Annotated in this window: 50 protein-coding genes, 1 tRNA gene and 1 pseudogene (1 of these 52 only partly in view); 29 read left to right on the top strand and 23 right to left on the bottom strand. The window is 63.4% G+C overall.

Annotated elements, in window-relative coordinates:
- The 10 genes from EG244_RS05380 to EG244_RS05335 all read left to right on the top strand — a co-directional run.
- Positions 1-507: the 3' end of an acetolactate synthase large subunit gene (locus EG244_RS05380; RefSeq protein ID WP_124963989.1), read on the top strand. The gene continues 1047 nt to the left of window position 1, outside the view; 507 of the gene's 1554 nt are visible here — the last part of the coding sequence; its start codon lies off the left edge, out of view; the stop codon is at positions 505-507.
- Between the two features lie 19 nt (positions 508-526).
- On the top strand, positions 527-2842 hold the full coding sequence (locus EG244_RS05375) for a molybdopterin-dependent oxidoreductase (protein ID WP_124963988.1): 2316 nt from the start codon (positions 527-529) through the stop codon (positions 2840-2842).
- A 22-nt stretch (positions 2843-2864) separates the two neighbouring features.
- The gene (locus EG244_RS05370; protein ID WP_124963987.1) at positions 2865-3434 is read left to right on the top strand and encodes a peroxidase-related enzyme; all 570 of its coding nucleotides are present in this window, start codon (positions 2865-2867) and stop codon (positions 3432-3434) included.
- Between the two features lie 3 nt (positions 3435-3437).
- A complete protein-coding gene (locus tag EG244_RS05365) occupies positions 3438-3830 on the top strand; it encodes a rhodanese-like domain-containing protein (RefSeq protein WP_124963986.1) in 393 nt (130 codons plus the stop codon).
- A gap of 179 nt (positions 3831-4009) precedes the next feature.
- Entirely contained in the window at positions 4010-5752 is a 1743-nt protein-coding gene (gene argS / locus EG244_RS05360) for an arginine--tRNA ligase (protein WP_124963985.1), read from the top strand.
- A 96-nt stretch (positions 5753-5848) separates the two neighbouring features.
- On the top strand, positions 5849-6760 hold the full coding sequence (locus tag EG244_RS05355) for an SPOR domain-containing protein (RefSeq protein ID WP_124963984.1): 912 nt from the start codon (positions 5849-5851) through the stop codon (positions 6758-6760).
- Entirely contained in the window at positions 6757-7749 is a 993-nt protein-coding gene (locus tag EG244_RS05350; RefSeq protein ID WP_124963983.1) for a glycoside hydrolase family 3 N-terminal domain-containing protein, read from the top strand. Before EG244_RS05355 ends, EG244_RS05350 begins: the two co-directional genes overlap by 4 nt.
- Positions 7749-8549, top strand: a complete 801-nt coding sequence (locus EG244_RS05345) for a segregation and condensation protein A (protein ID WP_124963982.1) — start codon at positions 7749-7751, stop codon at positions 8547-8549. Before EG244_RS05350 ends, EG244_RS05345 begins: the two co-directional genes overlap by 1 nt.
- A gap of 46 nt (positions 8550-8595) precedes the next feature.
- Positions 8596-9201: an SMC-Scp complex subunit ScpB gene (gene scpB, locus EG244_RS05340; protein ID WP_124964091.1), complete on the top strand. Its 606-nt coding sequence runs from the start codon at positions 8596-8598 to the stop codon at positions 9199-9201.
- Positions 9202-9243: 42 nt separating this feature from the next.
- Positions 9244-10551, top strand: coding sequence for a replication-associated recombination protein A (locus EG244_RS05335; RefSeq protein WP_124963981.1), 1308 nt, complete (start codon positions 9244-9246; stop codon positions 10549-10551).
- On the opposite strand, the gene EG244_RS05330 is transcribed toward EG244_RS05335, so the two are convergent.
- From EG244_RS05330 to EG244_RS05320, 3 genes are all read right to left on the bottom strand, one after another.
- Positions 10539-11372 (bottom strand): lysophospholipid acyltransferase family protein, encoded by an 834-nt coding sequence (locus EG244_RS05330; protein WP_124963980.1) that lies wholly within the window; start codon positions 11370-11372, stop codon positions 10539-10541. The two genes, EG244_RS05335 and EG244_RS05330, sit on opposite strands and share 13 nt — an antisense overlap.
- Positions 11369-12154: a GNAT family N-acetyltransferase gene (locus EG244_RS05325; protein WP_124963979.1), complete on the bottom strand. Its 786-nt coding sequence runs from the start codon at positions 12152-12154 to the stop codon at positions 11369-11371. The genes EG244_RS05330 and EG244_RS05325 overlap by 4 nt, the downstream gene beginning before the upstream one ends.
- Before the next feature lie 138 nt (positions 12155-12292).
- Entirely contained in the window at positions 12293-12475 is a 183-nt protein-coding gene (locus EG244_RS05320) for a DUF3553 domain-containing protein (RefSeq protein ID WP_124963978.1), read from the bottom strand.
- A gap of 29 nt (positions 12476-12504) precedes the next feature.
- Here EG244_RS05320 and EG244_RS05315 point away from each other — a divergent pair, with 29 nt between their 5' ends.
- Positions 12505-13110, top strand: a complete 606-nt coding sequence (locus tag EG244_RS05315) for a histidine phosphotransferase family protein (protein WP_124963977.1) — start codon at positions 12505-12507, stop codon at positions 13108-13110.
- 63 nt (positions 13111-13173) lie between these two features.
- On the opposite strand, the pseudogene EG244_RS21430 reads toward EG244_RS05315, so the two are convergent.
- The 3 genes and pseudogenes from EG244_RS21430 to EG244_RS05300 all read right to left on the bottom strand — a co-directional run.
- A pseudogene (locus tag EG244_RS21430) lies at positions 13174-13677 on the bottom strand (transposase); the annotation flags it as partial.
- A 403-nt stretch (positions 13678-14080) separates the two neighbouring features.
- Positions 14081-14293, bottom strand: a complete 213-nt coding sequence (locus EG244_RS05305; protein WP_124963976.1) for a hypothetical protein — start codon at positions 14291-14293, stop codon at positions 14081-14083.
- A gap of 1124 nt (positions 14294-15417) precedes the next feature.
- Entirely contained in the window at positions 15418-16164 is a 747-nt protein-coding gene (locus tag EG244_RS05300) for an SDR family NAD(P)-dependent oxidoreductase (RefSeq protein ID WP_124963975.1), read from the bottom strand.
- 498 nt (positions 16165-16662) lie between these two features.
- Here EG244_RS05300 and EG244_RS05295 point away from each other — a divergent pair, with 498 nt between their 5' ends.
- Complete coding sequence (locus EG244_RS05295) at positions 16663-17817, top strand: amidohydrolase (protein WP_124963974.1); 1155 nt, start codon at positions 16663-16665, stop codon at positions 17815-17817.
- A gap of 86 nt (positions 17818-17903) precedes the next feature.
- Positions 17904-20708 (top strand): DNA polymerase I, encoded by a 2805-nt coding sequence (gene polA / locus EG244_RS05290; protein WP_124963973.1) that lies wholly within the window; start codon positions 17904-17906, stop codon positions 20706-20708.
- Positions 20709-20790: 82 nt separating this feature from the next.
- Here the strand turns inward: polA and EG244_RS05285 are convergent, their stop codons facing one another.
- The gene (locus EG244_RS05285) at positions 20791-22230 is read right to left on the bottom strand and encodes a DEAD/DEAH box helicase (protein WP_124963972.1); all 1440 of its coding nucleotides are present in this window, start codon (positions 22228-22230) and stop codon (positions 20791-20793) included.
- 1511 nt (positions 22231-23741) lie between these two features.
- On the opposite strand from EG244_RS05285, the gene EG244_RS05280 reads away from it, so the two are divergent.
- A complete protein-coding gene (locus tag EG244_RS05280; RefSeq protein WP_124963971.1) occupies positions 23742-24962 on the top strand; it encodes a tyrosine-type recombinase/integrase in 1221 nt (406 codons plus the stop codon).
- Between the two features lie 218 nt (positions 24963-25180).
- Here EG244_RS05280 and EG244_RS05275 read toward each other — a convergent pair whose 3' ends face one another.
- The 4 genes from EG244_RS05275 to EG244_RS05260 form a co-directional block, all read right to left on the bottom strand.
- A complete protein-coding gene (locus EG244_RS05275) occupies positions 25181-26038 on the bottom strand; it encodes a hypothetical protein (protein ID WP_124963970.1) in 858 nt (285 codons plus the stop codon).
- An 11-nt stretch (positions 26039-26049) separates the two neighbouring features.
- Positions 26050-26781: a hypothetical protein gene (locus tag EG244_RS05270; RefSeq protein WP_124963969.1), complete on the bottom strand. Its 732-nt coding sequence runs from the start codon at positions 26779-26781 to the stop codon at positions 26050-26052.
- Position 26782: 1 nt separating this feature from the next.
- Positions 26783-27595, bottom strand: coding sequence for a TIGR04255 family protein (locus tag EG244_RS05265; RefSeq protein WP_124963968.1), 813 nt, complete (start codon positions 27593-27595; stop codon positions 26783-26785).
- A 362-nt stretch (positions 27596-27957) separates the two neighbouring features.
- Complete coding sequence (locus tag EG244_RS05260; protein ID WP_124963967.1) at positions 27958-28215, bottom strand: helix-turn-helix domain-containing protein; 258 nt, start codon at positions 28213-28215, stop codon at positions 27958-27960.
- A gap of 79 nt (positions 28216-28294) precedes the next feature.
- On the opposite strand from EG244_RS05260, the gene EG244_RS05255 reads away from it, so the two are divergent.
- The 5 genes from EG244_RS05255 to EG244_RS05235 all read left to right on the top strand — a co-directional run bounded on the left by EG244_RS05255 (position 28295) and on the right by EG244_RS05235 (position 31984).
- Positions 28295-28699 (top strand): hypothetical protein, encoded by a 405-nt coding sequence (locus EG244_RS05255; protein ID WP_124963966.1) that lies wholly within the window; start codon positions 28295-28297, stop codon positions 28697-28699.
- Between the two features lie 56 nt (positions 28700-28755).
- Positions 28756-29160 (top strand): hypothetical protein, encoded by a 405-nt coding sequence (locus tag EG244_RS05250; protein ID WP_199737799.1) that lies wholly within the window; start codon positions 28756-28758, stop codon positions 29158-29160.
- A gap of 608 nt (positions 29161-29768) precedes the next feature.
- Positions 29769-30101, top strand: coding sequence for a hypothetical protein (locus EG244_RS05245; RefSeq protein ID WP_124963964.1), 333 nt, complete (start codon positions 29769-29771; stop codon positions 30099-30101).
- A complete protein-coding gene (locus EG244_RS05240; protein ID WP_407644035.1) occupies positions 30101-31504 on the top strand; it encodes a relaxase/mobilization nuclease domain-containing protein in 1404 nt (467 codons plus the stop codon). Before EG244_RS05245 ends, EG244_RS05240 begins: the two co-directional genes overlap by 1 nt.
- 213 nt (positions 31505-31717) lie before the next feature.
- Positions 31718-31984: a hypothetical protein gene (locus tag EG244_RS05235; RefSeq protein WP_124963962.1), complete on the top strand. Its 267-nt coding sequence runs from the start codon at positions 31718-31720 to the stop codon at positions 31982-31984.
- A gap of 288 nt (positions 31985-32272) precedes the next feature.
- Here the strand turns inward: EG244_RS05235 and EG244_RS05230 are convergent.
- The 4 genes from EG244_RS05230 to EG244_RS05215 all read right to left on the bottom strand — a co-directional run bounded on the left by EG244_RS05230 (position 32273) and on the right by EG244_RS05215 (position 36159).
- Positions 32273-32348: transfer RNA gene (locus EG244_RS05230), tRNA-Thr, on the bottom strand.
- Positions 32349-32472: 124 nt separating this feature from the next.
- The gene (locus EG244_RS05225) at positions 32473-34047 is read right to left on the bottom strand and encodes a heme biosynthesis protein HemY (RefSeq protein ID WP_124963961.1); all 1575 of its coding nucleotides are present in this window, start codon (positions 34045-34047) and stop codon (positions 32473-32475) included.
- A gap of 10 nt (positions 34048-34057) precedes the next feature.
- Positions 34058-35359 (bottom strand): COG4223 family protein, encoded by a 1302-nt coding sequence (locus EG244_RS05220; protein WP_124963960.1) that lies wholly within the window; start codon positions 35357-35359, stop codon positions 34058-34060.
- A 71-nt stretch (positions 35360-35430) separates the two neighbouring features.
- Positions 35431-36159, bottom strand: coding sequence for a uroporphyrinogen-III synthase (locus EG244_RS05215; RefSeq protein WP_124963959.1), 729 nt, complete (start codon positions 36157-36159; stop codon positions 35431-35433).
- 51 nt (positions 36160-36210) lie between these two features.
- Here EG244_RS05215 and tsaD point away from each other — a divergent pair, with 51 nt between their 5' ends.
- The 4 genes from tsaD to EG244_RS05195 are packed head-to-tail and all read left to right on the top strand — an operon-like array spanning position 36211 to position 38931.
- Complete coding sequence (gene tsaD / locus EG244_RS05210; protein ID WP_124963958.1) at positions 36211-37296, top strand: tRNA (adenosine(37)-N6)-threonylcarbamoyltransferase complex transferase subunit TsaD; 1086 nt, start codon at positions 36211-36213, stop codon at positions 37294-37296.
- A complete protein-coding gene (locus EG244_RS05205) occupies positions 37293-38237 on the top strand; it encodes an NAD(P)H-dependent glycerol-3-phosphate dehydrogenase (protein WP_124963957.1) in 945 nt (314 codons plus the stop codon). The genes tsaD and EG244_RS05205 overlap by 4 nt, the downstream gene beginning before the upstream one ends.
- Before the next feature lie 2 nt (positions 38238-38239).
- Entirely contained in the window at positions 38240-38509 is a 270-nt protein-coding gene (locus EG244_RS05200) for a YciI family protein (RefSeq protein ID WP_124963956.1), read from the top strand.
- Positions 38509-38931: an EVE domain-containing protein gene (locus EG244_RS05195; RefSeq protein ID WP_124963955.1), complete on the top strand. Its 423-nt coding sequence runs from the start codon at positions 38509-38511 to the stop codon at positions 38929-38931. Before EG244_RS05200 ends, EG244_RS05195 begins: the two co-directional genes overlap by 1 nt.
- Before the next feature lie 71 nt (positions 38932-39002).
- Here the strand turns inward: EG244_RS05195 and EG244_RS05190 are convergent, their stop codons facing one another.
- The gene (locus EG244_RS05190; RefSeq protein WP_124963954.1) at positions 39003-39323 is read right to left on the bottom strand and encodes a hypothetical protein; all 321 of its coding nucleotides are present in this window, start codon (positions 39321-39323) and stop codon (positions 39003-39005) included.
- A gap of 128 nt (positions 39324-39451) precedes the next feature.
- Between EG244_RS05190 and EG244_RS05185 the strand changes: the two genes are divergently transcribed.
- The 6 genes from EG244_RS05185 to EG244_RS05160 all read left to right on the top strand — a co-directional run bounded on the left by EG244_RS05185 (position 39452) and on the right by EG244_RS05160 (position 44966).
- Complete coding sequence (locus EG244_RS05185) at positions 39452-40264, top strand: NAD-dependent epimerase/dehydratase family protein (RefSeq protein ID WP_233588917.1); 813 nt, start codon at positions 39452-39454, stop codon at positions 40262-40264.
- Positions 40261-40890 (top strand): sugar transferase, encoded by a 630-nt coding sequence (locus tag EG244_RS05180; protein ID WP_124963952.1) that lies wholly within the window; start codon positions 40261-40263, stop codon positions 40888-40890. The genes EG244_RS05185 and EG244_RS05180 overlap by 4 nt, the downstream gene beginning before the upstream one ends.
- Before the next feature lie 77 nt (positions 40891-40967).
- Positions 40968-43112 (top strand): YjbH domain-containing protein, encoded by a 2145-nt coding sequence (locus EG244_RS05175; protein WP_158617242.1) that lies wholly within the window; start codon positions 40968-40970, stop codon positions 43110-43112.
- Positions 43103-43711: a YjbF family lipoprotein gene (locus EG244_RS05170; RefSeq protein WP_124963950.1), complete on the top strand. Its 609-nt coding sequence runs from the start codon at positions 43103-43105 to the stop codon at positions 43709-43711. Before EG244_RS05175 ends, EG244_RS05170 begins: the two co-directional genes overlap by 10 nt.
- A 71-nt stretch (positions 43712-43782) precedes the next feature.
- On the top strand, positions 43783-44013 hold the full coding sequence (locus tag EG244_RS05165) for a hypothetical protein (RefSeq protein WP_124963949.1): 231 nt from the start codon (positions 43783-43785) through the stop codon (positions 44011-44013).
- A 59-nt stretch (positions 44014-44072) separates the two neighbouring features.
- Positions 44073-44966: a YihY/virulence factor BrkB family protein gene (locus tag EG244_RS05160; protein ID WP_124963948.1), complete on the top strand. Its 894-nt coding sequence runs from the start codon at positions 44073-44075 to the stop codon at positions 44964-44966.
- On the opposite strand, the gene EG244_RS05155 is transcribed toward EG244_RS05160, so the two are convergent.
- From EG244_RS05155 to ctaA, 7 genes are all read right to left on the bottom strand, one after another.
- The gene (locus EG244_RS05155; protein ID WP_124963947.1) at positions 44960-48793 is read right to left on the bottom strand and encodes a translocation/assembly module TamB domain-containing protein; all 3834 of its coding nucleotides are present in this window, start codon (positions 48791-48793) and stop codon (positions 44960-44962) included. The two genes, EG244_RS05160 and EG244_RS05155, sit on opposite strands and share 7 nt — an antisense overlap.
- On the bottom strand, positions 48793-50586 hold the full coding sequence (locus tag EG244_RS05150) for an autotransporter assembly complex protein TamA (RefSeq protein ID WP_124963946.1): 1794 nt from the start codon (positions 50584-50586) through the stop codon (positions 48793-48795). The genes EG244_RS05155 and EG244_RS05150 overlap by 1 nt, the downstream gene beginning before the upstream one ends.
- Positions 50587-50718: 132 nt before the next feature.
- A complete protein-coding gene (locus EG244_RS05145; protein ID WP_124963945.1) occupies positions 50719-51960 on the bottom strand; it encodes a saccharopine dehydrogenase family protein in 1242 nt (413 codons plus the stop codon).
- A gap of 32 nt (positions 51961-51992) precedes the next feature.
- On the bottom strand, positions 51993-53090 hold the full coding sequence (nspC, locus tag EG244_RS05140) for a carboxynorspermidine decarboxylase (RefSeq protein WP_124963944.1): 1098 nt from the start codon (positions 53088-53090) through the stop codon (positions 51993-51995).
- Between the two features lie 131 nt (positions 53091-53221).
- Positions 53222-54433 carry an MFS transporter gene (locus EG244_RS05135; RefSeq protein ID WP_124963943.1) on the bottom strand — a complete coding sequence of 404 codons (1212 nt, stop codon included), beginning with the start codon at positions 54431-54433 and terminating at the stop codon, positions 53222-53224.
- Positions 54430-55902 (bottom strand): carboxypeptidase M32, encoded by a 1473-nt coding sequence (locus tag EG244_RS05130; RefSeq protein WP_124963942.1) that lies wholly within the window; start codon positions 55900-55902, stop codon positions 54430-54432. The genes EG244_RS05135 and EG244_RS05130 overlap by 4 nt, the downstream gene beginning before the upstream one ends.
- Complete coding sequence (ctaA, locus tag EG244_RS05125) at positions 55899-57056, bottom strand: heme A synthase (RefSeq protein ID WP_124963941.1); 1158 nt, start codon at positions 57054-57056, stop codon at positions 55899-55901. Before ctaA ends, EG244_RS05130 begins: the two co-directional genes overlap by 4 nt.
- Positions 57057-57177: the final 121 nt, after the last annotated feature.

The raw sequence follows: 57177 nt of genomic DNA, 5'->3' as shown, positions 1-57177 counted from the left end.
GTGCGGCATATGCCCGATCAGGCGATCATCTGCGACGAATCGGTGACCTCGGGGCGGAATTTCTTTCCGCTCAGCCACAGCGCCCCGGCGCATGATTTCCTGCAGCTGACCGGGGGCGCGATCGGCGTGGGCATTCCCATGGCGACGGGGGCTGCCGTGGCCTGCCCGGAGCGCAAGGTGATCGGTCTGCAGGCCGATGGCTCGGGGATGTATACGCTGCAGGCGCTCTGGACCCAGGCGCGTGAGCAGCTGGATGTGGTCACGGTGATCTTTGCCAACCGCAAATATCAGATCCTGCTGGGCGAGCTGAAGAACGTCGGTGCCAATGCGCCGGGGGAAAACGCCAGCCGGATGCTTGATCTTGATAAGCCGGAACTGAAATGGGTTGAACTCGCCCGGGGGATGGGAGTTGATGCGGTGTCCGTCGATACGGCAGAGGCTTTCGAGGCGGCATTCGCAGATGCGATGACCCGCAAAGGCCCCTTCCTGATCGAGGCCCTTATCTGAGTGAAATGAGACCCTGACAATGATCCGCCGCGTTCCGCATGCCAGCCACTGGGGCAGCTATACCGTTCTGGTTGAAGACAATCAGATTGTGGGGGTGGAACCGCTGGAGATAGATCCCGATCCGTCACCGATCATTCATTCGGTGGCGGATTGGGTCAAACCTGAGCGCCGCGTGCTTCGCCCCATGGTGCGCGAAGGCTGGCTGCGGGCGCATGAAAAGGGCGTGCTGGAGGGCCGGGGTGCCGGGCGCGGCGAAGACCGCTTCCTCGCGTTGCCCTGGGATGAGGCAGAGGAGCTGGTCGCCGGTGAAATCCGCCGGGTGATCGACACCCACGGCAATGATTCGATCTTTGCGGGCTCGTATGGCTGGACCTCTTCGGGGCGGTTTCATCACGCGCCCTCAAACCTGAAGCGGATGCTGAACCTGGTCGGCGGCTATACCGGCCATGTGGACACCTATTCCATCGCGGCGGGGCCGGTGATCCTGCGTCATACGCTTGGCTCTGATGCGGCCTGCGGTGGTTATGCCAATTCGCTCGACTCGATTGCTGAACACACCAAAACTCTGGTCGTCTTTGGCGCGCTGACGCCGCGCACGGCGCAGATTGAGGCCGGTGGCCTTGGCACCCATAAGCTGGAAACCCACCTGCGCCGGATCGTGGAGCGCGGCGTGAAGGTGATCCTGATCTCGCCCGCGCGCGATGATCTGCCCCATTGGGTCAATGCCGACTGGTGGCCGATCCGCCCCAATACCGATACGGCGCTCTGCCTTGGTCTGGCCGGAGAGATCCTGGCGGCGGGGCGGCACGATGCGGACTTCCTGAACCGATGCACCAGTGGCGCAGACAGCTATCTGTCTTATCTGCGCGGTGAAAGCGACGGTCAGGTGAAAAACGCCCGCTGGGCGGCCGAGATCACCGGGATCGGGCCGGGGCGCATTGCGGCACTGGCCCGCGCCATGGTCGATACCCGCTCGATGATCACCATGTCCTGGTCGCTGCAACGTGCCCACCACGGCGAGCAGCCCTATTGGGCGGCGCTGGGTCTGGCCTCCGTCATCGGTCAGATCGGCCTGCCGGGGGGCGGTGTGGGCTATGGCTATTCCTCGCTCGGCGGGGTGGGGACGCATCTTAACATCGGTAAATCCCCGGCCTTCTCGCATGGCCATAAGCCGAACAAGGCCTTTATCCCCGTCGCGCGCATCACGGATCTGCTGGAGAACCCTGGCGGTAAATTCACCTATGAGGGGGAGGAATATACCTATCCCGACACCCGCCTTGTCTGGTGGGCGGGCGGCAACCCCTATCACCACCATCAGGACCTGAACCGCCTCGATGCCGCCTGGAAGCGGCCTGAGACGATCATCGTGCAGGACCCGATGTTCACCGCCACCGTGCGGCGCGGCGATATCATCCTGCCCGCCACCACCTCGCTGGAGCGCAATGACATCGGCGGCAACCGCCGCTCGGATCTGGTCGTGGCCATGGGCAAATGCGTCGAGCCGCTGGGGGAGGCACGCTCGGATCATGAGATCGCCCGCGCCATCGCCGCGCGCCTTGGCGTGGAAGAGGCCTTCACCGAGGGCCGCGATGAGATGGGCTGGATCCGCCATATGTATGAAGGCACCCGCGCGGATGCCAAAGCCCGCTTTGGCCAGGAGATGCCCGCGTTTGAGGAGTTCTGGGCCAAAGGCTGGGCACAGATGCCGGTGAAGCAGATGCACAGCTATCTGGCAGGCTTTCGCGAAGACCCCGAGGCGAACCGCCTTGAGACCGAAAGCGGAAAAATCGTCCTTGGCTCGCAGATGCTGGCGGAGCGGCAATATGCCGACTGCCCGGCGCATCCGACCTGGCTTCCGCCGCTGGAATGGCTGGGAGAGGCGGCTGAGGATGAGCTGCATCTGATCTCCAACCAGCCGCTCGGGCGTCTGCACAGCCAGCTTGAGACGGCGGATTACAGCCGCTCAGAAAAGCGCCACGGGCGCGAGCAGGCACGGATGCACCCCGATGAGGCGAAAAAGCGCGGCATTGCGGATGGCAATGCGGTGAAAATCTCCAGCAGCCGCGGGGCCTGTTATGCCACGGCCACGCTGACGCCTTCGGTCGCGCGGGGCGTTCTGGTGCTGCCCACAGGCTCCTGGTTCACGCCGGGGCCGGATGGGGTGGAGCTGTCGGGCAATCCCAATGTGCTGACGCCGGATATTCCGACCTCGGCGCTGGGGCAGGGCTGCTCGGCCCATACCTGCCTTGTGCGGGTGGAAAAGGTTGCGGGGGAACTCCCCGACAGCGATGCCGTCTATATGGGAAGCCTGCAGGCCCCCATGGCGGCGGAATAAAGACTTCAGGGAGGAGCCTGACATGACCGACCAACCGATCAGCCGTTTTCCGGTGCCCGCACTCCGCGATCTGCCGGAAGACATCCGGACCCGCCTGGAGGCGGTGCAGGAAAAATCAGGCTTCATCCCGAATGTCTTTCTGACGCTGGCCTATCGCCCCGAGGAATTCCGCGCCTTTATGGCCTATCATGATGCGCTGATGGACAAGCCAGGCAATCTCACCAAGGCCGAGCGTGAGATGATCGTGGTGGCCACTTCGGCCGCCAATCAGTGCCAGTATTGCGTCATCGCCCATGGCGCGATCCTGCGCATCCGCGCCAAAAACCCGCTGATCGCCGATCAGATAGCGGTCAACTACCGCAAAGCCGATATCACCCCGCGTCAAAAAGCGATGATCGACTTCGGGATGAAGGTCTCGCAGGCGGCCTATGAGGTGGGGGAAGAGGATTTCACTACGCTTGGCGCGCATGGTTTTACCGAGGATGACATCTGGGACATCGCCGCCATTTCTGCCTTCTTCGGCATGTCGAACCGGATGGCCAATGTCACCGCCATGCGTCCGAATACCGAATTTTTCGCCATGGCGCGCTGAGCCATGGTGAAGGGCTATAAAGATCTGCTGGCAGAGGCAGAGGCGGTCGTCACTTCGATGACCCTTCAGGAAGCGGCAGCTTTGCGCGGGGACCCGGGCGTCGTGCTGGTCGATATCCGCGACCCGCGCGAGCTGGAGCGTGAGGGGGTGATCCCCGGCGCTTTCCATGCCCCGCGCGGGATGCTGGAGTTCTGGATTGATCCGGAAAGCCCCTATCACAAGCCCGTCTTTGCGGAGGATAAGACCTTCGTCTTTTTCTGCGCAGGCGGGCTGCGCTCGCTTCTGGCGGCAAAGGTGGCGCAGGAGATGGGGCTTCAGGCCCGCTCCATGCGCGAGGGCTTTGGCGGCTGGAAAGCGGCAGGGCTGCCGGTGGCGGAAAAGCTGTCGAAGGGCTGAGATCCGGGAGAGAGAGCGGCGCGCCGCTCTCTCTCGTCTGACAGGAAAAGCGTGGCTCAGGCAGTGCCTGTAAAGCCGTCCCGGCGCGCATTGACGCGCGGTGACGCAGAAGGCGGCGCGCCCCGTTGCCGAAAGAGGCGTGTCAGGTTAAACCCTTGGGCAATCCAGGGACCCTGATCATGAACCTTTTTGAAGAAATCCGCTCCGTCGTTCTTACCGCGCTTGACCAGCTGGAGGCCGAGGGCCTGCTGCCCGCAGGTCTTGACCGCAGCAATATCGCCGTTGAGCCGCCCCGCGATGCCGCCCATGGTGACATGGCGTCCAACGCGGCCATGGTTCTGGCGAAGCCTGCCGGCAAAGCACCGCGCGTGATCGCGGAAGCGCTGGCCGCAAAGCTGACCGACGATCCGCGCATCGAAAGCGCTGAAGTGGCGGGTCCGGGGTTCCTGAACCTGCGTCTTGAAGCGGCAGTCTGGCAGGGGCTTGTGGGCACCATTCTGGCCAGCGGCACCGGTTATGGCCGCTCGGCGCTGGGCCAGGGCCGTAAAGTCAACGTCGAGTTCGTCTCGGCCAACCCGACCGGCCCGATGCATGTCGGTCACGTGCGCGGCGCGGTGGTGGGCGATGCGCTCTCCAAGCTGCTGGCCTTTGCGGGCTGGAATGTGACGCGCGAATATTACATCAACGACGGCGGCGCGCAGGTCGATGTTCTGGCGCGCTCGGCCTATGAGCGTTACCGCGAGGCCAATGGCCTCAGCCCCGAGATCCGTGAAGGGCTTTACCCGGGCGATTATCTGATCCCGGTCGGCGAAGAGCTGAAAACGCGCTTTGGCGACAGTCTGATCGACAAGCCGGAATCGGACTGGCTGGTGCAGTTCCGCGAGATCGCCACCGAAATGATGATGGTGGAAATCCGCGAGGACCTGCGTCTTCTGGGCGTCGAGATGGACGTCTATTCCTCGGAAAAGGCGCTTTACGGCACCGGTGAGATCGAAGCCGCCATTCAGGAACTGCGCGACGCGGGCCTGATCTATGAGGGCGTGCTTGAGCCGCCGAAAGGCAAGCTGCCGGAAGACTGGGAGCCGCGTGAGCAGACCCTGTTCCGTTCGACCGCGCATGGCGATGACGTCGATCGTCCGGTGATGAAATCGGATGGTGCCTGGACCTATTTCGCGCCGGATATTGCTTATCACTACAACAAGGTGAAGCGCGGCTTTGATGAGCTGATCGACATCTTCGGCGCGGATCACGGCGGTTATGTGAAGCGGATGAAGGCAGCCGTCTCGGCGCTCTCGGGCGGGAAAGTGCCGCTGGACATCAAGCTGATCCAGCTGGTGAAGCTGTTTAAAAACGGCGAGCCCTTCAAAATGTCGAAACGGGCGGGCACCTTTGTGACCCTGCGCGATGTGGTCGAAGAGGCGGGCGCTGACGTCACCCGCTTCATCATGCTGACCCGCAAGAACGATATCTCGCTGGATTTCGACTTCGCCAAAGTGCTGGAGCAGTCGAAAGACAACCCGGTCTTCTACGTGCAATATGCCAATGCCCGGGTGAATTCGGTGCTGCGCAAGGCGCGGGATGCAGGGATCACGGTGGATGATGCGGCCATGGCGGCGGCGGATCTGTCGAAACTCTCGCATCCGGCGGAACTGGCGCTGATCGGCAAGCTGGCCGAATGGCCGCGCCTTGTCGAAGTGGCGGCGCGTTCGAACGAAGTGCACCGCGTGGCCTTCTATCTTTATGAGCTGGCCTCTGAGTTCCACGGCTTCTGGAATCGCGGCAATGAGGATGTCTCGCTGCGCTTCGTCCAGGACGATGTTGCAACATCTCAGGCAAAAATTGCACTGGCTCAGGCCGTGGGCGTTGTTATCCGCTCGGGCCTCGGTATTCTCGGGGTCCAGCCGGTCGAAGAAATGCGCTGAAGCGCAGCTCTGCCGGTCTGGAGGCAGGCAGGGGCGGTCTTTCGCCCCTGCTGATAAAATGAGGCGCGGGGCCAACCCGCGCAGGCGGAGCAGGACATGGCAGAAGCGAATTTTAACGAATTCGTGGCCGGGGGAACGTCGTCGCGGCGTCCCGGATCCACGTTGAATGTAATTGGTGCGCTGACTTCTCTGGCTCTGCTGGCGGGGGCAGCAGTCTGGGGGTATCGGCTTGCGGTGCGCGATGCCTCGGGGGTGCCGGTGATCATGGCCATCGAGGGGCCGATCCGGGTCGCGCCGCAAGAGCCGGGCGGGCGAATCGCTGCCAATACCGGCCTCACGGTCATGCAGATCGCGGGTTCCGGCGTGGCGGGCGAAGTGCCCGAGCAGATCCTTCTGGCCCCGGCTCCGGTCGAGCTGGCCGAAGATGATGCGCCCGGTGTCGGCTCTGCCGCGCCGCAGGAGGTGGTGGAAAGCGACAGCTTTGCCCGCACCCTCGCGCTGGCCGAAGAACTCGCCCGTCAGGCGGCTGCGGAATATTCCGAAGAGATGCCGGAAGACAATGGTGCGTTCATCGGCGAGGTGGCAGATCTGCCGCCTGGCGCCATGCGTACCTCGCTGCGCCCGATGCCGCGTCCGCAGATCCGTCTTGCACAGGCCGCCACCCTTGCGGGTGAGCCGGCGCTGGCGATCTCGGGGGCTGTGGCCGTTTCGGCGTCCCCGGCCCCGGGGCTTGAGGTGGATCCGGCGGGGCTGCCCGCGGGGGCACGTCTGGCGCAGATCGGTGCCTTTGATGAGATGGATCAGGCGCGGGCGGAATGGGACCGTGTCTCTGCCCGTCATGGCGCTCTTTTTGATGGAAAAAGCCGGGTGATTCAGCCCGCAAGTTCAGTGGGGCGCACCTTCTATCGGCTGCGCGTGGCAGGGTTTATGTCGGAAGACGAAAGCCGTCGCTTCTGTGCGGCGATTGAATCGGGTGATCTGCGCTGTGTGCCGGTGACCCAGCGGTGACTTTAACGGCAGCGATTCTGGGGCTGGAAGGCCCCGTTCTTCTCCCCGATGAGGCGGCGTTCTTTCGGGATGCCAACCCCTGGGGCTTTGTGCTTTTTGCCCGCAATATCGAAGATCCGGCGCAGCTGTCGCGGCTGACCTCGGATCTGCGCGCAGCCCTGGGCCGCGATGCGCCGATCTTCATCGACCAGGAAGGCGGCCGGGTGCAGCGTCTGCGCGCGCCGCATTGGCATGAGTATCTGCCGGCCATCGACCAGCTTGGTGCGGGAGGGCCCGGCTTTGCGCTGCGCGGTCGCATGATGGCGGCGGAGCTGCGCGCGGTGGGCATTGATGGCAATTTCGCGCCCTGCGCCGATCTGGCCTGGCCCGAAACCCATCCCTTCCTGCGCTCGCGCTGCATGGGCGGGACGGCGGCGGAGGTGGCGCGGAACGCCGGGGCGATGGCTGAGGGGCTCTTGCAGGGCGGTGTGCTGCCGGTCATCAAACATCTGCCGGGCCATGGCCGGGCGACCCAGGACAGCCATAAAGAGCTGCCACTGATTGATGTCGCGCGGGCCGCGCTTGAGGCGACGGATTTCGCGCCCTTCCGCGCACTGAACCAGCTGCCGCTGGCGATGACGGCGCATATCGTGCTGCCCTTCCTTGGCGATCTGCCCTGCACCATGAACCCGGATGCTCTGCGCATGATGCGCGAGGACTGGGGCTTTCAGGGCGCGATCATGTCCGATGACATCGGCATGGGCGCGCTGAGCGGCAGTATCCGCGAGCGGGCCGGGCGCTCTGTCGCGGCGGGCTGTGATCTGGTCTTGCACTGCAACGACGATCTGGCGGGCTTTATGGCGGCGGCTGAGGGGGCGGGGGCGCTGACGGATGCGGCTCTGGCGCGTTGTGACGCAGCCCTGGCCGCGCGGCGCAGCCCGGAAGTGGTTGACTTCGGGGGGCTTCGTGCTGAACTGGAGGCCCTGATCGCAGCGCAGCCCGGAAGCTGATGGCCGAAGATATCCAGATTGAAACCATGAGCCAGCCTGAGGGCACGGTGGCTGAGCGCCTCGTGGCCGAGGCGCTGATCGTGGATGTGGCGGGCTTTGAGGGGCCGCTGGACCTTTTGCTGACGCTGTCGCGCAATCAAAAGGTCGATCTGCTGAAGATCTCGGTGCTGCAGCTGGCCGAGCAATATCTGGCCTTTGTGGCCACCGCCCGCGATCTGCGCATTGAGCTGGCCGCCGATTATCTGGTGATGGCCGCCTGGATGGCCTATCTGAAATCGCGGATGCTGCTGCCCGCATTGCCCGGCGATGACGGCCCGAGTGCGGATGATATGGCCGCGCATCTGGCCTGGCAGCTGGAGCGGCTTTCGGCCATGCGGCAGGCCTCGGCCGAACTGATGGAGCGGCCGCAGCTGGGCCGCGACTTCTTTGGTCGCGGCGAGCCTGAGCAGATCGTGAAGCGGCGCGACATCACCGTCACCAGCACGCTGATGGATCTGATGCAGGCCTATGCCCGCATCCGCACCCGCGATGAATTCCGCCCCTGGGCCTTTGACCGCAGCAATCTTTATCCGCTGGAACAGGCCCTTGAGCGTCTGCGCGGCGTCTTAGGCTGGCAGGGCGACTGGTTTTCGCTGATGGAATATCTGCCCGAGGACTGGCGCGCCGATCCGGCCCGCCGCCGCTCGGCCACGGCTGCGCATTTCGCGGCCTCTCTCGAAATGGCCAAACAGGGGCTGGTGGAACTGCGACAGACAGAGACATTCGGCCCCCTGCATCTGAAGGTTCGCACCCGTGAGTGACGCCACCTCCCGCTTCAGCCGCCCCTCACCGCAGGATCAGGAGCGGATGGTGGAAGCCATCCTCTTTGCCGCCTTTGAGCCGGTGACCCTGGCCGAGATTTCCCGCCGTCTGCCCGCGGGCTGCGATGCGGGGACGGCGCTGGACGATCTGCGCGCCCGCTATCAGGGCCGGGGCGTTGAGATCCGCCGCATCGGCGAGGGCTGGGCCTTTCGCACCGCGCCGGATCTGGGCCATCTGATGGAGAATGAGCAGGTCGAGACCCGCAAACTCTCCCGCGCGGCCACGGAAACCCTGGCGATCATTGCCTATCACCAGCCGGTGACGCGGGCGGAAATCGAAGAGATCCGCGGGGTTGCGGTCTCGCGCGGCACGCTCGATCAGCTTTTTGAGCTGGAGTGGGTGCGCTTTGGCCGCCGTCGGATGTCGCCTGGCCGTCCGGTGACTTTCCTTGTGACGGAAACCTTTCTCGCGCATTTCGGGCTCGAATCCCCGCGCGATCTGCCGGGGCTGGCGGAGCTGCGCTCTGCCGGTCTGCTGGATCCGCGCCCGGTGCCGGGCCTGACCCCGTTGCCCGAGGGCGAGGAAGAGGAGGACGACGATCTGCCCGTCTCGCCCGCCGGTGAAGGCGATGATGAGATCTTTGAGGATTAAGCCCCGCTTCCCCCGCCCCGCGCGGGGGGCTATCCTGCGGGGATGAGCGACCTTTTCGAATCCGCCCCCAATCCTGACGCGCCGCGCCCGCTGGCCGACCGTCTGCGCCCGCAAAACCTGTCTGAGGTCATCGGCCAGGTTCAGGCGCTGTCCCCGGACGGCCCTCTCGGTGCCATGCTGGCGGCGGGGCAATTGTCGAACCTCATTCTCTGGGGCCCGCCGGGGGTGGGTAAGACCACCATCGCGCGGCTGCTCGCGCGGGAGACCAATCTGCATTTCGTGCAGATCAGCGCGATTTTCACCGGGGTCCCGGACCTGCGCAAAATCTTCGAGGCGGCCAAACACCGCCATGCAGAAGGGCGCGGAACGTTGCTCTTTGTGGATGAGATCCACCGCTTCAACAAAGCCCAGCAGGACGGTTTTCTGCCGCATATGGAAGACGGCACCATCGTTCTGGTGGGGGCCACGACCGAGAACCCCTCCTTTGAGCTGAACAAGGCGCTGCTGTCGCGCTCTTCCGTGATCGTGCTGACGCGGCTTGATCTGGCCGAGCTGGAGCGGCTGACCCAGCGGGCAGAGAAGCTGCTGGGCCAGGCACTGCCGCTGACCGGCGAGGCGCGGGACGCTTTGCAGGAGATGGCGGATGGCGACGGGCGCGCGCTCCTTAATCTGATTGAGCAGGTGGCGTCATGGAAGATCACCCAGCCGATGGACCGCGCGGCGCTGTCCAAGCGGCTGATGCGGCGTGCGGCGCAATATGACCGCAACGGGGATGAGCATTATAACCTTATCTCAGCCCTGCATAAATCCGTGCGCGGCTCTGACCCCGATGCAGCACTTTACTGGTTCGCGCGGATGCTGGAAGGTGGCGAAGACCCGCGCTATCTGGCGCGGCGGATCGTGCGGATGTCGGTCGAAGATATCGCCCTGGCCGATCCCCAGGCCCAGGACATCTGCCTGAACGCCTGGAACACCTATGAGCGGCTGGGCAGCCCCGAGGGGGAACTGGCGCTGGCCAATGCGCTGGTCTATCTCGCGCTCGCGCCGAAATCGAACGGGGTCTATGTCGCCTATAAGGCAGCGCGCAAACTGGCGCGCGAGACCGGCTCGCTGATGCCGCCTGCCCATATTATGAATGCACCGACGAAGCTGATGAAGGATCTGGGCTACGGGCAGGGCTATAACTACGACCACGACGCCGAGGACGGCTTTTCGGGGCAGAACTACTTCCCCGACGGCATCCGCCGCCCCGTGCTTTACAACCCGCCCGAGCGCGGCTTTGAGCGCGAGTTGAACAAGCGGCTGGAGTATTTCTCCAAGCTCCGCCTGCGCCGCACTCAGGGGGACTGACGCGCCGCCAGCCCCTCGCGCACTTTCGCTTCGCAGTAAGCGGCCAGCGCCTTGCGGTCTGCGAAATCCTGCACGCGCACCGGCTCGTGGAAGATCACTTCGGCCCGCCCGTGGCGCGGAGCGGCAAGGTATTTCAGCAGCGACGGGCCAAATTCCATCTCTCCCCACCAGCCGTAAAAGCGGGGCTCTTCCCCCTTCGGGGCATGGTAAACCAGCGAGACCGGCTGAATGGAGAGCACATCTTTCAGCCCCTCCGTGAAGAAGGCCGCAAAGAGCGTCGACTTGAACGGGATCACCCGCAGGCTGTCGGTCGAGGTGCCTTCGGGGAAGAACAACAGCCGGTGCCCGGCCCGCAGCCGCGCCTCAAAGAGGTTCTTCTGCGCCATGGCATCTGAGCCTTTGCGCCGGATAAAGACTGTCCCCGTGGCGCGTGCCAGCCAGCCGATCGCAGGCCAGCCCGCCACTTCGTCTTTGGAGACAAAATAGATCTGCTGCGCGGCGTTCAGGGTGAAAATATCGAACCATCCCGCATGGTTGGCAACAATGGCCCCCCGCCCGGCCATAGGGCGGCCATGGGTGCTGTAGCGCAGTCCGAAGATCATCAGCGTAATGCGGCAGACCGCGCGGGTGAGCCAGGGCGTCACCGGGCGCTTCAGCCCGAAAAGCGGACGCTCTATCACGCGCAGCAACAACAGCAGAATCAGCCCGCCAAAGATCACCAGAACGATCGGCACCCCGCGCAGCACCACCCGCAGCCAGTCCGCCGCGCTGAGCGGGTGGTCCTGTGGCTCGGGCTCTTCGCTGAACCAGAAGGGGCTCAAGCTGAGGGCTCCTGCTTGCGGGTGTAGAAGCTGCGGTGACGCTCTGACATGCGGGCGGTGTCGATGATCAGGCAGATATCAATGGTGTTGAATGCATGATCGATGAAGGCCCCCTCCCCGACAAAGCCACCAAGCCGCAGGTAAGCTTTGATCAGCGGTGGCATCTCTGCCAATGCGGCCCGCCGCTCCAGGGCTTCGGGGGGCAGCAGGTTCATATCCTGGCGTCCTTCGGGCAGTGCCGTGACGCGCAGATCCGGCGGGGCAAGGTGCATATGGTGCAGCCAGGACAGCGATTGCTGCAGCCCCTGCGGATCCGTGCCGTGGAAGGAGGCCACTCCGAACATCACTTCAATATCGCGCTCCAGCACATATTCCGCGAGCCCGTTCCAAAGCTGCAGCATCGCGCTGCCGCCCCGGTAATCGCGATGCACGCAGGAGCGGCCGAGCTCAACCAGCCTGCGGCCCGAGGATTTCAGCGGGCTCAGATCATATTCGCCCTCTGAGTAATACCGCCCCATCTGCGCGGCTTTCTCAGCGGTGAGGAGGCGATAAACCCCTACAACACCGGGAAATTCTTCCGTATCGCGACGGGCGTCGATCAGCAGAAGGTGGTCAAAGAAGGGATCGAACTCATCGGCCTCAAGCCGGTTTTCGTGATCCACCAGCGGGCCGGTGCCGCCAAGCTCTTCGACAAAGACCTCATAGCGCAGGCGCTGTGCGGCCTGCAGGTCGCGGAGGTCCCGCGCAAGGCGGAGGCTGAACTGCGGTTCGGAAATGCTCATGAGGCCTTTAACGTTCGGGGTCGGTCCGGGCAGGGCCGGTCAACAGGTTTTAACCCGCAGCGGGTAAGTTGCAAATAAAGTCCCGTAACGGGCGGATAAATCTTTACGCGCCGTTAACTGTTTATGGCGATGCTGGCTTCAGGTGTTCCACACCGGTTCAAGGGCCACACGTTCAGACTGCACCACGACTTTTCCGGCGTTCTCAAAGTTCACGGTGACTTTGCCGCCGATATTCGACTGTACCTGCCCCAGCCCCCAGTCGGGCTGAGCGGGGTTCTTCACCAGCATGCCGGGTTCAAGCATGTCATTCAGGCTTCGCATGGCGGGGCTCCGTCACATCAGAGGGTAAGATGAGCGCGACGACCCATGACCTGACAGCCATGATCGCCTCGCGGATCTGTCATGATCTTATCTCGCCTCTCGGCGCGATCAGCAATGGGGTGGAGCTTTTACAGCTGACCATGGCCCCGCCGCTGCCGCCGGAACTGCAGCTGATTGCCGATTCGATCCGCAGCGCCAATGCGCGAACACTTTTTCTGCGCCTCGCCTTCGGCATTGCCGGTGAGGGGCAGTTGATGGGGCAGGCGGAGTTGTCAGCTCTCGTCAGCGCCTGGGCTGAGGGTGGGCGCATCCGCATTGACTGGCAGCCCGGCGCGCCCTGTTCACGGTCGAAGGCCCGGCGGGCCTGCCTGGCGCTTTTGTGTCTTGAAGCGGCCTTGCCCCAAGGCGGGGTGATCCGCGTCAGCGATGACGGGCGCATGTGGCGTTTTCGGGCCGAGGGGCGACGGGTGCGGCTTCCGCCGGAGCTATGGCATATGCTGACGGAGCCGCAGTGTGAAATCGAACTCAGCCCCGGCCGCATCCAGTTCGCACTTCTGCGCGGTGATCTGCTGGAGGGAGCGGGGCTGGCGGCAGGGCGGATCGATGAAGAGGCGATTGAGCTTCTGGTGCCGTGACGCTTCTGCCCGGCTTTGCTGCATAATTTGGTTTTAACCAGACGGTCGCCTTCCCTTCTGATGTCATGCCCCGGGCGCTTGGATCGGCGTTCCGAGGGCTGTGAAACGGTTAAGGGCATATTGTGGGGTCATGTGTGACAGGCCTGTGGCGCGGGCGCGGTCCGAGCGGATCAGCCTCTCTGCGCAACTGGCAGGCTGCAAGGGATCCCCGCGGATCGGGGCCGGCGTTCTGTATCTGCCGCGCAGAAAGCTCCATTCGGCTCTCTGCTTCATCCGGAGCGCGCCAGCGAGGCGCCGAATGAAAGCCTCGGTGGGAAAGATCCCGATCACATCTGTGCGGCCCTTGCTTTCGCCGCTCAGCCGTTTGATCGGGTTCACTGTCGCACGATGCCGGGCCGTAAAGGGCACAAAGGCCCGCATACCTTCCCCGGTCGCATCCACATGCACGGGCAGGTCAGGAAGTTTACCCCATATCTGATCAGCCATGACAGGCCACAGGGCCCTGGTCGCGAGCAGATGCAGCAACGACGAAATGCCACGGCTGTCTTGACCGGTATGAGGCAGGGCGTTGCGCGGAGTATGGCTTCAGCATCTCTGCCAGCTGCTTGAAACCATGCGCGAAATCGTGGCCGAAATACCCTTCTGCGCAGCGCTGATGACGGGCTTCGCGCCGGATCAGGCCGCGCAGGAAGGCCCGGAAATCTCCAGCCCCGGATGCGCCGATTGGCATGACAGGCTTTTCGCGCCGACCATCAGTGTTGGTGCCTGCTGCACCATCAGGTCGCTGGCGTCCATTCAGAGCCATTCCCCGTCATGGGGGCGTTCGGGGAAGGCATCAACCCGTTCATCAAGATCTTCGCACAGTCAGCCGACATGGCTTTTGAAAATGTCGGGGCCACCCATGCCCTGCGCCGGAACATCCATGAAACGCGTCGACATCCATGCGTATACGTCCCCCGGAACACCTCTGTCAGCGCCTGCTGCACAGAGCGGCGCGGATCAGGGAAGGGCGGCACACAGAGCCCGTCCGCCCCGCGGGATCTTTAGCTCTGCGCTGGCTGCGCAGATTTCTCTTCGTATTGGCATTGGTATTTGCGCCCACCATCAGCGCCATAAGGCGCTCGGTGGTTTCGCGCAAAAGGCCGGCCTCTGCGCTCTTTTCAACGAATGCGCGGAGGGTCATCCAGGGCGTCCTCGGTTCCGGGTCCGCAAACCGAAGCGGAGGATGAAGCTGACGGCCGCCTGATCCACACCATCCGGTGAGGTATGATCTGCGCGAATTTGCAATTCGGCAACCTGTCTGCCGCAGGCTCGGGCCATGAGGCACTGTCCAGGCTGTGGGATGCAGGTCATCTTCGCCCCGACCCGGCTGCGGTGATGGTATTGGCTCAGGTTTCGCCAAGGTGGGCGGCCGAGGCGCGCGGGTGTCTGCAGGCCTCGTTGCGCGCTTTGGGCCCATCGGTGGATGGTGGCTGGAGGTATGGCTGGCACTGCGCCGTTCGCAGCAATCCTGTGATGGCAGGCGCGTTGCAGGGGCAACGCAGAAGATTTGTCATTTTCAATGCTCTCTTTCCAGCAAGCCTGAAGCCGGTGCCTGCGGCGATCACATGTCGAACCGGGCCGGCTACGATGGGTCCTGGAAACGGCGGGTCTGCAGCACCGGGATCCGTTTCGTGGCGATGAGTAAGTGGCCGGCCCGCAAACAGGAGCGACTCGCAGGCGTGAGTGGCACAGGCCCTCCGGAGATGGACCTGCCACGGGCGACGTCAGTGCATTTGAACCCATGGCCGGGCATGCGTGGCCGATCTCTGCTGCCCAATCTGCCCGATCACCGGGGGCATCGATCCTGCTGAAGGGGGGTACAGGATGCGCGCTGCTGCCTTACCGCCCTCCCTGGGCGGATGGCTTCAGTCTTTGGTCTGTCCAAAGCAGGCCACGTCAGAAGGCCGGTCTCGCGCGGTTTAGTTCTGGTGAGGTCAGATGCGGCGGCTGGTGGCGGGCAGTGCATATCTGAGGCATGACCTTTCCAGGCGGTCTCAATCTGGCCCATACCGCCTAAGCTCAGAGACGTGCGTGTGTGAGATTGAAATTCATCGCGTAAACGGTTTCCCTGGGACCTCGCTGCACATCGGCTGTCCCGCGAAAAATGACAGAAGGCCGGAGGCAATCATCACTGAGAGCCTGGCCGGATTCGTCTGGCAGAGCCCTGCTGATCCACGCTCTCAGCCCGCGCCACCCGGGCATCTGCAACCGAACGTCGCCCCGAAAGACGGGCGTCAGCGCAAAGCCCTGACACCCGTGGCCGCTTCAGAGGCCCGAAACGAGGTGGCCACCGTCCACCGCAAGGGTCGTGCCGGTGATGTAGCTGCCCGCCTCTGAGGCCAAAAGCAGCAAGGCCCCGTCAAGCTCTCTCTCCTGGCCCAGGCGGCGCTGTGGGATGCGTGAAATCAGGGCCAGGCCGGGCTTGGTGTGGAAAAATTCCGCATTGATCGGCGTCTCGATATAGCCGGGGCAAAGCGCGTTCACCCGGATCCCATAGCGCGCCCACTCAAGTCCCATGGCCTTCGTCATCTGCACCACAGCCGCTTTTGAGGCCGTATAAGCGACCAGACCGCCGCTCACGCGCAGCCCCAGGATCGAGGCGATATTCACAATCGAGCCCGGTTTTCCGGCCTCTTTCAGCGCCCGCGCTGCCGCCTGTGCCACCAGAAAACTGCCGCGAAGATTGGTGCTGATCACCTGATCGAAGTCTGCGGCGGGCATGTCTATGGCCATGCCCTCGCCTGAAATCCCGGCGTTGTTGATCACGATATCAAAAGAGCGCTGCGCAAAAAGTGTCGTGACGCTCGCCTCATCGGTGACATCGAGATCGACGGCATCCGCCTCATAACCCTTTGCACAAAGTGCCGCCGTGACATCCGCAAGCCTGTCCGCCCGCCGCGCAGACAGCGTTACCTTGGCGCCTGCCGCAGCCAGCACTTCCGCGAAATGTGCGCCAAGGCCACCCGATGCCCCGGTAATCAAAGCGGTTTTCCCGCTGACCTCCAGTTTCATGATCTTTCCCCCCTCATGTTTTGCAGTGCCACCGAACATGGCCGCGCCCTTTGCGCCGTGCAAGCGAAAGGCCGCCTCTCTGACGCAAAACCCCGCCTGTCCATCAGGGGACATACCGGCGGCGCAGACCGCGCAGGTCGCGGCACATGTGATCTGGCAGGAAGATTGAAGCCCGGGGCACCGCACCGGATATCGGACCTGGGGGGGGCGTGAGGGGGCGAACCTCCCGCTTCGTGCTGAGGTCTGTGCAGGGAGGCCGCCCTCAGCCGCTTTCCTGGGCAGGACCGGGCGGAGACGCTCTGCCCGCCGCGCATTTTCTGTCATTGCGACCGGACCGCGCGCATGGTGGTATCCGTCAGTGCCCGGGATCCGCGCCGCCTGAAGGGGCACAGCGGCGATCGCAGGCATCGGTATCTGAGCCCGGCACCGGCCTTCTGGCACGGGCGGGCGATAACCCGGGGTTACCCCGGCATCTGAAGACGCCCTGAGGGGGGAGCCATGCTGAGCAACAGCGACATTCACGAACTGACCGAATTCCGCCACCACCTGCACCGCCATCCGGAGGTCTCGGGCGAAGAGGCCTGGACGGCAGAAGAAATCCGCAAAGCCATGTCGGCGCTGAACCCGTCGCAGCTTCTCACGGGGCTCGGCGGTCACGGGGTGGCTGCGGTTTTTGAAGGCGCGGAACCGGGGCCGACGGTGCTCTTTCGCTGCGAGCTTGACGCGCTGCCGATTGAGGAATTGACCGGCGCGGACTTCGCCTCAGAGATCCCCGGCAAGGGGCACCAATGCGGCCACGATGGCCATATGGCGATCCTGACCGGCCTTGGCCGCCTGATCTCGCGGCGTCCGCCCGCCAAAGGGCGTATCGTGCTGATGTATCAGCCCGCCGAAGAAGACGGCTCGGGGGCCGCGCTGGTGATCGCTGATCCTGCCTTTGCGGCGATCAGACCCGACTGGGCTTTCTCGCTGCACAACTTCCCCGGCACGCCGCTCGGGACCTTTGCCATTGAGGCGGGCGACGCGAACTGCGCCTCGCGCGGGCTGAAGGTGGTGCTGACCGGGCATACCTCCCATGCCTCCACCCCGGAGTTTGCGCTCTCGCCCGCGCTGTCGCTGGCGCGGCTGATCCCGCGTGTGATGGAGATGGGTCCGGGCAGCAATCATCTGGACGGAGACTTCCGCCTGGTGACCGTGACCCATGCCAAAATGGGCGAAGAGGCCTTTGGCATCACCCCCGGCCGCGCCGAACTGTGGATGACCCTGCGCTGCGTGCGCGATGAGGCCATGGAGGATCTGCTGCAGGCCGTCATCGCCGCCGTTGAGGCTGAGGCCAGCGCCACCGGCCTGAGCGCAGAGTTCAGCCATCACGATGTGTTCAATGCCTGCACCAATGACCCGGAGGCAACAGCCCGCATCATCGCGGCCGCTGAGACTGCGGGTGTGGTGCGGTGTGACGGGCAGTTCCCGATGCGCGGCTCTGAGGATTTCGGCCTTTTTGGCAGCCGTGCGGGGGCAAAATCGGCGATGTTCCGGCTCGGCTCCGGCTATGAGACGGCGAACCTGCACAACCCCGATTATATGTTCCCCGATGCGGTCATTGAGCCTGGCGTGCGGCTTTTCCACCAGGTCGCGCGCGACCTTCTGGGGTAGCACCAGGACCGCGCTGGCTGTAGGTTCAGCCCTTAAAGACAACCGGTCCGGCGGCTTCCGCCGGTCCCTTTGAAGGAGCGCGCGCCATGGCATTCGGCAAGGGCCATCACCTGCATCTGATCGACGGATCGGCCTATATTTTCCGCGCCTATCACGCGCTGCCGCCGCTGACGCGCAAATCCGACGGCCTGCCGGTCGGGGCCGTGGCGGGCTTTTGCAATATGATCGCGCGCTATGTGGAAGGAAACGGCACATCTTCAGATGCGCCGACCCATGTTGCTGTGGTCTTTGACTTTTCCTCAAAGACCTTCCGCGATGACATCTACCCGCTTTACAAAGCCAACCGCCCGCCGCCGCCTGAGGATCTGCGCCCGCAGTTCGCCCTGACCCGCGAAGCCACCCGCGCCTTCAACCTTGCCTGCCTTGAGACCGAGGGGCTGGAGGCCGATGACATCATCGCCACCCTCGCGCGTCAGGGGCGTGAAGCCGGCGGCCGTGTCACCATCATTTCCTCTGACAAAGACCTGATGCAGCTGGTCGGCGGCGGGGTCGAGATGCTGGACCCGATGAAGAACCTGCGCATCACCCGCGATGAGGTCTTCGCCAAATTCGGCGTCGGCCCCGAGCGGGTGATCGACGTGCAAAGCCTTGCGGGCGATTCGGTCGATAACGTGCCGGGCGCGCCCGGGATCGGCCTCAAAACCGCGGCCATGCTGATCCAGGAATACGGCGATCTCGACACGCTGCTGGCGCGCGCGGGCGAGATCAAACAGCCCAAACGCCGCCAGACCCTGATTGAGAATGCCGATCAGATCCGCCTCTCGCGTGACCTGGTCACGCTGAAAGATGATGCCGATCTCGACGTCTCGCTCGACGCGCTGGAGCAGCGCGATGCCGAGCCGGAGGTTCTGGTGGAATTCCTGAACCGCATGGAATTCCGCACCCTGACCAAACGCATCGCCGATAAGTTCAAAGTCGAGGCTCCCGCTGCCGCGCCGCCGCCCGCATCCGGCGCGGCGCCAATGGCCGCCCCAAAGGCAGATGTGCCTTTCGACGCCACGACCTATACCGCGATCCGCGATGCGAAAACGCTGTCGACATGGATCGCCGGGGCCCGCGAACAGGGCTATGTCGCCGTCGATACCGAGACCACCGCGCTTGATGAGATGGTGGCCGATCTGGTCGGCGTCTCCCTCGCGCTGGCACCCGGCAAAGCCGCCTATATCCCGCTCAATCATATCAGCGGCGAGAATGACCTCTTCGGCGGCACCGCGCGGGCCGAAGGGCAGATGGATATGGGCGAAGCCCTCGCGCTTCTGAAGCCGCTGCTGGCCGATCCCTCCGTCTCAAAGATTTTCCAGAACGCCAAATATGACGTCAAAATCTTTGCCCGCCTTGGCCTCAGCGTCACGGCGATCGAAGACACCATGCTGATGAGCTCGGCGCTCTACGCGGGTCTTCACAGCCACGGCATGGATGTGCTGAGCGAACAGCACCTCGGCCATAGACCCATCCCGATCAAAAGCCTGCTCGGCTCGGGCAAATCGCAGATCACCTTCGACCGCGTGCCGGTCGATGAGGCGGTGAAATATGCGGCGGAAGACGCCGATGTCACCCTGCGCCTGTGGCAGAAATTCCGCCCCGAACTGCATGTCAAGCGTGTCACCACCGTCTATGAAACCCTGGAGCGCCCCCTGGTCCAGGTCCTCGCCGATATGGAACGCGCCGGCGTTCTGGTTGAGCGCGACGTGCTTTCGCGCATGTCCAATGCCTTCGCGCAGAAGATGGCCGGGCTTGAGGCCGAAATCCACCAATTGGCCGGGCGCAGCTTCAATGTGGGCTCGCCCAAACAACTCGGCGAAGTGCTCTTTGATGAGATGAGCCTGCCGGGCGGCCAGAAAGGCAAAACCGGCGCCTATGCCACCGGTGCCGAGGTGCTTGAGGATCTTGCCGCTGAAGGCCACGATCTGCCCGCCCGCGTCCTCGACTGGCGCCAGCTTTCCAAGCTGAAATCCACCTATACCGATGCGCTTCAGGATCACATCAATCGTGAAACCGGCCGCGTTCATACCTCTTACTCGCTGGTGGGCGCTGTGACGGGGCGGCTGTCGTCAACCGATCCGAACCTGCAAAACATCCCCGTCCGCTCCGAAGAAGGCCGCCGCATCCGCGCCGCCTTCGTGGCACCTGAGGGGAAATCCCTGATCTCGCTCGATTACAGCCAGATCGAGCTGCGCATCCTCGCCCATATGGCCGATATCCCGGCCCTGAAGCAGGCCTTCCGCGACGGCCATGACATCCACGCCATGACCGCCTCCGAGATGTTCGGCGTCCCGATTGAGGGCATGGATCCGATGATCCGCCGCCAGGCCAAGGCCATCAACTTCGGCGTGATCTATGGCATCTCGGGCTTTGGCCTCGCGCGCAACCTGCGCATCCCGCGGGCGGAGGCCCAGGGCTTTATCGACCGCTACTTTGAGCGCTTCCCCGGCATCCGCACCTATATGGACCGCACCATCGCCGAGGCAAAAGAACAAGGCTACGTCGAGACGCTCTTCGGCCGCAAAATCAACACGCCCGAAATCAACGCCAAAGGCCCCGGCGCAGGCTTTGCCAAACGTGCAGCCATCAACGCGCCGATCCAGGGCTCAGCCGCCGATATCATCCGCCGCGCCATGATCCGCATGCCGGAGGCCATCAAAGATCTGCCCGCAAAAATGCTGCTGCAGGTCCACGACGAACTTCTCTTTGAGGTGGAAAAAGGCGCCGAAGAGGCGGTCATCAAAGTGGTCAAAGCCGTGATGGAGGGCGCCGCCGCTCCCGCTGTTCACCTCGATGTGCCGCTGATCGTCGATGCGGGGATCGGGCAGAACTGGTCAGAAGCTCACTGAGCTTTGGCTTTTTAAAAATACTCTCGGGAGGGGTGCGGGGAGGGCAGACAGCCCTCCCCGCTTTTTTTGATCAGGCGAGGCTTCAGTCGCGCGGCGCACGACGCTGCGGGCGGCCACCGCCACCCGGACGGCCCTGGGGCTTGCCACCCGGGCCATTACGGCGCGGTGCGGCTTCACCACCGGCGCCGCGGGCGGGCTTCGACGGACGCTGGCCCTCACTCCGGGCGGGCGCTTTCTCGCCAAAGGCAGCACGACCGCCGCCTTCACCGCGCGGCTTGCGCGGCTGACCTTCAGCACCTTCCGGACGCGGGCCACGCGGCTTTTGCGGACGGGTTTTGTCCTGCCCCGGGCGGCGCGGCTGGTGCGAGGGACGGTTGTTGAAGCCGTTTTCCAGATGCGGCAGACCGCCTGCGATCAGCAGCGCATCGCCGATGACCTTCTCAACCGCGCGCAGCTCTTCCATCTCCGCCGGAGCACAGAAAGCCACAGCCTTGCCCGAAGCCCCCGCACGAGCGGTCCGGCCAATGCGGTGCACATAGTTATCCGGCACATTCGGCATGTCGTAGTTGTAAACGTGACGCACCAGCGGAATATCAATCCCGCGCGCAGCCACATCGGTCGCCACCAGAACGTCGATCTCACCGGTACGGAAGGCGGTCAGCGTGCGGTCGCGCTGGTTCTGGCTTTTGTTGCCGTGAATCGAGCCGGCTTTGAAACCCCAGGAGCACAGCAGCTTCATCAGCTTTTCCGAGCCGTGTTTGGTGCGCCCGAAGACCAGAGCCGCTTCGCCCTGGTGCTGCAGCAGATAGCTTTCCAGCAGTTTGGCTTTGTCACCCTGGGTGGTGAAATGCACCTTCTGCTCAATCCGGTCAGCGGTCTTACCCGGCGGGTTGACGGCCACTTTCTTCGGGTTGCGCAGATATTCGCGCGCCAGCTCATCAATCAGCTTGGGCATGGTGGCCGAGAACATCAGCGTCTGACGGCCATGGGGCAGGTAGCGCGCGATTTTGCGCAGCAGATGAATGAAGCCCATGTCGAGCATCTGATCCGCTTCATCCAGCACCAGATAGCCGGTCTCGGTCAGGCTCAGCGCATTGCGCTCCAGCAGATCGATCAGACGGCCGGGCGTTGCCACCAGCACATCCGCGCCACGGGCCAGACCCTCAACCTGTTTGTTGATCGAAGCGCCACCGATGACGGTCTGCACTTTGACAGAGGTGCCACGGGTGAAAAGCTTCAGGTTATCAGCAATCTGCACCACCAGCTCACGGGTCGGTGCCATGATCAGCGCGCGCACGGTGCGCGGCTTCGGCGGATGGCCGAGGTCGAGGATACGGTTCAGAAGCGGCAGGCCAAAGGCCGCCGTCTTGCCGGTGCCGGTCTGCGCCAGACCCATCAGGTCGTGACCCTTCAGGATCAGCGGGATCGCCTCAACCTGGATCGGGGTCGGCTGGTCAAAGTTCAGTTTCTCAAGCGCTTTGAGAAGGCTCGGCTCAAGGCCGAGGTCAGCAAAAGTCGTCATAAATACATCCGGTTCCGGCCCTCTGAGAGAGGGCCGTTCGTCAGGGCCACCGGCAATCCGCGAACACGCGCCTTATGCGCATGACCGTGCCGGATCGGTGCCCCTGCGTGATTTTGGGAACCTGAGGTCGGCGGATCCTTCGTACTCACGCGGCACGGATCACGGCGACTGCCCTTCACCTGAGGTCTCGGGCCGCAAAAGTCAAGGTCTCGCTGCGTCAGGGCAGCAGAAGTGCGCTGTCGGGGGCCGTTGCGCTGTTCCTTCCTGCGTGACCTTTCTGGCATCCCGCTGGCGTACATCGGACTGATCGGGCTGTCGTGCGCCTCTGAAGCGGAGAGGCTCCCTGCCGGTCTGGCTCGACCCTCAGCCTTGCGGCCATGCCGCCCGGACACAAAACGCGGTCCTCCTGAGACGTGTTGCGAAGATACTGCCCAGGCATGTCTGACGCCGGAGGTCTCGTTCGCGCTGCCGTAGCGCCGGAGTGTTCGCCCCGGTGCCAGCCAGATTGGCCTGGAAGATCCGGACCAGTCCACACTGTGCAGTCGCCCGACCCGGATTATGGCTCTGATCTCCTGCCGACAGTCCGGAGGGCCTCTGAACCCGCTGGGGGGCTGCCCGGGATCCGGTTGCGTGGCGAAGGGGAGAGCCTGGCGTAAGATCACGGCGCCACACGCAGAGGTAACTCACGCAGGCTGATCCCGCGTTGCGTGTTGCCGCTGAAAACATTCGGGCGGTTGACCTCACCTCCCAAGGTGAAGGTGACAGGGCTCTGCGACCGGATCCGCCCCCCGCCGACATGTATCAGTGATTGCTGGCGCCTCCCCGCATCCCTCTTGTGAGGCGTCCGGCCCATCACCCCGATCCGTCGCCACGGCAGACTGGGAAATGTAGCGCCCCGCAGCTCTCTCACGCCACGGGACTTTGCAGGCAGCACAGCGTTCGGCGCCTGCTGTGGACGTGGTGGAAAGGCTGTCATCTCCGAAGTCGCATCCTATCTCAGATGAACCGTCTCAAGCTGCTCTGCAATCGGATCGTGTCGTGTGAGCCTGGGCTCCAGGCCGTGGAAGTCGGGATCCGAAATTGAAGCGATCATGTTCGCCATAAGAAGAAAGCGGGGGCATCAACCCAAAGGAGGATGACGGCGACAAGCGCTTCTGCGCCAGCCAGCCGCGTGTTGACGGGATACACTGTCAATCTGGTCAGAAAACAGCAAAAAGGCGGTAGAGATCTCTCTCAAACCGCCTGTTTTTTCTGGAATTTCCCCTCTCCCGAGGGAAAGTGGTGCCGCTGAAGGGACTCGAACCCCCGACCCCATCATTACGAAACATGCTTCATTAGATTTTCGCGGCTTTGTTCGGGGCTGCTCGTCTTTGTCCGGGATGGGTAAGGCTTTGAATCTAGTATGCTAATCTCACTCATGTCGTTGGACTGGCTTTGCAGGGCTTAGCGCCTGTTTGACCAGTTCTGGTTCCAGATTGGTTCCACGGAACCAAGAGAGCGGAGAGAGTGAGATGCCTAAAATCACGAAAACTGCACTTGCCGAACTGGTCCCCAACCCGGATCGGGAAACCTATCTTTGGGACTCGAGCCTGATCGGATTCGGGGTCCGGATGCTGCCCAGCGGAAAAGCGAGCTACATCGTAAAGTATCGCACTTTGGTGGGGCAGTCTCGCAAAATGTCTCTGGGCAGGGTTGGCACTCTGACTCCCGATGAGGCGAGGAAGCTCGCAGTGGCTGCCTTGGGCGAGGTTGCGAAAGGTGGCGATCCCTCTGACGATCGGCAGAGTAAGCGGGGGGCGATGACCGTGCGCGAACTGGCCGACAGCTATATCGCCGAGGGAAAGAGAAATTGGAAATTGAACACCTACCTTTCCAATGAAAGTCAAATCCGCGTGCATATTCTGCCTCTGATCGGCGATCGTAAGGTGGAAAGCCTGCGCCATCTCGATGTGACTAAGATGCAGGCAGATATCACGAACGGGAAGACCGCCAAAAAGCGCGAAGGGCGTTCTGGTGCGACCACCGGAGGTAAGGGTGTTGCAACCCGCGCTGTGGTCGTGCTTGGGGCGATGCTGAACCACGCGGTCAATTTGGATGTGGTGGAGCGTAATGTCGCGGCGAAGGTCAAGAAGGCAGCGATTGGCAAGCGGAAGCGCGATCTGTCTTTTGAAGAGCTTCGCATTCTTGGCACCGCACTGGATGACAGCCCCGAAGAATGCGAGGTCGGTATCGCAGCTATCCGCTTTCTCCTTTTGACGGGAATGCGCCGCAACGAAGCGCTGACGATGCAGCCGGGCTTCTGTATTCCGAGCCGTGGGACGATCAATCTGCCCGAGACTAAAACCGGCGCGCAAACGCGTGCGATTGGGAAGGCGGCGTTCGAGGCTCTGCCTCGGGGAAATAACAGGTGGAACTTTCCTGCCCTGCGCGGCGATGGTCACTTCGTTGGCCTGCCGAGGACGCTAAAGCGGGTCTGCGCTAAGGCCGGCATCGAAGGAGTGACGCCCCACACCTTGCGCCATACCTTCGCCTCCGTCGCCGCTACCATGGGGTTCAGGGAGCTTACTATCGGCGGCCTTTTGGGGCACGGCAACCACACGGTGACCTCGCGCTATGCCCGTGTGGCGGATCGAAGCCTTGTCATGGCGGCGAACCTCGTGTCGCAGACTATTTCCCGGGCATTGGCGGGAGAGATGATTGAGGATGAACTCTATGAGGTGGAGGAGGAGTAGAAATCTTTTCCTCCCGGCAACGTATTTAGCAGCTACAGAACGGCGGTAGGCATCATACGTCTGAACCTCAGCCAGGCAACGCCTCCTATCTTCGAGCACTTGGCGGAGGCCCTGAGCAGGTAAGGGCAGTCATAGGCCCCTTCGGGTGCTTTCTGCCCTTTGCGGACGGTTGGCATGAGTGCTGCGTGGCCGCGTCCCCTGAAGCCGGGATTGAACACCTACTCAGTAGGCCGCTTGTAGCGACGAGCAAAGGATAGGGAGTTAACATCCAAGCGATAAGAACCAAGGTATTCCAATGCAGATAGAGCCCCCAACGTAATCACGTCGAGCGGCCGTTCATTAATGGAGAAAGGCGCTTGCCATTTAATACTCTGGATCTTTTCACTTAATAGCTTGAAGATCATACCTTTATCTTTTAGCTCGCGATCAGCTTCGTCGAGCAATATTGCAATAAAAGTCACCTCGATAGAATCCTTAGAAAACCAATCATTGTGAGGTAGAACTCTCAGCTCTCGAAGTGAGCGAATAGCTTTCCCAAAATCAGAAGCTTCTCTGCCATAGGTCTCGGTGATTGACTTCCTGAATGATCTCAAAGAATCCACAAATTCTTCTGGGAAAGCATATCGACCGAAGAATGTCTCAAGAGAACGAGCGAACTCAGTTTGCTGCTTCATTTCCGGGCAGCCCCTGGTGGGCTCCCAGGTTGTCAAAAGACTTTTACTGATCGACATTGTTCTCGTGAAATCAACCACAACGTTTTCTGGTGTGTTTTCCAAGAGTCCGTAACGCGGCGCATGCCCTTTATTAAGATCTTCTAGCCGCTTATCGTCAATTTTTATCAATGGGCAAAGCGTAACATAGGGCACCACATTAGGCGCCCTAGCTACCTCACAAGTCTGAGAAACTACAGCGAAACCGATGACAGCATCATCCGCCACCACTCCACCATCTCCCTCGCCAGAATCATCGAAATTTTCCTGATCTCGGAAGATAAAACTACCAACATCTAATACGAAATCACCTTGTTGCCATTGGGATAGTTTGGCTAGCAGTTCCTCGGTGGGCGCGTCTGACAAGAATGTTTCCTTTATCCGGTCATTTTGCGTGTCTTAACTCGCCGCAATTTTGTCGGCTCAGGACGCAGGCTATCTTGATCAAGTATTTCTTCACTAATGCCGGAAAAATCGACAGCCAAGTTCTTAGGAGCGTTATGCGCCTCAGCCTCTTTGCTCAACTTTTTAATTAACGGTTCGCGCTTGTTTCCTGGGCCGGCTAGGGTGGTAAACTCTTCGTATTTAGAGTTTTCCAGTAGCTGATAATAAGTGATGCCGTTGCCTGCATCTGAGAGAAGCAAATTGCGATTGTCTTCGTCAGACCCGCGATCAACGAAATTTAGCGCAGCCAGTGATTGAGCTAGAGCTTGTTGATGACCTGCTGATATCGGCCTTCCTTCAGCCCACATAAACAGGCTACGGGAAGACACATGAAATATCCCCGCCAATTGCGCCCAAGTCAAACCGGAAAGCTTGCGGAATGATTGTATCATTTCCACGGGTGTGTGTTCGGTCGCTACTTGCTTTTCTGCAAGTTCAAACGTTAATTGTGAAGAGTTTGCGCTGCTGCTTGTGAGCAAGCCCTGCCTCCAAGCGGCAACTTGGAGTTCACCGCCGGAAAGACGCAAGCTTGGCGAGCTTTTAAATGATCTCTCTGGCTCGACTTGAAAAGCATCGACTTGAGCCTGAGCGAACTCCAGTGGCGCCAGCATCGATACAACCACGGCGCTAGCGGCAGTAAAAGGGAACCTAGCCGTGTTCAGCATATCAATTTCCCTTAAATCTGTTCAAGAATTCTTCTGTCACGCCCCAACGGAAGAAAGAGTATGCACGCCCCGCCAAACTGTCCAGCTCTGCATATAGTTGGGCTGTGTCGAATGGCATGCCTGAGAGACGCAATGTCGATGAATCAATATCTAAAACCCAACTGCGCTCCGAAGAGGGCGGAAGCATTTCCGGATCATGGCTTGTGTTGCCAGGAAGTAAGCCGTATCGGGCGACTAACTTGCCCTCGCTAGTTACCGCAGAAATCTCGGTCATGGAAACTTCGACTTTATTTAGCAACTGAGGCTGAAGCACACCCGCAAGCTCAGGCCGAAGCAATGCCGCCAAATTGGATAAGTCTTTAGGGTCAGATATCCTATCAACATAGCGAACGCCGAGCCTATCAATCAGGCTCGGGCGAATTGTATCGGCCAAACAGCTCAAATATGCTGAAAATTGGCCAAGGAAATCTTGTCGAGTAGTGTATGCTGTCGTTTCCAGTGTCAGCGCGTCTGGCGCTAACGTTAGTCGATGAATTCTCGATGGGTCGAAGAACCTCCACACCACGGTGGTTGCTTGCCGAGGGGTGATCTCAGCGCCGTTAATCTGAATATCCAAGTTGTGGACGGTATCCGCCTCGAAGTGAGGCAGATCGGCCCGAATTGCCTCCTGGAAGTCCGATATGTAGCGCTCATCAGAAATTTTTGCGATGCGAGTAAACTTCACTTGGGCGAGAACACGCACCAGTGGCGAGCTTGGCAGGTGAACACGATCCGGAATCGGGCCGCTTAAGGGGTCAGATTTGGAGACTGTCATGATTTGCCCATCGTTTTGCAAGCAATAGCTTGTATGAAGTATGCTGTGAAGTCAGTTTTTCCAGAGAGTTTCTAAAATTCTCTAAACCCATCGCACGGTGCATCTTCTGCTACGCAAGCCTCTCAGCCGACGGGGCGGACGGATGAAGCGACAAGACCTTACACCCCTAGACGTATTCGATGCCAACGGCACACGCACCTTAAATGCCACGAGGCACCATACACACTACGCCATGGTGCCTATTCTTTTTCCTACCGATCTGGCTCAGATCGGCACCTCCTGCCCTCTAGGGGCAGCCCACTTGCGATCATCGAATTCTAATTTGCGAAGAGCGCTTCCAGAAGCTGAGGCTTATACTCGCATCACATCTTTTGCTGGGCGTCGACCTTGGTCGCAACTGCTTGCAGGATCGCGCTCGGGTCTACCCCAATGGCCCGCGCCAGCACCACCAACTCCACCACATCGATACGCCGCTCACCGCTCTCGATCCGCGCGATCATGGATTGGTGGCAGTGCAGGCGTTCAGCGAGCGCCATCTGCGACAGGCCAGCCTCTTTCCGAGCATTGGTGAGGGCTTCGATCAGGGCCTTCTGGCCGGGGCTGTGGATGGTCTTGGTCATGGAGGCTCGCGCTGCAAACGAAAGCACCTTGACCTGAATTTCAGATTATCTAAAAAATAGATAAACTTAGGAGCGGACGATGAGCCATATCGAAGAGGGGATCGACTTCCCTGTGAAACTCTTGTGGGACCTTGCGGTGAAGTTGGTCCTCTGCCAGACGCCGCGCCGGACGAGTATCAGCCGGGCCGTCCCACCAGAGCAGCATGATCCTGAGTGGCGGGCCGAGGCGCGCCGTTTGGCCCGCGCCGAGGATGGGCGGATCAGCATCGACGAACTATGTGCCTCGCCTGAGACCATTCCGACGCGTTTCGATACCCGCTTTGTCCGTATCTATACTGCCGATGACCTTCTCTGGATGACCCAACTCGTGATCCATCTCATGGAACAAGATGGCGTGCATTCAGCGGTCATCGCAGACCAATTCGGTCGTCCGAACTATGTGCCTGCCGTCATCGCGGTGACCGGGCATGACTATCCGGGCTGAGGCTACCGAGTGTGATAGGCTACAGGGGGCGATCGGAGCGCCAAAGGGGTATGACGATGAATGAAGATCCACTCGCTCGTGCCCGCGCTTTGGCGGTTCGCCATAAGGCCGAGCTTTTCATCAAGGCGGGGCCGATGCTGGACGACGCCGAGATGTTGGGCCGTTTCGGCCTGACGTCCGAGCGGCTTGCCGAGATGCGCGAGAACGCGGAAGTGCTCGCGCTGGACCGTGGGGAGGCGTGGTTCTATCCCGCTTTCCAGTTCAACGAGGACGGCAGTCTGATCTATCGCTTGGCCGAGTATCTCGACGTCTTCCGCCTAGACAGCCCATGGGCCCTGCTGGACCTAATCCTCGTGGGGGCTGAGTTGCACGGTATGGACATCGTTGATGCCATGAGGGCGCGGCGTGACGACATCCTTGATCGCGAGCTGGCTCAAGAGTTGGGAGATGGCTTTGCTTGATAAGGGCAGAAGCAAGAGGGCGTCGATTCAACTTCGAACTTGCGTCCCATGGGGCAGATTTTACCGCCCAACCTTGCGCTTTTGAGCCGACAACATTTGCGAAAACTCGGGAATCTAACCGGCCTGCCTAATCCGACAAATGGAAATGGGCACTCTCTCTAGGTTCTTACAGGAGGCGCCTATTCCCCTCCACGTCGAACACACATCAGCAAGGGGGAACTCGAAGCGCGATCCGTTTTGCTTATTCGAAAATGTGCAGATCGGATCAGTAGACAGGGTGGATCGAGGAATATGATCTCCTGCTTCTCAACCACCATAGCACAGACGAACGACATTTTCACCCAGAATGACGGGCGATTTTTCCATGGACGTTCGCCACATCTCGGATCTCAGACCGACACCTTCATGGCGGCATGCTCGGCAATCCTCGCCTCATGAACCTGCCGTTCCCTGCCTCGCTCGGGGTTATCCACATATTCGGGATAGGTCATCGAAAATTTTTTCAGCTAAAAACGTGCACTCTTCGAAATCCTTCCTAGTAGATTGAGGGAGGCGGCGGAGAGATGACCGATCCGCAAGAGCCTCGTCCGTCGTGAGGAGGTTCTGAGATGGCCGCGAGGTCTGGATCAACAAAAGCTAAAACCAAGGAGATCAAATTCCGCGTCGAACTGGACGTGCTGGAGGAGATCGACGAGCGGCAGATCAATGCGGGCTATGCCACCCGTGCCGCATATCTGATGGCATCGGCACTGAGCGGGGTGGAGACCGATCTCAACACGATCGCGCGCCACATTGGCCGCTTGGGCCATCTCTGCAATGGCCTGTTGAGCGCCTTGGGTGATGACCGGAACGCCGCGGTCGAGGACGATATCCGCCGGACCGTCGATGAGATTAGCAAGGCCTGCCTTCTGATCACCAGTTCGTTGCAGGAGAGGTCTTGATGCGCCCGCACTGCAAACGTCATTCCGATCCCGATGTTCTGATGAACTATACCATGCGGGAGGGGGCTGAGCTGCTTGGTGGGACATTGCCCGTGCTGGCTCCCGGTTTACTGCGAGAGAGGCTCAAGGCCCTGGCAGGTCCAAAAGACGGTCTGCTGCATGTCATCTTATCCCTGCCAAAGGGGCTGCAGGCCTCCAACGAGCTGTGGCTGAAGATCGTGGGTCGGGCGCTGAAAGGCCTTGGCATCGACAGCGAGACCACTCCTTGGTTCTCGGTCCGTCACTCCGACAAAGATTGCGACCATGTCCATACGGGCATCGCGCTTAGTGATTTTGCCGGTCGTCGGTTGGAGCCTCGCACCTCGGAGGCGGCCTGCACCGCAGTTCATCGTGATCTTTGCACACACCTCTGCCTGCCGGAGCCGCCCTATGACGATGGCCGCATCACGCTAAGCCCTCAAGTCCCCGCCCGCAGGATCCGGTCTGAGCCGCGCAACCGCCTGAAGGATGAACTGACAGAGGCTTTCGTTAAGCATCAGCCGGAAAATCTCGAGGGGCTGAATGCAGTGATGGGCAGCTTCAAGGCCAAGGCGGTCATGAACGGCCATGGCGTCTCATCTTGGCAGTGGAGCGACGGCACCTCGACGCTCTGGGGAGGGTGGCTCGGCAAGGCTTGGCAGCCCGCCGCCCTCAAGCTCCGCTTTGCCTTTGCCGCCGGCCTGCGCCGCATGCGCAACCACATCGAGAACGCCCTCATTGAACGTGCCCTTCAACACCCCAAGCTTATGGAGATCCTTCATGACCTCGACACCACACCCCACGCCGCTGCAGTTGCCCGAGCCGCAGAAAGTTCTGCTGACCAAGATGGAACGGGTGGATCAGAATGTTCTGGACCTGCACCCGCTTTTGCACCTGCTCAACAGGCCGGACGACGGCAAGGAGAGCCTCGGCGACCGCTTGGCGACGATCTTGCTGGGCGTGAAGGACGCTTTGGAGCGGAATTCGCTGGAAATCGCAGAATTGAAGGAGGTCGTGAAGTCCCTGACCTCGGGCCTGGAGCAGGAGGTGACGGAGATCGCCAACCGCACGCGCCGGATGGAGCAACAGACGGCGCAGATCAGCAGGGTGCTGAGCCTGAAGCTAGACTGACCTTCGGCGCATGGCTCGCGCGCTGTTCTGGTATTGCGGCCTCGCTTGAGGGTGATTGGAGTATCCGGGCAAAGGCCAGTCCGCCTCAAATCTTTATGCGCTTCGGTGATGACAGCTCGGTTTTCATTCGGCCCGACAATCTGCGGATCGGCAAAGCAGGCAAAACGGCAGAAGCCTTTGTGAAAATCTATTTCCCGAGCAGCGAGGAGCCTGATCTGCCCAACGAGGATGTCGATCTGCCCAGGCCGTGGTGAGCGGAAAATCTATATGGATTGCGAAAGGGAGAACCGAAAAGCGCGGGAAATAAAATAGGGGAATGCTTCGGAAATAGAATGTCCCCCCGCTCAGGCCCTGTCGATTTATGTGGACAACCAAAATCCGCATCTTGGGGCACGGGCGATCAAGGGCGACAATATCAGCACATGCCAACCCGCCCCAGATGAGGGGCCTTCAGAAGGAGAAGAGTAATGGAACCCGCTCATATCAAGGCAACCGAAAGGGATGAGATCATCGCCCGCAAGCCGCGCCTGCGTCGGGATGAGGCTTCTCGTTACCTCGAAACCCAGTTCGGCTTGCCCTATGCTCCGGCCACCTTGGCAACGCTTGCCACGCGCGGTGGTGGGCCTGCCTATCAGTTGGCGAACCGCACGCCGCTCTACCCGAAAGAGGCTCTGGATGAATGGGCCAGGGCTAAACTGGGCCCGCTTCGTGTCTCGACCTCTGATACCTTGTAAGACCTACTCTCAGCCGCCGCAGAGGTGGCCGTTTTACCCGCTGATGTGGGACATCCATTTTCACGCATACCTATGATCGCGGGGTGCCGATCAGAATCGCACCTCAGGCTGAGAAGCTCGGATTTTCGATGCGCCAGCCAAAATGACCCCAAACCCTATTTCACATTTTCGTGACAAGGTGTCTGGGTCCACGTTTCAAATCTGGTTCCACGGTGGTTCCACGACCCCCAAAAGCAAAACAGCCGCCCCGAAGGGCGGCCATTTTTTGCTGGTATTCCAGTAGTATACTGGTGCCGCTGAAGGGACTCGAACCCCCGACCCCATCATTACGAATGACGTGCTCTACCAGCTGAGCTACAGCGGCGCCTTTTCCGGACCTTCGGCCCTGAGGCGTCAGATACTTCGCCGGATTTACACGCAGGCTTGGGGCTTGGCAAGCGGGCTTTGCGACCCGCTTTGCACTTTTCTCAGACTTTCCCGTCTCTTGCTCAGAATGCACCGCGGCGGGCGAGTTCTTCGGGGGTGACATGCTCGGTGCTCAGGAAGGGAGAGGCCGTGGCCTTCGCCGGATCCTGTTGCGGTTCGGGGTCTGCCGCCGGGGGCAGGGGGACTTCGCTGAGAGGCGCGGGCACAGTCTCTGCGGGCTCCAGGGTCGCGGCCTCGGAGACCTCTGCGGCGGGCGGAGCGGGTTTGCCGACGATCAGGGGCAGCATCTCGGTGCCGGTCGGGCTGGCGGTGCCGCTGTCGGGGGCCTCGGACCAGCTCAGGGTGTCAAAGCCGCCGCAATGGTTGCAGACCGGCACCCAGGTCGCGTGGATGGTATTGCAGCTGCCGCAGACCCACTGCAGCCCGCGCGGGGCCGAAAGCGCCCGGGCCAGCCAGCCGCGGACCACGGCATCATCGGCGCCCATGCCGCGCTCAATCGCGGCCATGATGGTCAGCACCCGCACAATGGGACGGGTGGTGACCAGATCGCCCAGGGCGCGGCGGGCGGTGGGGAAATCCTCTGCGGCGATGTAAAGCTCTGCCAGCAGCATCCGGGTTTCTTCGTGATCGGGATGGAGGTCCGTCAGGGTGCGGAACCGCTTTACCCGGGCCTGCGGGCTCTCCTGCGGCTCGATCTCCGCAAAGGCGGCGGCGAGTTCGGGATGGGGCTGCGCCTCCCAGGCGGTCTTCAGCACCCGGGTGGCCAGCTTTGGTTTGCCCTCGGCGATATAGCTGCGCGCGGCCATGGCCGCGGCGGGAATCAGATCGGGAGAGGCCTTATTGGCAGCAATCGCCGCCTCCCGTGCCTCGATTGAGCTTTCGCCGTCGATCAGCACCTTCGCTTCCTGCAAAGCAAAAAGGGCATCTCTCCGCTTCCAGACATCCTTCGGCAGCGCCCCGGCTTTGAGTTTGGCCGAAAGCGTGGCGCGCGCGCCGTGCCAGTCTTCGGCCCCGGTCTGCAGCTGCAACAGCAGATCCTGCATTTCATTGTGCCGCGGCTTCAGGGCGAGGGCTTTTTCGGCAAGCTTCAGCGCGGTTTCGGTGTCGCCCTGCTCGAGCTTCAGTTTCAGAAGGCCGCGCACGGCGACAAAGCGGGCGCGGTCATCGCTCAGAAGGCGGCGGTAGGCGGCTTCGGCGCGCGGGCGGTCCCCGGCGGCCTGAGCGGCCTCCGCCTCAATGAGGCTGGTGAGTTCAGGGCGGTCCAGCAGGCGCTGTGCTTTCTCCGCCCGCGCCATGGCGACCCGGTTCTCCCCCGAGGCCAGCGCGATCATCGCTTCAGACAGCGCATTCAGCCCGCGCCGCTCGCGGTTCGAGCTGAAATAGCGCGAGAGCGCCGTATCATCCCCGGCAAAGAAGCGCCCTGCCGCCAGCAGAAGGCCAATGAGCCGCGCCATCAGCCAAAGGCCAAAGACCAGCACCACCGAGGCAATCACCGCCTGAAGCGGCGCGAGGGTGATCTCTTTGCCCAGCATGGCGATGCGGATCCCGCCCTCCGCCGAGGAGAGCGCGGCCGCCACCCAGGCCAGCAGCGCCAGGATGACGAAGAAGAGGATCGCTTTAATCAGGGTCCAGGGCATATCCGGCCTCTCACTGCGCAGCAGACTGAAGGAGAGCGGCCGCAGAAGCGGCAGCCTCCTGGCGGGCGCGGGCCTCGGAGAGCCAGGTCGCCATGGCGGGGGCCGCGGCGGCGGCCGGGCTCAGGGTGCCGGCCGCTGTCAGGGCCGCGGAAAGATTATTGGCCCCGATGGCGGCTTCCATGCGCGAGAGCACCGCATCGGCATCCGTGCCTTCCTGCGGGTGCAGCGAGCGCACATTGGCCTGCGAGAACAGGAATGCCGTGACACGGTCGCCAAGGCCCGCGCCTTCCGGCGGACGGGCCTCTGCGGCAAGGGCGGCGCGGGCCGCTTCGGGGAAGCTTTGTTGCAGGGCGGCCATGGTGCGGACGCCTGCGGCATTGGCCTGCAGATCCTGCGGCAGGGTGAAGCCCGCAGCGCTCAGGTCCTGCAAAGCCGCCTCCAGCGAGGTGCCGGCATCAATCGCGGTGGCCAGCCGCAGCGCCGCCGCCTCAGAGCGGGTGGCGCTGGCGCGGGTCTCGGCTTCACGGGCAAGCTCTGCGGCGCGGGCCTCGGTCGCTTCGCGCTCGGCCAGGGTGGCGGCGCGCAGCGCCTCAATTTCAGCGCGCAGGCTGTCGGTCTCGCCGCTGTCTGCGAGTCCGGCTTTCAGCCCTTCCAGTTCGGCTTTCAGCGCGGCGATCTCGCCGGTCAGATCTGCACCGCCTTCGGTCAGGATCTGCGGCTCGGGGAGCGGGCGGTTGCGCAGCTCTTCAATCTCGGTGGCAAGCGCGTTCAGGCGGCCCTCATCCGCGGCGCCCCCGGTGGGTCGGGCGGCAAGTTCGGCTTCCAGCGCGTCGATCCGGGCCAGCAGAGGGGCGGTATCGGGTGCCGCAGGCAGTTGCGACAGCGCGGTCTCTGCGCGGGCCAGACGCTCTTCCAGCGCAGCCTGGGCGCTGGGGTCCTGTGCGGCGATCGGCCAGCCTGCGGGCATATATTGCGCCGCGCCATAGCCGATACCCGCCGCGATCAGCCCGCCGAGGATCGGCAGGAAGGGGCCGCGCCGCTTTGGCTCCGGCGCGAGGGGGGGGGGCGGCAGCGGATCGGTGCGGTCCGGGGCGGGCATATCGACAGGATCTGAACCCGCAGAGAAATCGTTCTGCCGCAGGGTCTTGCTGTCTTCCGGCAGGGCGGGCCCCTGCGGTTCTTCCGGCGGCGCTGCCGGGCTATCCTCAGCTTCAGTCAGAGGCGTGGCGACACGGCGGGCATGGCCCTCAGCGCTGAGGGTGGTGTCCGCCTCGGGTGTCTGTCCCGGGGAAGTCTCTTTTTGTTCGGTCACCCTCGCCTCCATAGCAGTCCTGCGGCGGAAGGTCGCCGCATTGCCTATAACTATCGGACCCTGCGTCGGTTTCAAGCTTTGGTGGTGAATCCGGGCAGGCGGGATATCGCCGAGAGCATGCCATCGAGGTCCGGAGTGGGGGCAATTGCCACCGCAGAGGCGGAAAGCGGCGCCACGGCGCGGGCCGTCGCCTCGCTGATGACGGCCAGCCGAAGCTGCGGGAAAGCGCGCGCAGGCAGCGCATCGACCAGCAGGCGGCCGCTGCGGGGCGAGAAGACCGGAATGACCACCCGCTCCGGGCAGCGTTCCAGCATCTCCGCCGCCTCAGCGCTCAGCGGCAGCGGGTCCTGGGCATAGACCACGGCTTCCGTCACCGCCATGCCTGCGGCATTCAGCCGCCCGGCCAGATTGCCCGCCGCTTCGCGCCCGCGCGCATGAAGCCAGCGCCCCGCCAGCCGCCGCGCGGTCAGATCGCGCACCAGCCCCTCGGCATCGCCTCCCACGACCTCCGCCTGCCAGCCATGTTCCGCCGCCGCCTCTGCGGTGCGCGGGCCCACGCAAATGGCTGCGCCACGGCGGCTTTCCAGCGCGGCAAAACCCGCAACCCCGGTCTCAGAGGTGAAGATCATCCCCTCGGGCTGCCACTCCGGCAGGGCGGGGCGGTAAAAGACTGTCTGCATCAAAGGGGCGATCAACAGGTCAACCTCAGGGCCGAAAGCGGCGCGCGCCTGGTCGGCAAAACGCAGCGAGGCGGGCTCGGGTCGGGTCAGCAGCAGAAGCGGGCGGTATTGTCCGGGCATGGGTCAGGTGTTACCTCCCCTTGCAGCCCCCGGCAACGGGGCGGAGGGATTATGGCCGATATACTGACATTTCTGGGTCTCGAAAGCAGCTGTGATGACACTGCCGCCGCTGTGATCCGCCACCGTAAGGGCGAAGCGCCCGAGATCCTCGCGAATGTCGTCGCGGGCCAGGAGGCGCTGCATGCGGCCTTTGGCGGCGTGGTGCCCGAGATCGCGGCGCGCGCCCATGCCGAGCGGATGGATATTGCCGTCGAAGAGGCGCTGAGCGCCTCGGGGCTTGGGCTCTCTGATCTCGACGGGATTGCGGTGACCGCAGGGCCGGGGCTGATCGGCGGGGTTCTGGCGGCGGTGATGTGCGCCAAGGGCCTGTCGGCTGCGACCGGGCTGCCGCTGGTGGGGGTGAACCATCTGGCGGGCCATGCGCTGACGCCGCGTCTGACCGACGGGCTCAGCTATCCCTATCTGATGCTGCTGGTCTCGGGCGGGCATTGCCAGTTCCTGCGGGTGGACGGCCCTGAGAGCTTTCGCCGTCTGGGCGGCACCATTGACGATGCCCCGGGCGAGGCTTTCGACAAAACCGCGAAACTCCTCGGCCTGCCGCAGCCCGGTGGCCCGAATGTTGAGCGCGAGGCCGCGCTGGGCGATCCGAAACGCTTTGTCTTTCCGCGCCCGCTGCTGGATCGGCCGGGCTGCGATATGTCGTTCTCGGGGCTTAAGACTGCGCTGCTGCGCGCCCGCGATGCGGTGATTGCGGAAAAAGGCGGGCTGACGGTTCAGGATCGCCGCGATCTTTGTGCAGGCTTTCAGCTGGCCGTGGCGGCGGTGCTGCGCGAGAAATCCCGCCGCGCCCTGGCCGAATGCCCCGATGTCACCGCCTTTGCCGTGGCGGGGGGCGTGGCGGCAAATCAGCGGATCCGGGGTGAATTGACCGCCCTGGCCGATCAGGCAGGGGTGCCCTTTGTGGCCCCGCCTTTGCGGCTTTGCACCGATAATGCCGCCATGATCGCCTGGGCGGGGATAGAGCGGTTCCGCGAGGGGCACCAGGATGGCCTTGATCTCTCGGCCCGTCCGCGCTGGCCTTTGGATCAAAACGCGCCCGCCATGCTGGGTTCTGGCAAAAAAGGGGCCAAGGCATGACGGTTGTTTTAGGGGCAGGGGCCTTTGGCACCGCGCTGGCGGTGGCGCTGTCGGTCAAGGGGCCGGTCACGCTCTGGGGGCGCAGCCTGCCCTGGGCTGCGGGGCGTGAGAACCCGCGTCTGCCGGGTGTCCTGCTGCCCAAGACCATCACGCTGACGGAAGATCTGCCCGCGCCGGGCGACAGGCCGGTGCTGGTGGCCGTGCCGATGCAGGCCATGGGCGGCTTTCTGGCCGCGCATCCTGAGGTGGTGGGCCGCGCCCCGGTGCTGTGCTCAAAGGGGGTTGATCTGACCACGCTGCGCGGCCCCTCAGCCCTGGTCAGCGAATTTAGTCCCGGCGCCACCCCCGCCGTTCTGACCGGCCCCAGCTTTGCGGCGGATATCGCGCGGGGGCTGCCCACGGCCCTGACGCTTGCCTGCGCCGATGAGGGGGTGGGAGAGGCTTTGCAAAGCGCGCTCTCAACCCCGGTACTGCGGCTTTACCGCACCACGGATGTGATCGGGGCGGAACTCGGCGGCGCGCTGAAAAACGTCATCGCCATTGCGGCGGGGATCGTCACGGGGGCGGGCTTTGGCGACAGTGCCCGCGCCGCGCTGATGACCCGCGGTTTTGCCGAGATGACCCGCTTTGCCGCGCGCCTTGGCGCACGACCTGAGACGCTGTCGGGCCTTTCGGGCTTTGGCGATCTGGTGCTGACCTGCACCTCGACGCAGTCGCGCAACTTCCGCCACGGCTTTACGCTGGGCCAGGGCCTGCCCCCGGATCTGAGCCAGACGGTCGAGGGCCTGGCCACCGCCCGCGCTGTCATGGCCCGTGCCGCAAGCCTTGGCATGGCCGCCGATCTTCCGGTCACCGCCATGGTGGCTGCGGTCTCCTCCGGCGAGATGCCGGTCGCGGAGGCCGCAAAACGTCTTTTGTCCCGCCCCCTCAAAGAGGAATGACCATGTATTTCGCTCTGACCTGCATTGATAAGACCGGCGCGCTTGAGATCCGCCTTGCGAACCGCAGCACGCATCTCGAATTTCTCAACGGCTCAGGCAAAGTGCTTTTTGCAGGCCCTTTCATTGAAGATGAAAAGCCCGTCGGCTCTCTGGTGGTCATCGAGGCCGCGGACCGCGCCGAGGCAGAGGCCTTCGCCGCCGCCGACCCCTATGCCAAAGCGGGCCTTTTTGAGAGCGTGACGGTGCGCGAATGGCGTCGGGTCATCGGCTGATGAACTACTGGCTTTTCAAATCCGAGCCGGACACCTGGTCCTGGGACCAACAGGTCGCCAAGGGTGAGATCGGCGAAGAATGGGGCGGCGTGCGCAACTATCAGGCGCGCAACTTCATGCGCTCGATGGAGATCGGCGACCGCGGTTTCTTCTATCACTCCAATATCGGCAAAGAGGTCGTGGGGGTGGTTGAGGTCTGCGCCAAGGCCCATCCCGACAGCACCTCTGAGGATCCGCGCTGGGAATGCGTCGATATCCGCGCGCTGGCAAAGGTGCCGGTGCCGGTGACGCTGGAGATGTGCAAACAGGACCACCGGTTGAGCGAGATGGTGCTGGTCACCAACAGCCGCCTTTCGGTGCAGCCGGTGACGCCCGCGCAATGGGCCGTCATCTGCGAACTCGGCGGGCTTGAGGGGTACTGAGGGGCCACTCTGCCCGTTGCGCTGAAGAACCAGGGCCCCGCGGGGCCCTTTTTCATACGCGCCTCCTGGCGTTACGGCAGATCGGTGCTGCCGCGCAGCCCCTGCATCAGCCGCGGTACGGCGCGGCCATCGAGCGGCTGATCGGGCGAGGTCACATCGACCCTTGGCCCCTGACCACCGCTCCAGCCGATGCGTGCTGAGAGGCGGTTCGGCTCATCCTGCAGCACCTCAATGGTCAGCGCGGCGCTGCTGCTGCGGAAGGTCTCGCCCGCGCCGGCACAGATCCGGTCGCGGCCCAGATGCCCGCTGACGCCGGTGCAGCGGATCTCAGCTGCCGTGGCAGGGGCGGTGAGAGTGACAAGGCAGAGAAGGGCAGGGACGGTCTTGCGCATGGATCTGATATAGCACCTCCGCGGCCCCCGTCCCAGAGGGGCCGTGTAACTTTGCATTGCCAGCCAGGCCGGGCCGGGGCAGGGTGTTGTGCAACTTTAGCGTGTGCATGGCGGAGCAGTCAGTGCTGATGGTCATCGGTGCCTCCGGGCGCAGCGGACAGTTGATGCGGAAGGCCGGGGGGGCTGCCCCTGTGATCTGGGCCTCGCGGCGCGGTGGCCCGGGGCTGACGCGCTGGCGTCCGGGGGATCCGCTGCCAAAGCTGCGCGCCGCGCTGGTGCTGTCGGCCGTCACCACGGGCCGTGCTGAGGGCTATCCTGAGAATATCCGCATCGCCCGCGAGACGGCGGCGGCGCTGGCGGCGGCGGGGGTGCCGCTGTGCATCTATGCCTCGACCCAGGCCGTTTATGGCCGCACCGCGGAGCACGGCGCCACAGAGGGCGACGCCCCGTGCGCGCCTTCGGCCTATGGCGCGTCAAAACTCGCGGCGGAGCGGCAGTTTGCTCTGGCCCTCAGCGGCACGCGCAGTCGCGGTGTGATCCTGCGGCTGGGGAATATCGCCGGGGCCGACCGTCTGGGCCGACAGGTGGCCCGGGGGCTGCCCCTGCGGCTGGACCGCTTTGACGACGGCCCGGGGCCCGAGCGAAGCTACCTCACGGCGCCCTGTTTACTGCGGCTGGCCCTGGGGGTGATGGAGGCGCATTCCCAGGGCGCGGATCTGCCGCTGATCCTGAACGCCGCCGCCCCTGAGCCTGTCGCCATGGCGGAGATCCTGCAGGCGGCGGGGCTGCCCTTTGACTGGCGCCGCGCGCCCGAGGGGGCGGCACGGCGCATCACCATGTCCATGGCGCGGCTGGCCGGGCTTTTTCCCGACCTTCTGCCCAAAGGCGATCCGGCGATCCTGGCCGCCGCCCTGCTCCCCGTCGGGAGGCAAGGCCGGTGACCCCGGGCAAGCGGCTCTTTGATGTGACGCTGGCGCTTTTGCTGGCGACCGTTCTGGCGCTGCCCTTTGGTGCGGTTCTGCTGTGGCTTTTGCTGCGCGAGGGGCGGCCGCTTTTTTACCGCTCTGAGCGGATGCGCGCTCCCGATCAGCCCTTCGTGCTGTGGAAACTGCGCAGCATGGCGGGCACCGCGGAGGACCGCAACACCGGCGTAACGGGCGCGGATAAAGCGGCGCGGATCACCCGCAGCGGCGCCCTGCTGCGGCGCTACCGCCTGGATGAGATCCCGCAGATCTGGAACGTCCTGCGCGGAGATATGAGCTTTGTCGGCCCCCGCCCGCCGCTGCGCCGCTACACAGAGCGCCTGCCGCAGCTTTACGCTGAGGTGCTGCGCGCGCGGCCCGGGCTGACGGGCCTCGCGACCCTGACCTTCCACCGCCATGAAGCGCAGATCCTGGCGCAGTGTCACAGCCCAAAGGAGACCGAGGAGGCCTATATCCGGCGCTGCATCCCCCGTAAGGCGCGGCTGGATCTGATGTATCTGCGCCACCGTTCGCTGTGCTTTGATCTGAGGCTGCTGGCGGCGACGGCGGGAGAGGTCCTTCTCAGACGGCAGCGGCAGGATTGATACACGTATAGGTTGCATTATCCTGATCCGGCCCTAAGCTGACCCCCGTTGTGGTGCGCTTAATGAGTGAGAGGGTTATGGGATCTGGTCTTCTGATACCCCGCAGGATCGGGGCCGGCTTTGTGCTTGTCGCGCTGACGGCCCTTCCGGCTGCGGCGGACCGCCTTCCCGGCGTGAGCCTGCGCGCCGGGAGTGGCCTTATCGAGATGCCCTCCGCACTGCCGCAGCCCGATGGGCAGATCAATGTCTCTGTCAGTCATGCCGGGGGCGTTCTGCGCAATGCGGTCAGCTTTCAGATCACCCCGCGGCTGCAGGGCAGCTTTCGCTATTCCGGCTTCCGGCTTCCGGCCAATGCGGCGGGCATCGCCGGAGGATATGGCCCGGGTGCCGAATATTTCGACCGCGCCTTTGATCTCAGCTATCTGCTGGTGGCGGAGGGGGGGGGCTGGCCCGCAATCGCGGTGGGGTTGCGGGATTTCGCAGGCACGGGCATGGACGGCGCGGAATATATCGTCGCAAGCCGCAGGCTGACCCCGCGTCTGAGCGTGACCGCAGGTCTGGGCTGGGGCCAGATGGGCAGCCGCGATCCGCTCTTTTCCACCGGTGACCGCAGCGCGCAGCGCGCGGCTGCAACGGGGGGGACGCCGAATTTCAGGCAGTGGTTTCGCGGCCCCGCTGCGCCTTTTGCCGGGGTTGAATGGCAGGCGACGCCAAGGCTCGGGTTGAAAGCGGAGTGGAGTTCGGACGCCTACCGCGAGTTAAGCGGCGCGCAGCGGCTTTTCCCCAACCGAAGCCCGCTGAACTTCGGGGCCGAATATCAGCTGACGGATGCGGTGAAACTCGGAGGCTATGCGCTTTATGGCTCCCGGATCGGGATGTCGCTGCAGATTGCGCTGAACCCGCGGCTGCGCCCGGCTGCGGGGCTGCGGGGGGCGGCGCCCCTGCCGCTGTCGCATCGCCCGTCGCGCACCACCGATCCTGCGGCCTGGTCAGATGCCTGGACACAGCAGGGGTCAGAAAGCGCGGTTCAGGCCATCGGCGCTCAGGTGCGACAGGCGATGGCGTCCGAGGGGCTGCGCGCTGAGGCGATCGCCGTCTCCGGGCCGGTCATCCGGGTGAGGATGCGCAATCTGCGCTATCATTCCGCGGGCCAGGCCCTGGGCCGCGCGGGGCGCGCCCTCAGCCGCAGCCTGCCGTCATCGGTCGAATATTTCGATATAGTCCCGGTTGAGCGGGGGATGGATCTGTCGGTGATCCGGATTTCGCGCAGCGATCTGGAAGCGCTTGAGCATCAGCCCGATCAGGCGGACCTGTTGTGGCAGCGAAGTCGCCTCAGCGAGGCCGCATCTGGCGCGCCCGCGATGACCGAATTTGCCCCCGCACCGCGCCTGACCTGGGATCTTGCCCCCTTCCTGCGCTACTCTTTGTTCGATCCCGACAGCCCTTTGCGCTTTGACACCGGCCTGCGGCTGCGCGGCGAATGGCAGATTGCCCGCGGCCTTACCCTTGCCGGAGCCATTGAGCAGCGGCTGGCGGGCACCATGGGGCAACAGGCGCGGCCCTCCAATTCGGTGCTGCCGCATGTGCGCACCGATGATTACCTGCGCAGCCGCCGCGACACGCGGCTGGCCAGCCTTTACCTTGCCTCTTATGCGCGGCCCGGACGCCACCTCTACAGCCGCGTCACCGCGGGCTATCTGGAGCGCGGTTATGCCGGTCTGTCGGGGGAGCTGCTCTGGAAGCCGGTCGGAAGCCGTCTCGCGCTTGGCGCAGAGCTTCACCACGTCCGGCAGCGCTCTCTGAGCGGCTTTGCGGGGCTCGGGGACTATGGCGTAACCGGTGGTCACCTCTCGGTCTATTATGAGTTCCCGAAGGGCTATCTCGCGCAGCTGGATATGGGGCGCTACCTCGCGGGGGATTACGGCGCCACGCTGAGCCTTGAGCGCGAATTCGCAGGCGGCTGGCGTGTCGGCGCCTTTGCCACGCTTACCAATGTCTCCCGGCAGGCTTTCGGCGAAGGCTCCTTCGACAAGGGGATCCGCTTTACCCTGCCGCTGAACTGGGTGACCGGGCTGCCGTCCCGCAAAAAGATCAGCAATACCGTGCGGATGCTGCAGCGCGATGGCGGCGCGCGGCTGGAGATACCCGGCCCGCTTTACGAAACTTTGCGCGGCTGGCACGGCGAGCGGCTGCAGCGTGAAAGGGGGCTGTTATGGCGGTGAACGGATGGCGGCTTCCCGCGCTGATGGTCCTGACCCTTGCTGCGGGATGTGGCAATGATCCGGGCGGAAGTCTGGCAGAGCTGAAAAGCCTGAAGGGCGCCGCCGCGCCGCAGGAGGCTGCCGCCCCGCCCGCCGCAAAGCCGCCCGCGGGAACACTTTTGCATATGACGCTTGAAGACGACGGCAGGACCGCGCTGATGGCCCGTGTGACTGAGCGGGGGACCACGCAGACCTATCTGACCACCGATCCGATTTCTTTTACGCTGAAGGGCGGGCGGCTGGTGGAGACCCGGGGCCTGTCGTTCGATCTGATATCCGCAGAGCCCGGGCCGCCGCTGGCCGCGCTGCGCGGCGGTGAAAGCTATCTGCGGCGCTGGCAGGTGACGGGGGCAGAGGATGCGATCCGCGACATCCGCCTGCACTGCAGCGCCCGGGTCACCACGGCGGGGGCAGAGCGCAGGGTGGACGAGCGCTGCGACGGCGAGGGATTCAGCGTTGTTAACCAGTTCGTAATGATTTCGCCCCAGACTTTGGCCTGGTCCAGACAGTGGATCGGCCCCCGGGCCGGTCATGCTGTGCTGCTGCGACCAGAGCATTGAGCCGTCGTTGTTGCCTGCGCCGCCCGGCGCAGGAGGGGCGGAAGGTCATTTCTGTTGTCTGGAGAGTTTAGATGAAATCACGATTCGCAGTCCTCGCCCTGACCCTGGCGACGCTGGCACCCGTTGCGGGGCTGGCACAGAGTGTAGCCCCGGTGGCAGTGCCGCCTCCGCCCCCGGTAATGCCTGGCGCCTTTCTTGGTGCGGGGGCCGCGGGCACCACGCTTACGGTGGTGGGGCTCGTGACCGCTGTCACCCTTGCCACCGTCCTGACCGACAACAGTTCGACAGGTTCGACACGCTGACCCTGACCGGATAAGGTTCGGGGCCGGCACGCTGTCGGCCCTGTGATCCGGAGTGCCGAATGCCTGCTTTTCTGCCCAAGCCCCTGCGAAAGCCGTTCACAATCGCATATGAGGCCTGGACACTGATGACAGACCGCCATGTCGGTCTGATCGCAGCAGGTGTCGCGTTCTTCGCGATTTTTGCTGTCTTTCCGGCCATTGCGGCGGTGGTTGCGATCTGGGCGCTGTTCTCGGATCCGCTGGTCGTTGCGAAATATATGGCAGAGCTGTCCGATTTCCTGCCGGGTGAGGCGTTCAACATCCTCAACGATCAGGTCATGGGGGTGGCAACCGCGGCCACGAATACACTGGGCTGGACAACCTTTGTCAGCCTTTGCGTGGCGCTGTGGTCTGTGCGGGCAGGGGTTTCTGCGCTGGTGCAGGGCATCAATGCGGCCTTCGGGCTGCCCAACCGGGGCGGGCTGGGGCACCAGCTGGTGGCGCTGGTGCTGACGCTGATGCTGGTGGCGACGGCACTGACGGCGGTGGCGGCAGAGATCGTGGTACCACTCGTGCTGCAGTTCGCGCCGCTGGGAGCCTTTGAGCCGCTGCTCTATCAACTGGCCCGTCTGCCTGTTGCGCCGGTGGCGACGGTGATCGGCATCGGGATGATCTACAGATATGGTCCGAATATGGCCTGGCCCAAACCGTCCCTCTTCTCAATCGGGCAGATCGTGGCGGTGGTTCTCTGGCTTGCCGCCTCAAAGGGCTTCACGCTCTATCTGACCAATTTTGCCAATTATAACAAAGTCTACGGCTCTATCGGGGCGGTGATTGCACTGCTGATGTGGCTTTATCTCAGCGCCTATTCCGTGCTGATGGGCGCGGCGGTGAACGCCGTCATCCAGGAGAACCGCCGCAAAGCGCGCGCGGAGGCCGAGGCCCCCGCCGCGCCGGCGTTGCCGCCTCAGTAATCGCGCTCGTAGTGGATGCCGAGGCCGGTGTTGCCATCGGCCGTGGCCCGCCCGCGCACGGTGACGGATTTCGACAGATCGAGGTTGATCGAGACCTCGCTCTGTCCGTCGCTGTCGAGCTTCAGATCCACATAGACGTTTTCACTCAGATACTTGCCGGCCCGCACCGCCGCCGCACCGTTTTCGCTGGCGGAGACGTCAAAGTCATCGAGCCCGAAGTTCCTGCGCAGGCTGTCGACGATCCCCGCCCCACCCTTGCCACTCAGCGTGGCCACCGCAGAGGCCAGCTGCGCCGCCTGCAAAGGCGTCAGCGAAGTCAGCCCGCGGCCAAACAGCAGCCGCGCCACCACTTCTTCCTGCGGCAGCTCCGGCGAAGAGGCAAAGGTGATCTCGGGCTGATCGGCGGGGCCGTCGATAATCACGCTCGCAGTGCCGTCCACGGTGTCGGTATTGGCGACAAGGCGGATGCGCGGCACCATGCTGCCCTCCATCTGCAGGGTGCCTTCGGCAAAGCTGAACCTTTTGCCCAGCAGATCCAGCCGTCCGCGGATCAGATCCAGCCCGCCTGATGGGACGACATTGGCCGTGGTTCCGGAAATCCGGAAGCTGCCGCCGAGTTCCGCATCAAGGCCGCGGCCACGGATAAAGACCTGATTTTCCGCCAGAATAAAGAGGTTCAGCCCATAGACCGGCCCGCCGCCGCCCGCGCCACTGCCGGAGCCGTTGGTGCCGTCGCCCAGAAGGCCCGCCCGCGCCCGGGTCGCACGGACCCCGGCCGGTTCATAAACATGGCGCATCTCGGGAATGGCAGCCGAACTGCCCAGACCCGTCGAGGGGATGCGAAGTTCGGTCTCTTCCAGACGGATGCGGCCCGAGATCATCGCGCCGCCGGCCAGGGGGCCGCTGATCTCAACCCGGCCGCTGGCCATGGTCTCATAGAGCTGCGGATCGCGCAGGCCAAGGCGTTCGAGAACCACGGCCAGGTTGCCCTGGAAGGGCGCGCTGAGCGTGATCGGACCGCTGAGCGCCACGCTGCCCCCGGCGTCCGAACGGCCCGAGAGGGTCACCTCGGCGCGACCGCCGGAAAGGTTGACCGTCCCCTGAAGCCCGGAAAAGCCCATCGCCGGGTTGGCAATCGTCATCCGCCCGTCCGACAGGCTAACGCGACCCGAGAGCGAAGAAAGCGCCGGAGCGCCGTTCAGCGCCAGATCCAGCCGCAGCGGCCCGCGCAGCGCGACCCCGCCGGTGAAGGCATTGGCCAGCGCCGCATCCGCCGATCCGGTGATCCGCAGCGCCGAATTGGCAAAATTCAGCCCCGACGTGCCCGCAACGCTCAGATCAATGCCGCCCGGACCGCGGGCTTTCACATCCAGCGTCAGGGTGCCGTCGCGTTCGGTCACATCGCCCTGCAGCGTCAGCGCACCGGGGACGCCCGCGACCAGCAGCGCCAGATCATTCAGACGCGCCTGAAGGCCCAGCAGCCTGCGGTCGCCCTCCTGGCGGGCATTGCCGCTGGCGGAGAGCTGCGGGTTTTGCAGATCAAGCTTGTCGAGGCGCAGGACACCCGCCGTGCGGCTGCCCGCAGCGGAAAGCCGGGTGGTGCCGCGCAGCAGGCGGTCCGCCTCGGGCTGGCCGAGGGCGATCTCTCCGGCCTCGGCCTCAATGGTGGCCGTTTCGGTGCCGCTGGCCAGCGCATAGGTCAGATTGCCCGCGACCCGCCCGCGATAGGGCCCGCCCGCGCGGCTCAGATCCTGGACGTTGAAGCGCGCGCGCAGATCGCGGCTCTCCATTCCGGCGAAACCGCTGACGCCCGCATTCCAGGTCTGGCCCGTCAGCGCCGCCTGGCGCAGCGTCACCACGCCGTCCAGCAGATGGCCGTCGATATCAAGCGCGGTGGTGCCGCGCAGGAAGCCATCGGCCTCAGCGATACCGGTCTTCAGATCGGTGCCGCTGCCCTTCAGCGTCAGGTTCAGATCGTTGTCGAGCGCCTTGCCCTTCAGCGTGGCATCGGCCGACAGACTGCCGCCATAAGACGGCCCCATCACCGCGAGGTCCGTAAAATCGAGCCGCGCCGTCAGATCCGGCCCGGTGGAGCGGATCCAGCCCTGGCCCTGCACCCGCAGGCTTTGCCCGCGCAGATCGAGCGCGCGGATCTGCGTGCCCTCCGGCCCCCGCGCGGCATCAAGCGAGACGAGGCTTTGCCCGCGCAAAAGGCCGTCCACTTCGGCAAGGCCGATGGTCAGATCGCTGCCATCAACGCTGAGTTGCCCGTCAAAAGCACCCGAAAGCGGCTTCAGACTGCCCGACCAGCCCAGCGTGCCCTTGCCCGAGGTCGCGCGACCGGCCAGCACCGAGATGCGGCCGAGATCCTGCAGCACCGCGCCGATGCGGCCGGTGATTTCCGGCTCTCCGCTGTCGGTGGCCACTGCAAAGGTGCCCTCGGCGCTGTAATCCTCGCCCTCCAGCTTCAGATCGCTGATCTGCAGCGGCGCGCCGCTTTGCCAGTCAAAGCGCGTCTGCCCGATCACCCGGGCCCCGACCGCCTGATCAAGACCCTCATCGGTCATCTTCAGCCCGGCGCTGTCAAAGCTCAGGCTGCCGTCGGCCATGGGGCGGGCATCGGCGCTGCGGCCGATGCGGCCCTTGCCCTCAAGGCTCAGGGCGTCGGCGGTGAGAGCGGGCGTGTTGAGGCCCGTCACGCTGCCCACAAGGCTCCAGCCGTCATTGCCCTGATCGCCGGCAAAGCCAAGGCGCAGCTTGGCGGCGATGACTTCGACCGGATCGCCGCTCAGGGGCAGGCGCACGGGCTGGCCGTCTGCGGCAGAAAGATCAAGGTTCAGATCAAAGGCATTGGGCATGCCATCGGCGGCGATATCGGCGGTGCCGCTGAGGCGCAGGGCGGCGGCCTCCAGGCGCAGCTCGCTCAGGTTGAGGGCCCCTGTCGCGGACTGGCTGCCCTCGGCCTTCAGGGAGACATCGGGGCCGAAGAAATCGTGGTAATCCGGCAGGAAAAGCGGCGTGACATCGCCCTTCAGATCAAGGCCAAAGCCTTTCGCCCCGGCTTTTTCCGAGGCCAGCCGGACGGTGCCTGCAACACGCTCCTGCCCGTCAGAGCGCAGGGCCACATTGGCGGTGAAATTCTCAATCCGGCCCTGACCTTTTACGGCAAGATCAAGGGCGGGCTCTCCGGGCAGGCCGATCATACGCGCCGCGATGCCGCCCTGCGGCTCCTGGAGCGAAAGATCAAGGCGCAGCTCGCGCGAGGAATTGACGAAGCCGCCTTCGAGCACCAATGCGCCGGCGGTGCCATCGGTGCGCTTCAGCTCAAGGCGCGCATTGCCCTCGCCGTCGCCCAGATTGGCGCCGCCATCGAGGCGGGCGGTGATCTCTTCGCCCAGAATGGTCGGGCCAAGGGTGATCTTTTCCGCCGTGATCTGACCGATCTGCACCGAGACCGGCAGATCCGGCAGCGAGAAGGGCGCAGCCTCCGGGCTGGGCAGATCTTCCCCGGCATTGGGCAGACGCTCCAGCGTGATCTCAGCCGCCGTCAGCGCATTCACGGACACCCGCCCCCCGAACAGCGCCGAGCGGTTCCAGTCCAAAAGCACATCCGTCAGGCGCAGCCAGACGCCTTCATCGTCGGCGATGGTCAGACTGGTCATCCGGGCGCGCGAGGACAGCGCGCCCTGAAAGCCCTCAATCCGGACCTCACGGCCCGCGCCGGAGAGATTGTCCTCCAACAGGCCCGACAGGAAGGTCCGGTCATCTTCCTGAGCGAAAGCGACAGCCGGGGTCAGGCAAAGAAGAAAAGCAGCGGTATAGCGCATCAGAAAGCCTGCCCGATCCCAAGGTAAAATTGTGCGCCTTTGGCCTTACGCCCGCCCACCGGGGCAGCGATATCCAGACGCAGCGGCCCGACCGGCGTGGCGTAGCGCAGACCAAGGCCCGCACCGGCATGCCAGTCCTCCAGCGGTGCCGCCGAGAAGGCGCGATCCGAGACATGGCCGTAATCGGCAAAAGCCACCACGCCGATCTTTTCGGTCACCTTCGTGCGCAGCTCCAGCGAGGCTGAGGCAAAGCGGGTGCCGCCCGATTCAACGCCGCTGCCCAGATCGACGCCCAGCGAGCGGAATTCATGCCCGCGCACCGTGCCGCCGCCGCCCGACCAGAAAAGGTAATCCGAGGGCGTCTCCAGCAGATCGGCCCCGGCGATGATGCCGCCCTGCAGCCGCGCGGCCACCACCACGCGCTCACCGATCTGGCGGTAGCCGCGCGCGTCGATCTTGGCCCGCAGACCCGAATCCGTGGCCCCGAGACCCGCGAAGGGCATGACGGTCGCATCGATCCAGAAGCCCTTTTTCGGGTCGAAGGCATTGTCGCGCCGATCCCAGGTCAGCCCCACAGGCAGCGAGATATTGCGGTAGCGCCGCTCTCCCAGGCTGTCGACGGTGCGGGTATAGCCGTAGTTCAGATCGGCGCGGCCCGTCAGGCTGCGGGAAAAGATATGCGACAGGCCAAAGCCGCCGGTGAAATTGTCGATCCGGGCATCGCTGTCCTGCACCCGCTCAATCCCAAGGGTCAGGCGCGCGGTGGTATCGGGGGTGAAACTCGCAGGCCGCTCCAGCGAGAGGCCGAGTTTGTAATCGGGGCCTGCGTCTTTCGCACCGATCCGGCTGACTTCGCCGTCGATGCGCAGCCGCTCGGCCCCGCCCATAAGGTTGCGGTGCATCCAGAAGGCGCTGATGGCCGCGCCCTCAGTCGAGGTGAGTTCCGCCCCAAAGCCCAGACGGCGGCGCGGCAGATCTGAGACCGTTGCCGTGATATCCAGCGTATTGCCCGGGCCGAGGGTATCGGCCTCAACCAGCGAGACCGAGCGGAAGACCCCGGTGCGGCGCAGACGGTCCGCGGCTTTCGCCAGTTCTTCGGGGGAATAGCGCCCGCCCTCGGTCAGACCGGCGATCTTGTAAAGCCGCCCCTCGCGCATGGCTGTCCGGCCCCGGAAGCTCAGCTTGCCAAAGGTCACCACCGGCCCTTCGGTCAGGCGGATCCGGGCATTCAGCAGCCGGTCTTTGTGGTTCGCCGTCACCTCTTCGCCCGCGATACGGGCCTTGGCATGGCCACCGTCGCGCCAGTGATCAATCGCAGCTTCAGCCGCCTGACGGATCACACCCGAGCGCGCGGTCTCGCCTGCGGCAAACCCCTCAGGCAGTTCGGTGCCGCCACGCAGCGGGGCGACCTCAGCCACACCAAAGGTGAAAGCGGGGCCCGGCGTCACGCGGATCGAGACCTTACCAATCGTCTTTGGCGCATTCAGCGGGGCGATGGCCGAGGCTTCGCGGCCATCAATCAGAATATTGATCGTGCCGGAGTAATAGCCTTCGGCATAAAGCATGCCGAGGATGCGGGCGTAATCCGAGCGGGCGGCGGCGAAAATCTCCTGCGCGTCGCGGCGCTCGTCGGTGTAAGCGCTCTGCGTCAGCGAGGTGTTGCGGATACTTTCCGTCAGCTCTTCCGGCGCGCCGGAGACGACAAATTCCACCGGCTCCAGCGTATGGGCGGGAAGCGCTGCAACAATCAGCGGCAGAGCCGCGAGACCAGAAATTTGCCAGAACCGTCGCACACTACATCTCCCCGGAGCCCGGTCTGACCCTGCCACGAAAAGCGGCAGTCCGGCAATGGAGGGAGGAATGAAAAACCGGGGAAGTGTGGCTTCCCCGGTTCAACTTTTTCAAAGGGCTGAGGCCTGCTTCCCTCAGAAGGTGAGCAGACGCTCGCCGCCTGCGTCGCGGATCGAAGTCGGCAGGCCGATTTTGTTCAGAAGGTTGAGGAAGGGCTTGGGATCAAGCTCTTCGACGTTCTTCATCGCGCCCACGTCCCAGGTGCCGTCCGCGACCAGCATGGCGGCTGCAACCGGCGGCACGCCAGCGGTATAGCTGATGCCCTGGCTGCCGACTTCCAGATAGGCTTCCTTGTGGTCGGCGACGTTGTAGATCATCACCTCAGCCGGATTGCCGTCTTTGTCTTTGCCCTTCACCAGGGTCGCGATGCAGGTCTTGCCGGTGTAATCGGGCGCAAGCGAGGCCGGATCGGGCAGCACGGCCTTGACCACTTTCAGCGGGATCACTTCCAGACCTTCGGCGGTTTTCACCGGCTTCTCGGACAGAAGGCCAAGGTTTTTCAGCACGGTAAAGACGTTGATATAGTGATCGCCAAAGCCCATCCAGAAGCGCACATCGGCTTTCGGGTAATTGGCCGACAGCGAATGCACTTCGTCGTGGCCGGTCAGATAGGCCTTCTGATCGCCGACAACCGGCATGTCCCAGGTCTGGCCGACCTCGAACATTTTGTTCTCCTGCCACTGCTGGTTCTGCCAGGAGTAGACGGTGCCGGTGAACTCACGGAAGTTAATCTCCGGGTCGAAATTGGTCGAGAACCAGCGGCCATGCGATCCGGCGTTGATATCGATGATATCGATCGACTCCGGCTCGGCGACATAATCGTCGATCGCAAGTTTCGCATAGGCGTTCACAACGCCCGGATCGAAGCCCACGCCCAGAATGGCGGTGACGCCCGCTTTGGCCGCAGCCTCACGGCGCTTCCATTCGTAGTTGCCATACCACGGCGGGATCTCACAGATCTTCGCCGGATCTTCGTGGATCGCGGTGTCCATATAGGCCACACCGGCCTCGATGCAGGCATCGAGGATCGGCATGTTCACGAAGGCCTGAGCCACGTTGATGACGATTTCTGCGCCGGTCTCACGGATGAGAGCGACGACATTGGCACTGTCACGGGCGTCGAGGGCATGGGCCTTCAGAACGCCGTCTACCTTCAGACTGCCTTTTTCCCGCACAGATGCGATGATCTGTTCGCACTTCGCGGCCGTGCGCGAAGCAATGTGAATGTCGCCCAGGACATCATTGTTTTGTGCAGCCTTATGAGCCACGACCTGAGCCACGCCACCGGCGCCGATGATAAGGACGTTCCGTTTCATTCTACCCATGCACCCCCAGAGGTTTGTTGATCTTACGAAAGGGCCGCGACGAATTCGTCGTAGCCGAAAGAGCGTTCAACTTTCACGCTGCCGTCGAGTTCCCGAACGGCAATCGCAGGCATTTTCACGCCGTTGAACCAGTTTTTCTTCACCATGGTATAACCGGCGGCGTCCTGAATGGACAGGCGGTCCCCGGCTTTGAGCGGCTTATCAAAGCGGAACTCACCGAAAATATCGCCTGCGAGACAGGATTTACCGCAGATCATCCACTCATGATCGCCCTCATTGGGCTCAACTTTGGCCTGCTGACGATAGATCAGCAGATCCAGCATATGCGCCTCGATCGAGCTGTCGACGATGGCCAGGTTTTTGCCATTGTGCAGCGTGTCGAGAACCGAGACCTCAAGGGTCGCCGATTTGGTGATCGCGGCCTCACCCGGCTCCAGGTAAACCTGGACCTGATTTTCATCCGAGAAGCGCTTCAGGCGGTCGGCCAGCTTTTGCAGCGGATAGCCTTCGCCGGTGAAGTGAATGCCGCCACCCAGCGAGATCCATTTCATATCGCGGATCAGAAAGCCGAATCGTTGTTCGATATGGCCGAGCATGGCGTCAAAGCGGTCAAAATCGGCGTTCTCACAATTGTTGTGGAACATGAAGCCCGAGATCTGATCCATCACCTTGGCGATGTCTTCGGGGTTATGCTCACCCAGACGCGAGAAGGGACGCGCGGGATCGGCCAGATCGAAATCTGAGGTCGAGACACCAGGGTTCACGCGCAGACCACGGGTGTGGTTTTTCGACTGCGCGTCAAAACGGGTCAGCTGACCGATGGTATTGAAGATGATCTTATCCGACGAAGCCAGAACCTCATCGATCTCATCATCGGCATAGGCCACGGAATAGGCGTGGGTTTCGCCGGGGAATTTCTCACGGCCGAGTTTCACCTCATAGAGCGAGGAGGAGGTGGTGCCGTCCATATATTGCGACATGAAGTCAAACACCGACCAGGTCGCAAAACATTTCAGCGCCAGAAGCGACTTTGCCCCGGACTGCTCGCGCAGCCAGGCAATTTTTTCCATGTTCGGCAGCAGCCGGGATTTGTCGATCAGGTAGCAGGGGGTAGGAAGCATGGCGGGCCCTTCCGGCGACAGGGGTCAGAAGTGCGCGGGCGTGCGCGAGGGGGCTGTAGCGGGTTTATGCCCGCGCCTCAACTGCATTTGGGGTTTTTGGATGCAAAGACAAGGGGCAGGCGCGGCGGGGCTCAGCCCGTCCGCGCCTCCAGCTTCAGGCTGCGCAGCGCAAGCAGGGCCGTGGTCAAAAGCATGAGGCTCAGCACCGCCAGAGCTTCAAAACCCATGTTTTCCAGCATGATCGCCCCGATCATCGGCGCCATGGCCCCGGCAAACAGGGTGGGCATCAGGATCTTTCCGGCGTTGGAGCCATAGTTTTCCGGCCCCATCACATCGGCGATCAGACCGGGGCGCAGGATCGTCATGGCGCCGAATGCCGCACCCTGGCAGGCGACATAGATCACCGCAAAGACCAGCCCCGCAGAGGCGGCCACCAGAGCGCCAGAGGCGAGAAGCATCAGGCTCAGCAGCACCATGACGCCGCGATGATTGCTGACCCGGTGGCCCCCCCACATCAGCCCGAGCCGCGACAGCACCTGCGCCGGGCCAAGGCAGGCCCCCATGGTGACCGCCATGGCGGTGCTGAAGCCCTTGGCGACCAGGATCGGCACGATATAGGTGACGATCATCCAATGGTTCATGCTGCAGCTGGCCGATACGAGGATCAGCAGGATCATGGCGCGGCGGCTGCTTTGCGCGGGCGGGGCCTCTTCGGTGCCGCCTGAACTGCCGCTCTGCGGCGGCGGGGCATCGCGGCGGATCCTCCGCGTGGCATAAAGGTTCAGCGGCACCACCAGCAGCACCGTCAGCACGGCAGCCCAAAGCGTGGCCATGCGCCAGCCAGGGCCATTGCCCAGTGCCGCATAGGTCGGAAAAGCGACCGTTGAGGCAAAGCCCGCCACCAGGGTCACCCGGATGATCGCCGCGCGGGCGGAGGGGCCAAGGCGGCGGATCAGGAAGGCAAAGCCCACCTCATAAAAGCAAAGCGCCTGAGCCACCCCGATCACCGCCCAGGCGGCGATCCAGTGCCAGGCTTCGGTGACAAAGGCCAGGGCCGCCAGGGCCGCGGCCCCCAGCACGGGGCCGAAAAGCAGCATCTCAGGGCCGCGACCCTGATCGACCTGCCGCCCGCAGAACGGGGCCATCAGTGCTGCGATCAGCTGCGCCAGCATGGGGCCTGCGGCCAGCAGCACCTTGGACCAGCCCGGATCGTCCACCCAAAAGAGGATCAGCCCGGAATAGTTATAATAAATCGTGCTGTAGATCAGCGTCATGCTGGCGGCGAGCGCCCAGACGGCGGGACCGCGCGCAAGGCGGTCCCGGATGCTGATATCTTCGCTCACAATGTGTAAAGATCCGAGAATTTGGCCTCAAGATAAGCGAGAAGCGGGGCCTCATCCGGGGCAAAGCCGCAGGCGTGGCGGAGGGTCTCAACGGGTGTGCGCAAAGCACCATGACGGCGCAGCCCGTCCCGGAGCCAGGCGGTCGCCGGTGCGGCGCTGCCCTGCGCGAGAGAGGCGTCAAGCTGTGGCACCTCCTGGCGCAGCGCCTGATGCAGGCAGCCTGCATAGACATTGCCAAGGCTATAGGTCGGAAAATAACCAAAGAGCCCGCAGGACCAATGCACATCCTGCAGCATCCCCAGCGAGGGCCGGGGCACCTCCACGCCGAAATCGGCTTTGAAGCGGTCGTTCCAGGCGGCCTCAAGATCGGCGGGGGCGAGATCCCCGGCGATCAGCGCGCGCTCCAGATCAAAGCGCAGCATGATATGCAGGTTGTAATGCAGCTCATCGGCTTCGGTGCGGATGAAGCCGGGGCTTACCCGGTTGACCGCGCGGTAGAAGTCACGCGCCGTGCCGATGTTCAGCGTCATCTCCTGCGAGAGCCGCGCGAAAAGCCAGGAGGTCCAGGCCTCTGAGCGGCCGAGCTGGTTCTCGCAGATGCGGCTCTGGCTTTCATGCACCCCCATGGAGGCGCCTTTGCCAATGGCCGTCAGGGTGTAATGCGCATCAACCTGCTGCTCATAAGCGCCGTGGCCGGTCTCATGGATGGTCGAATAAAAGCAGTTCAGCGGATCGCGCTCATCCACACGTGTGGTGATCCGCACATCCTGGCCCGAGCCTGAGGAGAAGGGATGCACCGCCAGATCAAGACGCCCGCGGTTGAAATCATAGCCAAAGGCCTCTGCCATCTCCCGCGAGAGGCGCAGCTGCATCTCAGCCGGGAAATGCCCCGCCAGGGCCTCCGGGGCAGGGCGGTCAAGCACGCGCTCGCGCAGCGCCACCAGACGCGGGCGCATCCGATCAAACATGGCAGCGAGATCGGCAGATTTCGCACCAGGCTCATAATCATCAAGCAGCGCGTCATAAAGATCGCCGCCCGCAGCGAGGCAGGCGGCCTCTTCGCGCTTTAACCGGATCATCTCAGAGAGCGTGGGCAGAAAGGCTTTGACGTCATCCGCCGCCCGCGCCGCCACCCAGATGCCCTGGGCCCGGCTGCTGAGGGCCGCAAGGCTGCGCGCCAGGCTTTCGGGGATTTTCACCTCGCGCTCATAGCTGTGGCGGATCTCGCGGATCTGCGCGGCCTCGGCCTCCGTCGCGGGGGAGGCGGCGTCGAGCAGGTCTTTCAGCCGCGGATCGGTGCGGCGGGCGTGCAAAAGCCCCTCAAGTGCCGAGATTTCCTCTGCGCGCTGGTCCGCCGCGCCGGGGGGCATGACGGTTTCCTGATCCCAGCCCAGACGGCCCGAGATCTGCGAAAGCGCCTCAGTATCGCGCTGAAAGGCGAAAAGTTCAGCCGTAGCGGTCGTGCTCATGCGGTGCCCTTTGCGATGGAGCCGGCGAGGGGGAATTGCGCCAGATGGCGGGCGCGCAGGATCAGCACCCAAAGGATCACGGCCCCGATCTGATGGGTCAGCGCGGTATGCAGATGCGCCATGGTCAGAACGGTGACGATGCCCAGAACCATCTGCCCAAAGAGCATCACCAGCACCCAGTCAAAGGCGCGGCGCGTGGCGAGATGCGGCGATTTACGCCCGCGCAGCCAGACCACCAGGCCAAAGACCATCAGCAGATAGCCCGACATGCGGTGCATGAACTGCACCAGACCTTCATTTTCAAAGAAAGCCCGCCAGGTGGCGCCGCCATCGGGGACATAAAGCGCGTTGGCGGGGAAAAACTCGCCATTCATCGAAGGCCAGGTCGGGAAGGCGCGGCCCGCATCAATGCCCGCGACCAACGCGCCCAGCAGGATCTGCAGGAAGGCGAAATGCATCAGACCCGTGGACATTTTAAAGAGTTTCACCTCGCGCCCGCGGCGCGCCTTCATCAGATCGGCCTCCGAGCGGCCCAGCAGATAGATATAGCTGGCAATGAAGCCCAGGATCACAAAGGCCAGACCCAGATGGGTCGCGAGACGATAAGAGGCCACGCGGATCATCTCACCCGTGAGGCCGGAGGCCACCATCCACCAGCCGATCGCGCCCTGCAGACCGCCAAGCGCGCCGATGAACAGCAGACGCCCGGTCCAGCCGGTCGGGATCCGTTTGCTCAGCAGGAAGAAGCCAAAGCCAAGCGCCCAGATCAGCCCGACCAGGCGGCCCAGCTGGCGATGGCCCCATTCCCACCAATAGATGAACTGAAAGTCCGACAGGCTCATGCCCTGATTGGCGAGCAGATATTGCGGCGTGGCGCGGTATTTCTCAAATTCCAGCGCCCAGTCGGCGGCCGTCATCGGCGGCAGCGCCCCGGTGACAGGACGCCATTCGGTGATCGAAAGCCCCGAGCCGGTCAGCCGCGTGGCACCGCCCACGACGATCATCGCAAAGACCAGCAGAAACAGCACCCCGAGCCAGATCCGGATCGCGCCGCGTGCGCCCTTGGGCGTGCGCTCGATCATGCCGCCGCCGGTGCCTGCGCTTTGCGAGCGCGTGCCCTCGACATCTTCGAAAATGCTGCGTTTTTTTGCCATTGCCGGCCCCTGTGTTCGATCGGCTCACCCTAGTCAGGGTCACAAGGGGCTTCAAGGCCGCGCGAGAGGGTCGGAAGCCGGGGGCTGAAATGCAAAACACCCTCTCAGCGGTGCTGAGAGG

The sequence above is a fragment of the Falsigemmobacter faecalis genome (assembly GCF_003863335.1).
GTDB lineage: Bacteria > Pseudomonadota > Alphaproteobacteria > Rhodobacterales > Rhodobacteraceae > Wagnerdoeblera > Wagnerdoeblera faecalis.
The sequence above is the reverse complement of the archived record's forward strand: the minus strand, read 5'-3'. Positions and strand labels throughout refer to the sequence as shown.

Coding starts and splice junctions, on each gene's coding strand:
- EG244_RS05155 (WP_124963947.1), bottom strand. CDS start 48,793: ATGCGCTATACCGCTGCTTTTCTTCTTTGCCTGACCCCGGCTGTCGCT.
- EG244_RS05335 (WP_124963981.1), top strand. CDS start 9,244: ATGAGCGACCTTTTCGAATCCGCCCCCAATCCTGACGCGCCGCGCCCG.
- EG244_RS05235 (WP_124963962.1), top strand. CDS start 31,718: ATGGAACCCGCTCATATCAAGGCAACCGAAAGGGATGAGATCATCGCC.
- EG244_RS05355 (WP_124963984.1), top strand. CDS start 5,849: ATGGCAGAAGCGAATTTTAACGAATTCGTGGCCGGGGGAACGTCGTCG.
- EG244_RS05200 (WP_124963956.1), top strand. CDS start 38,240: ATGTATTTCGCTCTGACCTGCATTGATAAGACCGGCGCGCTTGAGATC.
- EG244_RS05165 (WP_124963949.1), top strand. CDS start 43,783: ATGAAATCACGATTCGCAGTCCTCGCCCTGACCCTGGCGACGCTGGCA.
- EG244_RS05160 (WP_124963948.1), top strand. CDS start 44,073: ATGCCTGCTTTTCTGCCCAAGCCCCTGCGAAAGCCGTTCACAATCGCA.
- EG244_RS05240 (WP_407644035.1), top strand. CDS start 30,101: ATGCGCCCGCACTGCAAACGTCATTCCGATCCCGATGTTCTGATGAAC.
- EG244_RS05280 (WP_124963971.1), top strand. CDS start 23,742: ATGCCTAAAATCACGAAAACTGCACTTGCCGAACTGGTCCCCAACCCG.
- EG244_RS05215 (WP_124963959.1), bottom strand. CDS start 36,159: ATGCCCGGACAATACCGCCCGCTTCTGCTGCTGACCCGACCCGAGCCC.
- EG244_RS05305 (WP_124963976.1), bottom strand. CDS start 14,293: ATGACCCTCCGCGCATTCGTTGAAAAGAGCGCAGAGGCCGGCCTTTTG.
- EG244_RS05245 (WP_124963964.1), top strand. CDS start 29,769: ATGGCCGCGAGGTCTGGATCAACAAAAGCTAAAACCAAGGAGATCAAA.
- EG244_RS05130 (WP_124963942.1), bottom strand. CDS start 55,902: ATGAGCACGACCGCTACGGCTGAACTTTTCGCCTTTCAGCGCGATACT.
- EG244_RS05270 (WP_124963969.1), bottom strand. CDS start 26,781: ATGCTGAACACGGCTAGGTTCCCTTTTACTGCCGCTAGCGCCGTGGTT.
- EG244_RS05320 (WP_124963978.1), bottom strand. CDS start 12,475: ATGCGAAGCCTGAATGACATGCTTGAACCCGGCATGCTGGTGAAGAAC.
- EG244_RS05375 (WP_124963988.1), top strand. CDS start 527: ATGATCCGCCGCGTTCCGCATGCCAGCCACTGGGGCAGCTATACCGTT.
- EG244_RS05365 (WP_124963986.1), top strand. CDS start 3,438: ATGGTGAAGGGCTATAAAGATCTGCTGGCAGAGGCAGAGGCGGTCGTC.
- argS (WP_124963985.1), top strand. CDS start 4,010: ATGAACCTTTTTGAAGAAATCCGCTCCGTCGTTCTTACCGCGCTTGAC.
- scpB (WP_124964091.1), top strand. CDS start 8,596: ATGGTGGAAGCCATCCTCTTTGCCGCCTTTGAGCCGGTGACCCTGGCC.
- EG244_RS05345 (WP_124963982.1), top strand. CDS start 7,749: ATGGCCGAAGATATCCAGATTGAAACCATGAGCCAGCCTGAGGGCACG.
- EG244_RS05285 (WP_124963972.1), bottom strand. CDS start 22,230: ATGACGACTTTTGCTGACCTCGGCCTTGAGCCGAGCCTTCTCAAAGCG.
- EG244_RS05225 (WP_124963961.1), bottom strand. CDS start 34,047: ATGCCCTGGACCCTGATTAAAGCGATCCTCTTCTTCGTCATCCTGGCG.
- EG244_RS05315 (WP_124963977.1), top strand. CDS start 12,505: ATGAGCGCGACGACCCATGACCTGACAGCCATGATCGCCTCGCGGATC.
- EG244_RS05145 (WP_124963945.1), bottom strand. CDS start 51,960: ATGAAACGGAACGTCCTTATCATCGGCGCCGGTGGCGTGGCTCAGGTC.
- EG244_RS05170 (WP_124963950.1), top strand. CDS start 43,103: ATGGCGGTGAACGGATGGCGGCTTCCCGCGCTGATGGTCCTGACCCTT.
- nspC (WP_124963944.1), bottom strand. CDS start 53,090: ATGCTTCCTACCCCCTGCTACCTGATCGACAAATCCCGGCTGCTGCCG.
- ctaA (WP_124963941.1), bottom strand. CDS start 57,056: ATGGCAAAAAAACGCAGCATTTTCGAAGATGTCGAGGGCACGCGCTCG.
- EG244_RS05195 (WP_124963955.1), top strand. CDS start 38,509: ATGAACTACTGGCTTTTCAAATCCGAGCCGGACACCTGGTCCTGGGAC.
- EG244_RS05260 (WP_124963967.1), bottom strand. CDS start 28,215: ATGACCAAGACCATCCACAGCCCCGGCCAGAAGGCCCTGATCGAAGCC.
- polA (WP_124963973.1), top strand. CDS start 17,904: ATGGCATTCGGCAAGGGCCATCACCTGCATCTGATCGACGGATCGGCC.
- EG244_RS05370 (WP_124963987.1), top strand. CDS start 2,865: ATGACCGACCAACCGATCAGCCGTTTTCCGGTGCCCGCACTCCGCGAT.
- EG244_RS05175 (WP_158617242.1), top strand. CDS start 40,968: ATGGGATCTGGTCTTCTGATACCCCGCAGGATCGGGGCCGGCTTTGTG.
- EG244_RS05190 (WP_124963954.1), bottom strand. CDS start 39,323: ATGCGCAAGACCGTCCCTGCCCTTCTCTGCCTTGTCACTCTCACCGCC.
- EG244_RS05205 (WP_124963957.1), top strand. CDS start 37,293: ATGACGGTTGTTTTAGGGGCAGGGGCCTTTGGCACCGCGCTGGCGGTG.
- EG244_RS05250 (WP_199737799.1), top strand. CDS start 28,756: ATGAATGAAGATCCACTCGCTCGTGCCCGCGCTTTGGCGGTTCGCCAT.
- EG244_RS05255 (WP_124963966.1), top strand. CDS start 28,295: ATGAGCCATATCGAAGAGGGGATCGACTTCCCTGTGAAACTCTTGTGG.
- EG244_RS05265 (WP_124963968.1), bottom strand. CDS start 27,595: ATGACAGTCTCCAAATCTGACCCCTTAAGCGGCCCGATTCCGGATCGT.
- EG244_RS05325 (WP_124963979.1), bottom strand. CDS start 12,154: ATGAGCATTTCCGAACCGCAGTTCAGCCTCCGCCTTGCGCGGGACCTC.
- EG244_RS05300 (WP_124963975.1), bottom strand. CDS start 16,164: ATGAAACTGGAGGTCAGCGGGAAAACCGCTTTGATTACCGGGGCATCG.
- tsaD (WP_124963958.1), top strand. CDS start 36,211: ATGGCCGATATACTGACATTTCTGGGTCTCGAAAGCAGCTGTGATGAC.
- EG244_RS05295 (WP_124963974.1), top strand. CDS start 16,663: ATGCTGAGCAACAGCGACATTCACGAACTGACCGAATTCCGCCACCAC.
- EG244_RS05185 (WP_233588917.1), top strand. CDS start 39,452: ATGGTCATCGGTGCCTCCGGGCGCAGCGGACAGTTGATGCGGAAGGCC.